The organism is Flavobacterium gillisiae (genome assembly GCF_900107635.1).
GTDB classification, from domain to species: domain Bacteria; phylum Bacteroidota; class Bacteroidia; order Flavobacteriales; family Flavobacteriaceae; genus Flavobacterium; species Flavobacterium gillisiae.
The window spans coordinates 1-57,671 of sequence record NZ_FNRD01000014.1 but is presented as its reverse complement, the minus strand read 5'-3'; the positions used below and the strand labels follow the sequence as shown (position 1 = coordinate 57,671).

Genomic DNA, 57,671 nt, shown 5'->3' with positions numbered 1-57,671 from the left:
TACAATTTCTTATTTAGGCTATAAAACCCTAAAAACAAGTATTCTTACTCCTAGTGTAACCGATTTAATTTTCAAATTAACAACTGACGACGATCAAGAACTGGACGAGGTGGTGGTACAATCGTCGAGAAGTACAAGAACCGTTAGGAAAATTCCAACAAGAATAGAGTTTATTGGTGGCGAAGAACTGGGCGAAAAAGCGGCTATGAATCCAACCAATATTTCGATGGTACTTCGCGAAAGTACAGGAATACAAATGCAGCAAACGTCTTTAAGTAGTGGAAGTACGAATATTAAGATTCAAGGTCTTGATGGACGATACACACAACTTTTAAGAGATGGATTTCCTCTCTATGGAGGATTTTCGAGTGGTTTGAGTATTTTGCAAATTCCGCCCTTAGACTTGCAGCAGTTTGAAATTATTAAAGGAAGCTCCTCTACTCTTTATGGCGGTGGCGCTATAGCAGGTTTGGTAAATATGGTGTCAAAAACACCTGGTGACGAGGCAGATTTAGATATTATGCTAACGCAAACACAGGCACTTGGAAGCACTGCAAATGTATTTTATAGCAAAAGGAATGAGAATTATGGTGTTTCTTTATACGGCTCTGGTCATTATCAAAAAGCATATGATACAGAAGACGATGACTTTAGTAATTTACCCAAAACAAAATCTATTTCATTTAATCCTAAATTCTATTATTACCCATCAGAAAAAACTACTTTTTGGTTTGGATTGAACGGGACTTACGATGATAGAATCGGTGGCGATATGACAGCGATTAAAAGTGGTAAAAATGGAATTCACCAATATACGGAAGAAAACATTTCAAAAAGGCTTAGCAGCCAAGCCGTTTATCAAACGCAACTGGACTCCGTAAGTTCTTTTCATATCAAAAATAGTATCTCCTTTTTTGACCGAAACCTTAGTGTTCCTGATTTTAACTTTGATGGTAAACAAATCAATACCTTCACTGAAATTAATTATCAAAGAGAATCCCAAAGAACGGAATGGATTATTGGCGCCAATTTATACTCCTCAAATTTTGATGAAAATGATACTGCTACACTGCAGCGCGACCAAAAAGATCTTACTTATGGAATGTTTGTCAACAACATCTATGATCTTTCAGACAATTGGATTTTGGAAACAGGATTAAGAGGCGATTATAACACTGATTTCGGCTTTTTCCCACTACCAAGGTTGTCTTTACTATACAAAAATGATAGCGGATTTTCGAGCAGAATTGGTGGTGGTTTAGGCTATAAAATTCCTGATATTTTTACTGAAGAGGCAGAATATATTAATTTCAAGGATGTACTTGCTATCGATAAATCAATAGTAAAACCAGAGCGTTCCTACGGTGTTAATTTTGATGTAAACTATAAAGTAAACTTATTTGACGAAGTAGGTTTTTCCATTAATCAACTATTTTACGTCACCGCAATTAACAATGCTTTGCTATTGAATAGCACAAATGACGGCTTCTTTAACTATGAGAATGCAACGGATAAAATCCTAAGCAAAGGAGCTGAAACTAACATTAAGTTCAGCTACAAGGACTTTAGATGGTTTTTAAATTATGCGCTAATAGATACCAAACTAAATTATTTAGAAGGAAATCCTCAAAAACCTTTGACTGCAAAACACAACGGAGGAAGCGTGTTTATGTATGAATCTGAAAAATGGCGCATCGGCTTCGAAACCTTTTATACAGGAAAGCAGTTGTTATCAGACGGGACAGAGACGACAGATTTTGCTACAATGGGTTTATTGCTCATGCGAAATTTCAAATTTACTAGTGTTTTCGTGAATTTTGAAAACTTTACAGACAGAAGACAAAGTAGATTTTCGCCACTGCTATTGCCGCCTCACGAAAACCCAGTGTTTCCCGAACTATATGCTCCTACTGACGGATTTATATTTAGTTTAGGAATTATTATCAAACCTTTTGGAAATGAGGAACATTAGAACAAAATAGAATTACCAACGTCCCAAATTACGATGTGACAGAATTAGCGTGCTAGCAATCTCATCCCATAATTACAGCAATCCGATTGGTGAAAGCCAGTCGGATTTTTTTATGCGTATTTTTTTGGGGTATCCCCGCTTCCACTCCGTTGCTGCGCGGTCGGGCTATGGGTTACAATCTTTTTTCTAGGATATGTTCCTTTCCGTTTTTTTTCTGATTGGAAAAGATATTGGTAAAAACATCACCCATGGCTATGGCTTCATTGGTCTTCAAAAGCCAATAACAACCGAGCGATAATGAATAAACAAATAATGAACCATTATTAAACGCTGCACGGCTGGTAGGTCTTACCAATTACACTTCCGTCTTTTGATCTTAACGTTATCAGAGTTTGGAGTATACAAGAAGCATTAATGCTTCTTTTTTTATGGAAGGCATCAATAGCATGGTTTTCCTTCTCTTCTTTTTATACAACCGCTTAACCATTGTGTCAGCTTCTACACAGAATCCCAACTTAAACATTCAAAGTTCACATCCTAAGAATGAGATATGACTTTCCAAGATTAAGAATCGTGGAGAAATTTGATTGAAAAATAAATAAACTACTAATTATAATACAAGTTGCGAATAGTTGTGAGAAAGTCGTTTTACCTCTAAATTGGGCTAATTAGGGACAACTGCCAGTACCCTATTAAGTATCAAATTTATATTTTGTTTAATTATTTACTAAAAATGTTAAACAAATCATATAAATGTTTACCTTTGAGTATCTTAATTTAATTTAAACTTAAAATATTAGCTATGAAATTAGTAAAAACAATTAGTGCATTTGTATTAGTAGGAGTAATAACTGCTTCTTGTGGTCAAAAAAAAGAAGCTGAATCGACGGAGATGGCAGATTCAACAACAGTAGCAATGGACACAACCGCAGTTGTTGAGACTCCAAACATCGTAGGTGTAGCTGCTGGAAATGCAGATTTCTCAACGCTTGTAACAGCAGTAACATCAGCTGGATTAGTTGAAACATTAAGTAGTGACGGTCCATTTACGGTTTTCGCACCAAATAACGCTGCATTTGCAAAACTTCCAGCAGGAACTCTAGACAGCTTATTGAAACCAGAAAGTTTAAATAAATTGCAAGCTATTTTAAAGTATCACGTAGTAGCAGGGAAGTTTGACGCTACAACAGTAATTGATGCAATAAACAAAAATAACGGAAAATACACTGTTACAACTGTTCAGGGAGGTACAATAGCTTTAAGCTTGAAAGACGGAAAAGTGATGTTAACTGATGCTAATGGCGGAACTGCAACAGTTGTTCTTGCTGATGTAGCTGCTTCCAATGGAGTTATTCATGCCATCGATACCGTGGTAATGCCTAAATAAAATTTTAACTTCTTTATTTAAGAACCGTTGCAGCAGTGTAACGGTTTATTCTACCAACTAAGGCTATAATAAGTTGGTCCATAATACAAGCCAGTTCGCTTAAGAACCTGACATGGTCATCTCATATTACAGTAATCGCTTTAAAACGTGGAGTCCAGAACCCACTAAAAAAAACGGGGCGTCATCCGACAAGCCATACATGTAGGACTAAAATAATTAATAAACTATGTTTTATAAATTTAACTTGACTGATAAGTTGCTATTTATTGCGGCCTTTGCTTCATTAGTGTACTCTGAAATTTTATTTTTTAATGGCCACGAAAATCATGCGATTTTCATCGGACTTTGGGTACCATCAATACTTTGTTTTGGCATTTACTTACATCTAATAAAAAGAAAAAAAAATGACTGATTTTATACCCTATTTCGCAGGAATAATCACCTTATTGTTTGGTGTTGCATTTGCTTATGCTTTAACAAGTACTAGTGAAAAAGACGCAGAACTGGAAAAAAAGATTAAGGATAGTAAATTATAACCAACTCTATTATAGGGCTTCACTTAACAATGAGTGAAGCACCTCTTTTAGAACTTATTGCAAAATTTGACATCGCAGCATCCTATCAAGTTAATCATGAAAAAATGTAACTTTACGCTAATACGCGGGACGCTGTAAAACTAACCTATGAAAACTAAATCGATTCGCCCTTTTATTGGTGCCAAAGACTTTGAATTGTCGCGAAATTTTTATCTTGAATTGGGCTTTGAAGAAACTATTTTGGGTAATAAGATGTCTGTATTCAAAATGGAAGACGTAGCCTTTTATTTGCAAGATGCTTACGTTCGTGATTGGATAGACAATTCTATGCTTTTTTTAGAAGTAGATAATGTCGATGATTTTTGGGCAACACTTGTAACCCTAGACCTTACCACTAAATATACTGATGTGAAACTTGTTCCCATTCAGGAATACGACTGGGGTAAAGAATGTTTCTTGCACGATCCCTCTGGTATTCTATGGCATATTGGAGAATTTTTTACCTATTAAAATTAGGAAAAACAATGACTACGTCCAGTCTTTCGGTACTTTTATAAATTTGCGAAAGCCTTCATACTACAAAACAAAAAAGTGGCCCGTTACCGGACCACTTCTTTTTATAAAATTATTATTGGTCTTGCGATCTATTAGACGATATCAAAACGATCTAGGTTCATCACTTTATCCCAAGCAGTCACAAAGTCTTTTACGAACTTCTCTGATGAATCAGCGCATCCATAGACTTCAGCAATAGCACGTAACTCTGAATTCGAACCGAATATAAGATCTGCACGAGTTCCAGTTCCTTTTACTTCTCCTGTAATACGATTGCGACCTTCAAATACTTTTTCATCCTCAGAAACTGCTTTCCATGTTGTTCCCATATCAAGTAAGTTCAAGAAGAAATCATTAGTAAGCACTTCTGGACGTTTAGTAAACACACCATGTGTAGAGTGATCAAAGTTCGTGTTCAGAACTCGCATCCCACCAAGAAGAACGGTCAACTCAGGTACAGAAAGTGTCATCAATTGTGCCTTGTCAACCAGCATTTCCTCTGCTGATATCGTATAATTCGCCTTCAAATAGTTACGAAAACCATCTGCTTGAGGCTCAAGAACAGCAAATGCTTGCACGTCTGTTTGCTCTTGTGATGCATCACCACGCCCTGGCGTAAATGGAACTGTCACAGTATGACCTGCGCTTTTTGCAGCCTTTTCAATAGCGGCACATCCACCCAAGACAATCAAGTCGGCAATTGAAACCTTCTTGTTCCCCGACTGACTATTATTAAATTCTGACTGAATATGTTCAAGTGTCTGCAATACTTTCGCTAGCTGAGCAGGGTCATTAACTTCCCAATCTTTTTGAGGTGCAAGGCGTATGTGTGCACCGTTTGCACCACCACGTTTATCAGACCCACGGAAAGTTGATGCCGAAGCCCAAGCGGTAGATACCAATTGTGACACAGTTAACCCTGAATCAAGTATTTTAGTCTTTAGCGCTGCTATATCTGTATTGTCAATTAGTTGGTGTGTTACAGCTGCAATGCGATCTTGCCAGATTAATTCCTCTTTTGGAACTTCTGGTCCAAGGTAACGTTCTATAGGTCCCATATCACGGTGCGTCAGTTTAAACCAAGCACGAGTAAAGGCATCTGCAAATTTATCAGGATTTTCAAAAAAGTGTCTAGAAATTGGCTCATAAATAGGATCCATTCTCAAAGCAATATCACTTGTAAGCATAAAAGGTGCGTGACTCTTTGACGGATTGTGAGCATCTGGTACGGTACCCGCGCCTGCTCCATTTTTCGGCTGCCATTGATGTGCTCCAGCTGGACTCTTGGTAAGCTCCCATTCGAATCCAAAAAGGTTCTCGAAATAATTGTTACTCCACTTTGTAGGTGTAGTAGTCCAAGCGCCCTCTAGCCCACTTGAAATAGTTTGTTCCCCATTTCCACTACCAAAATTATTTTTCCAACCAAGACCTTGCGCCTCAATTCCTGCTGCTGCAGGTTCCGGTCCAACATATTTGTCTGGATCAGCAGCACCATGCGTTTTTCCAAAAGTATGTCCCCCAGCAATAAGGGCAACAGTTTCTTCATCATTCATAGCCATACGCTCAAATGTATCTCGAATATCACGTGCAGATGCCAGTGGATCAGGATTACCATTTGGTCCTTCAGGGTTTACATATATAAGTCCCATCTGAACGGCAGCAAGAGGGTTTTCTAACTCATTGTCACCAGTATGGCGCTTGTCATCTAACCATTTCCCTTCAGAACCCCAATAGATGTCTTCTTCAGATTGCCAAATATCCTCACGTCCACCACCAAAACCAAAAGTCTTTAAACCCATTGATTCGATAGCGCAGTTACCAGTTAAGATCATAAGGTCGGCCCATGAAATTTTCTTACCATATTTTTGTTTGATTGGCCATAGTAACAAACGCGCCTTATCTAAGTTCACATTGTCAGGCCAACTGTTAAGCGGTGCAAAACGCTGGGAACCAGAACTCGCACCACCACGGCCATCTGCTGTACGATAGGTACCTGCACTGTGCCAAGCCATTCTAATAAAGAACGGTCCATAATGACCATAATCTGCTGGCCACCATTCTTGAGAGTTTGTCATTAGAGCGAAGATATCTTTCTTCACCGCATCGAGATCCAGACTTTTAAACTCAGCTGCGTAATTAAAACTTTCACCCATCGGATTCGACGGCGCTGCGTGTTGACGAAGTATGTTTAATTTTAATTGATTTGGCCACCAGTCCTTATTAGTAGTACCAGAACCGGCACTTTGCTTTGCAGCGCCTCCTGAAAAGGGGCACTTGCTTTCGCTGTTTGTATTATAAGACGATCCGCTTGATTGTTTATTTTCTTCCATTTTTATTGAATTTACGTTGATTGCTTTTCCAAATTTACAAAAACATTTTCGATATTTTTTATCTATAGATTTTATATACTTATAGATAATCTCTATGGAAACTACAATAACTGGCGAACCCAACCTATACAAAATAAATGAACCTTTTTGAAAACCTATATTAGAATCGCAATTGTACAGAGTTCTCCAAATTTATAAAATTGAGCACTTTAATGTCGAAAATTTTAACAGCCCAATATGAGCAACACCACTTTCGTTTTCTTGTCACCTGATTATTTGAATAAAATTGGGACAAAAAAGAGACTTTTTCCTAGCATTCCTTACTTTTACGGTAAATGATCTTTTTGCTTAAGAATAGAGCTATTTGATATACTAAATCAAAAAGAAAACGAATAATAAAAACATGATAGCAGTATCCGACACGATTACGTTAAAGCCAATTTCAATTGATGACCAGGAAAAACTGTTCGCCTTAATGTCTAAAATATATCTTCCAGAATACCGTCATTTATGGTTCGATGCCGGTGCCTGGTATATGAATAAAATATATTCCTACGCTAATCTAGAAAGAGACCTCGCAACTCCTAATTCTTCGTATTATTTTGTCTATTATCAATGTGAAGCAATTGGGATATTAAAACTAATCGAAAGTGTTACTTTGGTTGAATATAAAGATAGAAAGTCTGCAAAACTAGATCGAATTTATCTCGACCCCGCTTTTCATGGGAAAGGCATCGGAAAAAGTCTTATCTATTGGGCAGAAAATAGACTCGCAGCTAATGGCCACTCCTTTTTATGGTTGGAAGCCATAGATACCCAGAAAAAAGCATTGCAGTTTTATGAAAAAATGGACTACAAAATTTGCGGTACATTCGAATTAGAATATGAACTAATCCACCCCATTTTAAGAGGGATGTACCGGATGTATAAATCTATTTAGGCTCTAATAAAACAATTTAAAGAGGTAATCTTTACCTTGCATTTGTTAAAATACTGATTTTCAACGCGCCACAACTTTGTTTTTCTTAACTTTGTAAAGCAGTTCAATAATTTAATACCCCTGCAAAATGAGAAAGCTATTCTTTGTTTCGCTGTCAATAGGACTCTTCTTTTTGAGCGCCAACATATTTGCAAAAAATATTGATGGTAATCCTTTTGCCTATATTGAATTGAATAGCGCAACCGAAGAAAAACTTTTGCAACATGTAAAAAGAATCAAGGATTTAGTTCGCAGTAATTCCAATTACAATCAAGAAATCGCCTTTTTTATAGACATGGAAGTGATGTCAGGAAAAAATAGGTTTTTTGTTTATGATCTAAAAAACGATGTACTACTAGATCAAGGGTTAGTAGCCCATGGTTTTGGTTCTCGAATAAAAAGCGATGGAAACCAAAAATTCAGTAATGAAAATGGCTCGCTTTGTACCTCCTTAGGCAGTTATAGCATCGGAAACAGTTATAATGGACAATATGGTAAAGCCTACAAATTATACGGATTAGATGCTACTAACAACAAATCGTTCTCTAGGAATATTGTTCTCCATAAAAGCACCGATGTACCTTATGAAGAACAGAATGATCAAATAGGATATAGTTTTGGCTGTCCGATGGTAAATGAACAATATTATCAACGAATTGAAAAACGAATTGACGATTCAAAACGCAGCATCATTCTAGATATTTACTATTAAATTAAAGCTCTCGCAACTTCAAGAGACTTCAAATACATTTTTCTATATATTCTTTTTTATATACCCATGCTGCGGAATAGTATCCCTTATATGTGTGAATCATATAATTTATTTTTGCTTAGATGTAACACTTTTCGTCCGATAATACTTAAATTTACATAATAACAAATTAAGTGTAAAGAAGGAATTGCATTTAAAAAACGGTACTGACAAATTTTGTACATTAGTAGGATAAGAGTATCCCAAATTGCAGAAGTATTGTCGAAAAGCATTATTTTAATTTGACTAACCTTCTTTAAACAAAAAAATAAATAACAAAAAAATTCATTTATGACTATTCAATTAAATTCAGACAACAACTTAACATTACACGAAGCATTCAGAGCACAATTAAATACCTTACTAACTGAAGAATTAAGCAGATTTGGTGCGCACATCACAAGGATAGAAGCTCATTTTTCAGATGAAAATGGACACAAAGAAGGACAAAATGACAAACTGTGTAAACTAGAAGCACGTCTTGAAGGAATGAAACCAATTCTTGTTTCAAATCATGCTAACAATCATGAGCTAGCAGTGAAAGGCGCAATTACCAAATTAAAAACATCACTTGACAGCACATTAGGTCGTTTGAATAATCATTAATCAATCATTGTGGAATGTAGACTGTCAAACTAGCCTTAATTGCTAAAAAGCAATACATTACTATACTGAGGTACTTTCACAGTTCCTAAAAAAGAAAAGCGAGCTCATTTAATATTATAAATGAGCTCGCTTTTTATTTGTCGCTATATTCGATCCCAAAATAGTGTTACAAAAAAACTAAAATGCAAAGAAAAATAAATAGCAGCAGTTTCTATAAAATTCATTTAATCATCTTAAAATAAGTGGATAAAAACCCTAAATTATTCAGGCTTTAATTAGCAGCTACTTTATATGTAGGATCTTCAATGATATTAATATCAATAACCTTGTCTGCATCATGAAGTAACTGACGACAGTCAGCACTTAAATGTCTCAAATGGATCTTTTTACCCACTTTTGCATAGCGTTCTGTTAATTTATTTACGGCGTCAATGGCACTCATATCAGTAATTTTACTCTCTTTAAAGTCAACAATTACTTCCTCAGGATCATCAAGCACGTCAAATTTTTCGGCAAAAGCAGTAGTAGAACCAAAAAATAAAGGTCCATATATTTCATAATGCTTTATCCCTTTATCATCGATATATTTTCTAGCACGTATGCGTTTAGCACTCTCCCAAGCAAAAACTAAAGCGGAAATGATCACTCCGATCAAAACTGCCAATGCCAAATTATGTAATAGAATAGTAATGATTGCCACCAAGACTCCAACAAAGATATCGTGCTTAGGCATTTTATTGATTATTTTAAAACTAATCCATTCAAATGTACCTATCGCCACCATTATCATGACTCCTACCAAAGCCGCTATAGGCAATAGTTCAATAACGGGCGCTCCAAACAAAATGATAACAAGAATCGCTAATGCAGCAACTATCCCTGACAAACGAGCCCTTGAACCAGCTGAAAGATTAACCAAAGTTTGAGCGATCATAGGACAACCTCCCATTCCAAAGAAAAAACCATTTAAAATATTAGCACTTCCTTGCGCAATACATTCGCGATTTCCACTCCCTTTTGTTCCCGTCATTTCATCAACTAGGTTTAACGTCAATAATCCCTCTGTTAGTCCTACTGAGGCCATAATAAGTGCGTATGGGAAAATTATTTTTAATGTTTCAAAACTTAAAGTAATATCTGGAATATGAAATGGTGGAAAACCACCGCTTACTGAAGCAATGTCAGCAACTGTTTTTGTATCAATTCCCAATCCTAACACCAATCCAAAAACCACAATAATGGCAACTAATGAAGAAGGAACAGCTTTAGTTACCTTAGGAAGAAGTATCACAATCGCAATAGTTAAAGCCACTAAACCGAGCATAATATACATTGGGCTACCTGATAACCAAACACTTTCTCCGTTTACTATTGTTTTGAACTGCTCCAGCTGCGACATAAAAATAATAATCGCTAAACCATTCACAAAACCAAACATAACCGGCTGTGGTACTAGTCGAATGAATTTGCCTAACTTAAATAGGCCTATCAAAATCTGTATTACCCCTGCCAAAGCAACAGCTGCAAATACATATTCTAACCCATTTGATTTCATTAAAGCAATTAAAACAATTACCGTTGCTCCGGCACCACCAGATACCATTCCAGGTCGCCCCCCAAATATAGCTGTAACTAACCCCATTATAAATGCAGCATACAATCCAACTAATGGTGGGAAACCAGCTAATATTGCAAATGATAATGATTCTGGAATCATTGTCATTGCAACGGTTAAACCGGCTAAAACTTCCGTTCTGTAATTTACTTTTTGCGTAAAGTCGAATAAGTTGAAATACTGTTTCATTCTATTTTATAAAATATTTGTGAGATTATGGTCTGGAAAAGAATCAGCAATAATACACCAAACTCTAAAACCGATAAAAAAATTGACCTCTAAGTCATTTGCCGAAATGGCTAAATCAATGTTACCAACTAACAAAAATATTTTTTGTCTTCGGTCTGCAAATGTACTTGTTTTTTTTGGGTGTTCAAAAAGGAATGTAGTTATGTAAAAATGCACTAAGTAATAAATCACTAAAATGACACCACATGGAAAATAAAACACTAAAATACAAACACATACAAGAATTTTAACTACTTCGTTTTGCTTATTTCCCTTTAACACAAAAAAAAATCGCTACTAAAAGTAACGATTTTTAAATATTTAAGAAAGGATTAGCGTTGCCCTATTCGACACAACTACCTTTACACTTTTAACATAAGTCGTCTTACTCTGACAATTAACTCATTTGGACTAAAAGGCTTGGTTATAAAATCATCTGCTCCTAATTCGAAAGCTTCTAAAACAGTTTTCTCTAGACCTACAGCAGATAATACTATTATGGGAATATCTAGTTTTAACTCGCTTTTCACCTTTCTAACGATATCAAGTCCCGTAATTATTGGCATCATGATATCTGTAATTATTACATCTGGGATTTCCGTTATTATTTTAATAATTGCTTCTTCACCATTGGCACATGCAATTACATCAAATCCTTCTCTTTTTAGCTTAAACTCCATTGTTCTAAGCATCATCTCATCATCTTCGGCTATTAAAATTTTCATTTGTTTTAATTTAATTATTATTTGGGGAAAATAATTTCTTAAAAACTGATTAATATAATTCTATCGCTAGAGTATACTTTTCAAAATTAGTATTTGGTAGGTTTATTTTTAATGGTTAATAAATAAAACGCTTAAGATAGTATCTTTCTTTAGAATTTCACGCACAAAATTAGACTATATTTTTGAGAAACCATGTAATGATTCTAATTCACTGAAAACCAACTGGCAAATTTCGTTAAGATGAATCACTTCTTCTTTTCTTTTTTGCCCCAATGGATTACTATTAATTTCTTCCTCAATAACCTCAATACTCTTTAATGCTGAAACAACTCCTAATAAATTGATAGAAGACTTCAGTTTATGCACTTCACTTTTTAGATTTTGTATGTCGTCTGCTTCATTAGCTTCCAATATTATTTTTAATGAAATGGGTGAGTTTTGTATAAATATATTTACCATTTGTTCAATAAAATCAGCATCTCCATCAGCAAAATCATTTAAATATGTAAAATCAATTAAATTTTTAGATTCGACTTTCTCTGCTGCTAAGTCGGATGAAACGGTGGTATTTGTCTTCATTAAATTATTATATAGTTTTTCAAGTAACACATTAAAATGAAATGGTTTTGATAAATAATCATTCATTCCATTTTCCAAACAGCGGTTTTCTTCTTCTAATGTGGCATGTGCTGTCATTGCTATTATTGGGGTGTTCGATTTAGCGCCCATATGATTTCGAATGTATTTTGTCAGTTCATTCCCATCCATTTCTGGCATTTGAATGTCCATTAAAATAATATCATAATCGTTTTTTTCAATTTTATCAATGGCTATCTTTCCATTATCTGCAATATCAATTTCTTTATCCCATTTCTTAAAAACTTTAACGGCTAAAAGTTGGTTTAGTTCATTGTCCTCAACTAATAGTATTTTTGTGTCTTTTAAGAAATCATGTGTTAGCGTTTTATTTTCTGTTACTATAACATCTTTTATTCCGCTTTTATCTTTTGGGTAATGAATTAGCAATGAAAATTCACTTCCTTTTCCCATTTGACTTTTTACAGCTAATGTACCGCCCTGCAATTCGATCAATTTTCGGGTTATAGTTAATCCCAAACCTGTACCACCAAATTTTCTTGACGTTTCATTAGAAGCTTGATTAAAGCTGTCAAATATTGAATCTATTTTATCTTCTGCAATTCCGATACCGGTATCAGTCACAGTAAACCGTATAAAAGTATCTGTTTCAGATTCTCTTTCTTGTGAAACAACTAACTCAACATATCCTATTTCGGTAAATTTCAAGGCATTCCCTAATAAATTTATCAAAATTTGAGACAGCCTTGTAGGATCGCCTATCAAAGAATCTTCAATATTGGAATCAATTTCAAAAAGTAATTTTACCTTCTTCTCCTCCGCAATAGTAGAAAGTAATTCTATAACACTTTTTACTTTTTTTGATAAAGAGAACGTAACTTCTTCCATTATCATTTTATCTGCTTCGATTTTTGAAAAATCAAGAATGTCATTTATAATAACCATTAAGTTATTTCCAGCTCTTTTAATCGCTTTTACACTTTGCTCTTGATCACTATCTAAAATCGTTCCTTCTAGAATTCTTGCAAACCCAAGAATACCATTCATTGGAGTACGGATTTCATGACTCATATTAGTAAGAAACTGTTCTTTTACGCGCACTGATTGCTCTGCCAGTTCTTTTGCTTTTATAAGTTCCCTTTCAATATTTTTTTGATCACTTACATCTTGAATAGTTCCTAAAATCTTGAACGGCTGGTTATGTTCGTCATTCAAACATTTTATGTACTCATTAATGTATTTAATAGTACCATTTTTAGCAGTTAAGCTATGGCTGAACTTCACTTCTGAATTATTCTTTTCAACCAAATTCAGGTTGTCTTCAAATAATTTGATGTCATCTGAATTAATTAAGCGAGATTTTAAAAGGGTTAATGATGGCGTACTGTTTTTTTCTATTTCAAATATAGTATAAAATTGTTCCGAGAAAAAAACGGCATCGTCGACTAGATTTAATTCCCAGCTTCCTATTTTGGCCAATTTTTGAGCTTCTGAAAGTCTATTCGAATTAATTTTTAACTCTAGTTCTGTTTTTTTTCTTTGTGCAAGGCTTTCATGAAGTTTAAGTGCATTTCTTATGCTTTGTGAAACCCCGTCAGGCGTCAATAATGATTTTGGAATATAATCTGATGCTCCCCCTAAAATAGCCTGACTAGCGATCTTTTCATCTCCCTGAGAAGTCACAAAAATTACCGGCGTTTCAATTCCCAAGTCCTTTAGAATTTTTAGAAAAGAAATACCATCACTATCAGGCATCAAATAATCTAAAAAGATAAGATCATAGTTAAATGCCTTAATCTTTTCTATTCCATTTTTGGCAGAAAAAGCGCTTTCCACATCGGCTAAGATACCAGAATGTGAAATCGAACGGATTATAGTAATCAAATCAACTTTATCATCATCGATTACTAATATATTTAAGGCTACAGCCATATTATAGTATTTTTATTTTTTTTCACTAGAATATTCAATAATATTCCAATAATTATATAGGATTGAAAAAAAATCAATGTTGTCGTTATCAATTGGTTTATGAATATATCCGGCAATATTTAAATTTAAAGCTTCGCTGCGATTTTTTTCATTATCTATACTAGTGATTACAAATACTAATATTGATTTTAAATCCTCATGGCTTCTTATCTTATTTATTAAATCTATACCATTTACCCCCTCCTGATTAATATCAATCAAAAGAATTTTAGGTACAGGAGAAATTTTATGATTCCCATTAAGCATATCCCATGCTTCCACATCATTTTCAGCAAAATGCAAAGTGTTTTCGATACCAAGTGTTGTAAATGCCTTTTTAGCCCTTTCAATACCAACTTTACTATTATCTACGAATAAGATGTTTGAGTTTATCATAATTTACTTTTTTTGCTATTAGATTTTACATTTCACATAAAGACCAAAAATCTTTTAGCGTAGCCACAGAGGAAATGAATTTTTCAAAAGATAATGGTTTTAAAATATACCCGGCAACATTAAGATTATAGGCATTGATTTTATCACTATCCTCGTTTGAAGTAGTCATCACAAAAACGGAGATATTTTTAAGACTTTCATCTTCTCTTAGTTCTTTAAGAAACTCTATTCCATTCATCTTAGGCATATTAATATCCAATATGATTATTCTTGGCAAAGGAACGATAGAGTTACGCAACATATCCAAAGCCTCAACACCATTTCCTGCAACAAAAAGGTCATTCTTGATATTGTTTTTTGAGAATGCTCTTTTAACATTCATTACATCTACCTCATCATCTTCTACCAATAAAATATTCACCAATTTCTGTATCATAATTTTAATTATTTATTGTTATTGCTTTAGGCCAATTAAATTTAAAAACGGAACCTCCATTCAATCCAGGAGTATATTCTATTGTTCCTCCTACCATTTTAATTATCTTCTCACATATTGTTAAACCCGCACCGGTTGAATCTACAACATCTTTGGAATTAACGGTATAGAAAATAGAAAATATCTTATCTTTTACCTCTTCTGGAATACCAGGTCCGTCATCTCCGATTACTATTTCATAGTCGGTTTTATTTTCAACTATTTCAATCGAGACATTCTTTTTTTCTTTGTCATGAAATCGAACGGCATTGTCAAGTAAACTATAAATTACTTTCTCTAGTTTTTTTCCCAAAGTAATGCATTTTTCATCAATTAAATTGTAACTAGTATGAAATTCTATGTTTGTTTTATCACCTAACATAGCAATACAGTCATTTACTAATTTTGGAATACTCACTTCGAATAGTTCCATTTTGGTTCGATTGGCATGTGAAAGTTCTAATAAAGCATTCATCATGTTTTCTAGACGCCCCACTCTATTTTTTAATAAAGTAAAATTATCTAAAATATCCTGATCAATATTTGTCCCTAAATCATCTTCAATCCAAGTAGCTATGTTTACAATAGCGCGCATTGGAGTTTTTATATCGTGGGAAACAATGTAAACAAAATCTTCATATTCTTTTTTGAGAGCGGTTAGCTCTTCTTGACATTTCTTTTCTGACTCCATTATTTTTTATTTTTTGGAATTGTAAAAATAAAACTTGCACCTTTATCTTCTTCCGATTCAATGTGAATAGTCCCTCCCATCTCTTCAATTATCTTTTGTACAATGGAGAGTCCAACACCTGTACTTTCCTTTTTATCCCGAGCTTCAATGGTTTGAAAAACTTTAAACACTTTCTCATGGTATTCTTCTGCTATTCCAGGACCGTTATCTTTGATCGTAAACTGGTGAAAGTTAGGTAATGACTTATATAGACATTCTATTTTCCCTATTGGTTTGTCATTATATTTTACTGCATTACTGATAAGGTTAGCGAAAATCTGCTCAAATAATATTCTTGCAATTTTTATTTCAGGAATAGTGTCTGCAATATAAACTTCATATCCTTCAGTAGGGACAATTGTTTCAACAATCTGCTGTAACATTTTTTTCAAGTCCGTCAGCTGCCCTTCGATTGAAGTTTTACCTATACGAGAATAATCTAAAACTCCATTAATTAAATTCTCCATACGCATGACACGACCTCTTAATAATCCAAAGTTAGCACTTACATCAGCAGGCATCTCAGGCATGTCCTCCATAATCCACTCCGAAAGATTATTAATCGCTCTAAGGGGGGCTTTAAGGTCATGCGAAACTACATAAGCAAACTGATCTAATTCCCTATTCTTTTTCTCAACATCAGTTAATGCATTATTTAAAGTTTTCTGCGCTTTTTTTTGATCGGTAATATCTGAACTTATCGCGATGTATTGATATGGCTTTCCTTTCTTGTCTAAAAAAGGAACAATTGTGGAATAAACCCAGTAAAATGATCCGTCTTTTGCGACATTCAAGATCTCTCCCTGCCAATTACGGCCGTTACCAATAGTCGTCCATATATTTTTAATGAACTTATTTAATTTATAATGCGGATTATCAAGATAATGATATTGCCCCATAAGTTCTTCTCTCGAATATTTAGAAATGCTACAAAACTTGTCGTTCACAAAGGTGATAACACCTTTGTGATCTGTAATTGTTACTATCGATGACTCATCTAAAGCAGACCTAATATCATTTATCTCTTTTGCTTTTTCAATTATGATTTGCTCGGCTAACGTTTTTTCGGTAATATCTTGGATGGTACCTTGGATACCGATAACTTCTCCTTGGTCATTTATATTTACCTTTCCTATTCCTAAAATATATTTTAAGCTGCCGTCTGGCAATAAAAGTCTATAATTATAGTGTAAATCAGTACCTGTGTCTAATGCATTCGCTATAATATTATCAAGTATTAGTAGGTCATCGGGATGAATTCGATCTCGATACGCAATCAACAGCTGATCAGAGGGTAATTCTTCTAGATCATAAATTTGATAATGTCCCTTAGACCATCTTAAATGACGAGTGATTAAATCAAATTTCCAGCTTCCAATCTTAGCCATACTTTGAGATTCGTCTAAGAGTTTATTACTGTTAATTAAGTTTAACTCCGCTTCTTTTTCCTTTGTTACATCCTGAATCGTTCCTTGCATTCCTATGATTTCCCCTTTTTCATTCTTATAGGGTTGCCCAATTTCTATAATTTGTTTTATTCTATTATCTGGAAATAAAACTCTGTAACTAATTTTAAAGTCATTCCCTGTTTCCATCATGATTTTATCAGACTCATCAAGTATTGATAGATCATCTGGATGAATTCTTAACCGTGAAACAGCATTGAGTTGATCTGATGGTAATTCCTCCAACTCGAAAATTTGATAATGCCCTTTTGACCAGATTAAATCACTTGTGACTAAATCGTATTTCCAACTCCCTATTTTAGCAATCCGTTGGGATTCATCTAATAGTTTATTAGCATTTCTTAAATTTTGTTCTATTCTTTTTTCATTTGTTACATCTTGGATTGTCCCTTGCATGCCAATCACGTCTCCTCTTCGATTTTTAAAAGGTTGGCCTATTTCTACAATTTGCTTTGTTCTTCCATCTGGTAATACTATTCGATAGCTAATTTTAAAATTCTCACCGGTCTTAATGACATTTTCACTTAATTCATCTAAGATTATCAGATCCTGTGGATAAATACGACTACGATACGCATCATTAAGTTTATTTTCGGGTAGCTCATCCAATTCAAAAATAGTATAATGTCCTTTTGACCAAACCAGATTATTTGTATTTATATCATATTTCCAACTTCCAATTTTAGCAATCCGTTGGGATTCATCTAGCAAGATATTGCTGTTAATTAAATTCTGTTCTGCTTCCTTATCCTTTGAAATATCCTTAGCTATTCCTAAGTACCCGGTTATTTCTCCTACACTATTCTTAATGGCAGTAATTGATAATAGTATTGGAAAAGTGGTACCATCTTTTCTTAAATAAGTCCATTCGTGCGTATCTGCAATTCCAAATTTTCGAGCTTTAATAAAAAGCACCTCAAATCCTGGTTCAACAAGTTCACCGAGTTCCTCGCTTAACTCTTGGGAACGTTTTACCACTTCATTTACAACATGGAAAATAGCTGCTGTAGCTTTCCCTACCACTTCATCTGCTTGATAACCTAGTAAATTCTCGGCTCCCTTATTAAATTGCTTCACTGTTCCATCAAGGTCAGTTGCAATTATTGAGAATTCAGATGCATTAAGTATGGCAGTTAATTCATTCTTAGTTTGCACTACACTTTCTTGCTGCTCTCTTTCAAAAGTAATATCTCGCGCAATGCAATATAGATTTCCCGTCTCAGGGTCTGGTGATGTATTCCAGCTTAACAAAATATACGCACCATTTTTACAGAGGTAACGGTTTTCAAAACTAATTTTTTTGTGCCCTAGAGCTAGTTTTTCTACTTCTTTATAAGTTTTATCTAAATCTTCGGGGTGAATGAAATCTACAAATGGCCTTCCTTCTAATTCTTCTTTAGTGTACCCCAAAACAATTGTAAAAGCTGGATTTACTTTATGGAATGTTCCATCCACATTAGCAATACATACTAAATCTTTTGAGAGTTCAATAAAGTTTTTAAATTCGAGTTGGGTATTTTTAAGATCTACATTTTTTTTTCGAAGATCCAATAATAGAATAACTTGATTAGCCAATAATTTTAAAGCGGTTTTCTGTTCGTTCGAAAGTATCCTTGGCTTCGTATCAATGACGCAAAGTGAGCCTAAATTAAATCCATTAGCATCCTGCAGCGGAGCACCAGCATAAAACTGAATATCAGGATTTCCTGTAACTAAGGGATTATTAGCAAAAATCTTGTTTTCTGTTGCATTATTAACTTCATACACCTCATCGCCCATAATTGTATATTGGCAAAAAGAGATGTCTCGAGCAGTTTCGCTAGCGCCTAAACCTACACTTGATTTAAACCATTGTCGTTTTTCATCTAATAGACTTATTAAGGCAATAGGAGTACCACAAATGTAAGAAGCTAACTGTGTAATGGAATCATACTCCTCTTCAGGCAAAGAATCCATAATGGAATAGCTTGCAAGAGCCTTTAGCCTTTCTGATTCATTTAACGGCAATATTGATTTTTTCATTATTTGAGGCGGTATTGATTTGGGGTCAATTATTCGAAAAAAAACTATGTATTTGAAGTATTAATAACGTAGCTCCAATAAACAATTAATTCCCGAGGGTATACAAAAATAAAATAATAATTGAATTAAAGCTGTATTTGCCTGTTAATTATGATACTTCGTCATACTAGCTACCTAAGTATTTCATTTAACTGCTTCTTAAATGGAAAACGCTACAAGTAATCGAATTTAACAAACAAAAAGACACCAAATTACACTAAAGGCACAAAAGGGAACGATTAAAAAAAACCATACAAACTACTGTTAATTAGATTATTAAATTTAATTACTTTTAAAATAAACGCATTTTTTATATCAAAAATATCTTTTTTTGATTAAATTAGTAGTACACTAAAATAGTTATAAAGAGCACACCTACTAGGCTCTTCCTTTAGTTTCCAAAATGTAAATGTAATTCTAGCGTAGGGTTTAAAAATCCATTTTTGATTTCGAACAGATAAAATATGCTCCAAATATTTTCCTATTTCCTAGTTGAGATAAAGCTGACGTTACTAAAAACTTAATATATTAAATATGGAAAATTATAAATACATCTTGTTTTTTGACCAAATTGGTATTACTGCAATAGATCAAGTTGGGGGTAAAAATGCCTCTCTTGGGGAACTATATAACCAATTGAATCCTATTGGCGTCAATATTCCTAATGGATTTGCAGTTACTGCAGCTGGTTACCGTTTGTTTCGAAAAAAAAACAATTTGGAAAAAGCATTGGATAATATATTGAATCTATTAGACACAAAACAGTACACTAATCTGTCTGAAGTTGGCGAGAAAGCCAGAGCATTAATTCTATCAGCACCTATTCCTGACGAAATACATGCTGAAATACAAACTGCCTACCAATCGCTAAGCAAACAAAGCGACAAAAAGAACCTTGGGGTAGCGGTTAGAAGCAGCGCTACAGCAGAAGATTTACCAACAGCAAGTTTTGCTGGACAAATGCAGTCTTTCCTTAATATTAGTGGTGAAAACCAATTAATTGACGCGGTACATCGTTGCTACGTTTCCTTATTTACAGATCGCGCCATAAAATACCGCCATGACATGGGTTTTACAAAATTAGATATCGCGATCTCTGTGGGCGTACAACAGATGGTTCGAAGTGATAAATCTTCTTCGGGTGTTGCTTTTACAATTGATCCTGATACCGGTTTTCAAAACACCATTATCATTAACGGCAGTTGGGGTCTTGGCGAAAATATTGTCCAAGGAACCATAACACCAGATGAGTGGATGGTATTTAAACCCACCTTAGAAAACCCAAAACTAAATCCCATTTTGAAAAGACATTGCGGTAGAAAAGAATTCACCATGATTTATGCTGATAAGAGTAACGAAACTTCCGCTGAAAATGCCATCATAAATAAGTCCACATCAATAGAAAAACAAAATCAATTTTCATTGAATGACAAAGAGGTTATCCAACTTTCGCAATGGTGTTACAAAATTGAAAAACATTATAAAAAACCTATGGACATCGAATGGGCAAAAGACGGGCTAAACAATCAGCTTTATATTGTTCAGGCACGTCCTGAAACGGTTCATGGGAAAGATAAAAAACAAGTTCGAGAGATTTATAAACTCAAAGAAAAAGGTGTCCTTATCACACAAGGAATAGCACTGGGAGATAAAATAGCTACGGGGAAAGCACGTATACTCAATAGCCCGCAAGAAGGAAATCAATTGTTAGAAGGAGAAATTCTAGTTACCGATTTGACAAATCCCGATTGGGACCCAATCATGAAAAAAGCAGCTGCCATAATCACTAACAAAGGTGGACGAACCAGTCATGCGGCAATTGTCGCACGGGAACTTGGCGTCGTTGCCGTAGTAGGCTGCGGTGATGCAACTACTCTGATAAAAAATGGGCAACAAATTACGGTTTCCTGCGCTGAGGGGAAAGATGGTAACATATATGAAGGCAAATTAGAATGGAAAATAACAGAACAGGACTTCAGTCATTTATCCATGCCAGAAACGGACCCTATGTTCATTCTTGCTGATCCTGATAGAGCTTTTGAATTGAGTAACTATCCAAATAAAGGCGTTGGTTTAATGCGAATGGAATTTGCAATTTCCAATAGTATTAAGATTCATCCTCTTGCACTTTGTGAACCAGATAAAATCACTGATAAAGCCGTGATTGACCAAATATCGGAATTAACGAAAGGATACGAGGACAGCAAAAACTATTTTATTGACAAACTGGCGGAAGCCGTTTCAATCGTCGCAGCGGCTTTCTATCCAAAGGATGTAATTGTGAGAATGAGCGATTTTAAGAGTAATGAATACGCCAATCTTATAGGCGGAAAATACTTTGAACCCCACGAGGAAAACCCAATGATTGGTTTCCGTGGTGCTTCTCGTTATTACAGCGATTTTTATAGAAAAGGGTTTGCCCTAGAATGTGAAGCCATGAAAAAAGTGCGGAACGAAATGGGCTTTCACAATGTAAAACTGATGATTCCTTTTTGCAGAACTATCGAGGAAGGGAAAAAAGTACTTGCAGAGATGGCCACCAATAAACTAGTACAAGGAGAAAACGGACTTGAAGTTTACGTAATGATAGAAATTCCTAGTAATGTGATATTAGCCGATGAATTCGCTTCCCTTTTTGACGGTTTTTCTATTGGTTCCAATGATTTAACACAACTTACCCTCGGTCTGGATCGTGATTCTGAATTAATCAGTTATTTGTTTAGCGAACAGAATCCAGCGGTGAAAAATTTAATTCGGGAAACAATACATGCCGCCAAAAGAAATAACATAAAAGTGGGATTGTGCGGTCAGGCACCAAGTGACATTCCGGCATTCGCGCAGTTTTTAGTAGAGGAAGGAATAGACAGCATTTCATTTAATCCCGATGCCATTATCAAAGGAATTGAAAATATTTTAGAAACCGAAAAGAAAAATACGGTACGGTTATAAATAAATCATCAATGGGCAGAGTCTACGATATAGTACAAACAAATAGCTACATATTTTAAAAGATCCTTTTTAAAGCTGTAATCTGTGGTAAAAAAACGAAGGGAAGTTAGAAGAAATTAAACCTAAAGAGATTAAAACATATTAATTGAACACTTAAAATTAGAAAATATGGAACCAAAAGTATTATGCCAAAGCTGTGGAATTCCACTTGACAACGAGGCCTTAAAAGGCACGAAAGCAAACGGTTTAAAAACGGATGAGTACTGTAAATTTTGTTACGATGGTGGTTCATTTATTAATCCAAATATGACGTTTGGCGATATGAAAGAAACGGTAGAAACGCAAATGAAGAAATTGAAACTTTCAGAACATTTGATCCAAGATGCCGTAAACATTCTGCCTACTTTAGACCGTTGGAAAACAATTTAATTTGCTTTATCCTAAATAATTGATTCGCAAAATGAAAAACACCGCTACGAAAACGAAAGCAACCATTCCTTTATTGGAAATAAAAAAAACATCATGAAGATTTTAATGTACAGCATATACGCATTTGACAAACCATTTATCGAAAATGCCACACATGGGAAATTAGAAATAGAATATACGAACCAAGCTTTAAATGAAGATACGGCGAAACTGGCAGAAGGTTTTGAAGGGATTTCCCTTTTTACACCTGACAATGCCTCTGATAGCGTATTGGAAAAATTATATTTCTACGGCGTGAGGTATATTGCTTTACGATCTGTGGGATATGACTATGTAGATTTAAAAAAAGCCAGAGCCTTGGGAATCAAAGTAGCAAATGTCCCGTCCTACTCTCCCTATTCTGTAGCGGAGCACGCGGTAACATTACTATTAGCGTTAAATAGAAAAATAATTCTGGGTCAAAAACTCATGCAAATGGGTGACTACCGTCTGGATCATTTGGTAGGCTTTGACTTGTACGGAAAAACGGTGGGAATTATTGGAACTGGAAAAATAGGTGCCGCTTTCGCAAAAATCATGCATGGTTTTGGTTGCCAAATTCTAGCTTGTGACCCGCAGGAAAATGAAGAATTAATACAGCAAATAGATATATCCTATACCACATTGGAAGATGTTTGTAAGAATTCAGATGTAATCTCTGTTCATTGTCCACTTAATCGGGAAACAAAATACATGTTCAACAAAAGCAATTTTAGCCTTATGAAAAGAGGAGTTATCTTTATTAATACTGCAAGAGGAACTATCATCAACACGGAGGATTTAATAGACGCACTCAAAATGGGAAATATCGGAGCCGCCGGTTTAGACGTTTATGAAAAGGAAAAAACAATCTTCTTTGGCAATCACATTAATAAAAAACTGGAGGATCATTTATACACTATCCTTCGCTCCTTCCCTAACGTTTTAATTACGGGACATCAAGGCTTTTTGACTAACGAAGCTTTAGAGGGAATTGCACAGACCACCATTGTTAATTTTAATGCTTGGGCTTATAACGGTCTCTCTGAAAACGAACTTAAATAAGTTGTTTCGAATAATCATAAAACCATATTATCTGATTAATATTTAAGCACTTAAATACTACATTTGCTATTTTTCCTGATTAAAAATTTGCTGCTCTGTTGATTTTTATTTTTTTAATTCTAAGAAAATTCTTTTAAATAATTGTCACTACGGATTCAATTAATGACTACCTTAATTGAAATTTAAAACACCAGAAGGAACGGTTAATTAAAACTAAGTCAGATGAACATGAATTGGCACTTACTTTCTCTTTCTGAAGTATCCGATAAGTTGGACACATCTCCAATAGGTCTAGATGAAAAAAATGCAAAAGACCGCCAGACCCAGTATGGCAAAAACAAAATTGACTTCAAAAAAAAGAATACTGTTTTACGGATGATCTTTAATCAATTGTCCAACTTTATGATTCTAATCCTTATCCTGGCGGCAATTGTCTCAGGCATAATGGGCGACTTAACAGACACTATTATTATCCTTATCATCATAATTGTCAATGCGGCAATCGGTTTTGTACAAGAATACCGAGCTGAAAAAGCAATGGAAGCCCTTAAAAATATAATTCCAGAAGAAACAAGGGTAATTCGAGCAGGAAAAACCATAACCATTGCTTCTACTGACCTAGTTCCCGGTGATGTCGTTTTGCTCGAAGCCGGAAACAGAATCCCCGCTGATGTTCGTTTTATTGAAACACACCAAATTAAAGTAGATGAATCAACGCTAACTGGCGAGTCAAATACTATTGATAAAACGGCAAACAAATTGCCTGACGGCGACTATTCCCTTGGAGATAGAAGCAATTTAGGCTTCAAAGGTACCTTTATCACAAAAGGACATGGATGTGCCTACGTTACAGCAATCGCGATGGAAACAGAACTAGGTCACATTGCTCAGATGATTCAAGTACATGAATCAATAACTCCGCTACAAATACGATTAGCTGCTTTTGGTAAGCGGTTGTCTATTGCCATCTTAATAATTTGCACCTTGATTTTTATGATAGGTTACCTTAATGGCGAAAATATATTAAGCATGCTGCTAACGTCTATCTCACTTGCTGTGGCTGCCATTCCAGAAGCCTTACCGGCACTTGTTACAATTGCACTTGCCTTTGGCGCTAAGCGATTAGCTAAAAATAATGCATTGATAAGAAAACTTCCGGCCGTCGAAACACTTGGTTCGGTGACCTATATCTGCACTGATAAGACTGGAACACTGACTAAGAATCAAATGACCGTTGAGGAAGTTTATGTAACTCCTAATATAAAAACTGAAACTTCTTTTATTGAAAATAATGCAATGCTTACAGCGATGCTACTCAATAGTGATGTCTCAGAAAAAGAAGACGGAAGCTGGCATGGCGATTCAACGGAGATCGCATTGGTGCAATATGCTTTAAATAAAAGCAGTAATAAAAAGGAATTAGAAACAGAATTTCCAAGAGTAGCTGAATTTCCATTCGATTCTTCAAGAAAATGCATGACAACGCTACATCAAACAGAAAAAGGAATACTCGTTATTACTAAAGGGGCTGTTGATGTACTTTTAGATAAAATAGCTAAAAATCAACAACCACTTATTGCTGAGTTTGATCGAAAAGCAAATGACTTAGCAAATGAAGGCTATCGGGTTATTGGTTATGCCATAAAAGAAATGCAAACCTTGCCGGAGACTTTAAATATAGAGGAGATAGAATCGTCATTAACCTTTATAGGATTTGCAGGAATGATTGATCCGCCAAGGAGCGAAGCAAAAAAAGCAGTTTCAGAATGTATACAAGCCGGAATTATACCTGTTATGATTACCGGCGACCATATACTCACTGCAAAAGCCATTGCAAAGCAGCTAGGCATAATTACCTCAGAAGAAGATCTCATATTGAGCGGAACTAAACTCGCTGAATTATCAGAAAAAGAATTTTTGGATATAGTTGAACATGTTCGTGTTTATGCCCGTGTGAACCCAGAGCAAAAGTTAAAAATTATTAAAGCGCTACAAGCAAAAGACCAATTTGTAGCGATGACCGGTGACGGAGTAAATGATGCCCCTGCTCTAAAAAGCGCTAACATTGGAATTGCTATGGGAATCAATGGAACTGCCATTACCAAAGAAGCAGCTGACATGGTTTTACTTGATGATAATTTTGCTACCGTTATGATCGCCGTAAAGCATGGTCGAGTGATATTTGATAATATTTTAAAATTTATAAAGTACATTATGACGGGAAATTTTGGCGAAATTTGTGCCATTTTCCTTGCGCCTTTCTTTGGTTTACCCTTTCCTCTGCTCGCTATCCATATTTTATGGATTAATCTTGTAACTGACGGATTGCCAGGATTAGCATTAGCTTCTGAACCAGCTGAAGATAGTATAATGAGCAGGCCACCAAGAGATCCAATGAAGAATATTTTTGCAGGAAAGATGGCATTACATATACTAAGTGTTGGTTTACTAATGGGTGTGGTAACGCTGAGCATACAATACTGGGCAATACAGGCAAACATTCAACACTGGCAAACAATTGCTTTTACAGTTCTCTGCTTTAGCCAGATGGGACATGTTATGGCAATTCGTTCTGGTGGAGAATCTGTTTTTAAAATTGGAGTTTTTTCGAATAAGCCTCTTTTGGGAGCTTTGCTGTTGACTGTATTTCTCCAACTGATGATTATCTATGTCCCTTTCTTTAATATGGTATTCAAAACCCAACCACTGTCGCTGTATGAATTAGCTATAACCTTATTGGCATCAAGCATCGTTTTTTGGGCAGTAGAAATAGGGAAATGGATCATTAGACGTACTAAGAAAGTTTAGTCCAAACATCCTCCTTAAATATAGGTTGGACTTCCAAAAACTAATTTATCCTAATCTTTGTTTTTATCATTTCTTCGAAAAAAAATTGTACTTTAGTGTAAGGATAAGCCCCTTTCCTTTTATATAAAACCTTACAATTTACTGAATTTTAAATATTTGCGTGTTTTTTCTAATTATACTGAATTTTATAATATTACAAAATAAGAAAAAATGAAAGGAACATTTAAACTCGCAAAAGTAGCTGGTATTGGTGTATTTATACATTGGACATTTTCGTTACTTATTGCCTTTATTATTTTTACCAATTATAGAACAGGTTATAACGCTATACAGATTCTATGGTCGCTAGTTTTCGTTCTATCCATTTTTGTCACAGTCGTTATGCATGAGTTTGGGCATGCCATGGCTGCAAGAAATTATGGAATACAAACGAAAGACATTACACTACTTCCCATTGGCGGTCTAGCCCGATTAGACAGAATGCCTGAGAAACCATTAGAAGAACTTGTAGTTGCTTTTGCTGGTCCACTGGTAAATATTTTTTTGGCATTAATAACCAGTTTTGTTATAACATTTCCAGATAATCCGGAGGCCTTGGCCGTACAATTATCGAACAGCGTAAATGCCAGTAATTTTTTCCTTTATTTCTTTATTGTAAATATCGTATTGGCGATTTTCAATTTGATTCCAGCCTTCCCAATGGATGGAGGACGTGTCCTTAGAGCATTATTGTCCTTTAAATTTAAGAGACATATCGCAACTAGAATAGCAGCACGAATTGGTCAATTTATAGCTATGGGTTTTATCTTTTTAGGATTTTTTTCCAATCCTTTTTTAATTTTCATCGGGTTGTTTGTTATTATGGGAGCCCAAATGGAAACAGAGCACACCTCGTCCAAATTTATTCTCAAAGGTTTTAAAGTTCGGGATGTCCTTATGAAACAATATCAAACGATCGATGCAAACGAGCCTATCAAAACAGCTATAGCACTACTATTAGACAGTCAATCCAAGATATTTATGATCACCGAGAATAATGAACCTGTTGGTACGTTAAATCGGGATCAAATTATAGCAGCTCTTTCTGAAAGAGGAGAAAATACTGATATACGCTCTGCAATGAACAAGAATTTGATCTATTTGGATGTGGAAACCTTGCTCGAAGATATCTTTGAATTAGTTTCTGCTAATAAATCAAACTTGATGTTAGTCATGGAAAACGGTTTCCTTGTCGGCACTCTTGACACTGAAAATCTATTGGAATTTCTTTTAATAAAAGGGGTTAAATCAAGATAAGCCTATGCCAAAAATCCAAAAAATAACCCATCCTGATTGCCTAGAATTAGTGTACAGCGGCACAGACTATTTTTCCCGATTGGAACAAATTATTCAAAATGCGAAATACGAGATTCATCTTCAATTTTATATTTTTGAAAACGATGCCACTGGAACTAAGATTATAGAAAAACTTAAAGAAGCGGCAGCGCGTCGTGTAAAGGTGTACCTATTATTGGATGGCTTCGGCTCCTATTCATTTCCTAAAGAATTAGTAGAGGAATTAACCGAAAGCGGAGTTCACTTTCGCTTTTTTTCTCCATTTTTTTCAGCAAACTCTTTTTACATTGGCCGAAGGTTACATCATAAAGTCGTGGTCGCAGATGCTCATGTACTTATGATTGGCGGAATAAATATTGCCAATAAATACGATGGTGCCTCTGGAAAAGAACCCTGGCTAGATTACGCAGTTCAGATAGATGATTTGGCAATAGCCAAAAAACTCCAATTGTTGTGTCGAGACCTCTTTTTTAAGAAAAGATATTTTTTCAAAAAAAAGATAGAATCTGTTTTAATGACACAGCAAGAAACTGTGGTCAGTATTATTCAAAATGACTGGCTTAAAAGTAAAAATGAAATCTACGATGCCTACATTAATTCATTTGCTGCTGCTAAAAAAGAAATTGTCATTGTGGGTAGCTATTTCCTTCCGGGCAGAAGAATGAATAACGCAATTAAAAAAGCCGCAAAAAACAAGGTGAAAGTTAAATTAATCCTAGCCGGCATATCAGATGTTACTCTTTCTAAACGAGCTACTTATCATATATACGCTGCACTTTTAGACAATAACATTGAATTATATGAATGGAATAAAACCGTTTTACATGGAAAAGCAGCGGTTGTTGACGGCTGTTGGACTACTATCGGTTCTTTCAACCTCAATAATTTGAGTTCTTATGGAAGTCTCGAAATGAATGTTGAAATTAAATCTACCGTCTTTTCCAGCACTTATTTAGGGCACCTCAACGAAATAATATCAAAGTGTCAAAGAATAACTCCCGAATCACTAAAAAAAAGAAATAATATATCCTCGAGTTTTATAAATTGGTTGTCTTATTGGACTGCCAGGCTCATACTAAATATAGTTACTTATTTTCCCCAAAATAGATTCAAAAAATTTTACTGATCAATTTAACCCTTCTATTTAGCCTTTAAATTCAAAAGAAAAAAACTATAAATAATGCCGTTTAATTAGAATTTTATAGCGTAATAATTAGTTTTGTCAAATTATAAAAACTACAATACATTACGTTTTTATATGATAAAGCAGTGCTTTTATTAAATAATCATTTACATCATACCGTATATTGTTAATAATTATAACAATTTGTTAATATTAATATAAATATAAAAGTGTGGGATTGTATATTTTTACGACTTAATAAACTTACAAATACCATGAAACAACTTTACCTAAAAAAGCAGCTGCTTCTTGTTGCTGTATTTTGTTTTTTAAGTCTCTTATCATTTGGTCAGGTTCCCACTTATTACTCTGGGACCAATGTCAACCAAACGGGAAATGCCTTAAAAACAAGTCTTGCCACTTTAATAAGTAGCAATACGACTAACTTGAGCTATACTCCTGGAGTATGGGATGCTTTAAAACAAACTGACTTAGATCCTACTGATCCTAGCAAAGTTTTATTGATTTACGGTTACAATGATACCGATACCGATATTACTAATGACCGTACTAGGTCTAAAGATTTAAATGGCGGAAACCAAGGAAACTGGAACAGAGAGCATGTTTATGCAAAGTCACTGGGGAATCCAAATTTAGGCACTGATGGGCCTGGAAGTGATGCGCATCATTTAAGAGCTTCTGATATTACATTGAATGCAACAAGAAACAACTATCCTTTTGGTGCTGGTTCTGGGAATTCAAAGCTCGTAAACGGTACGTATTGGTATCCAGGTGACGAATGGAAAGGAGATGTAGCGCGTATGGTAATGTACATGTATGTGCGTTACGGAAATCAATGTCTGCCTAATGTAGTTACTGTAGGTTCACAAACTTTCAGTGCAGATATTCCAGATGTTTTATTGCAATGGAATGTTGAAGATCCTGTTTCCCAAGTAGAAATAAACAGAAATACGATATTAGAAGGTGTTCAAGGAAATAGAAACCCTTTTATTGACAACCCCGCTTTCGCAACAACAATTTGGGGAGGCCCACAAGCAGAAAACAGATTTAATGGAACTATTGTATTAGATACAGAAGTACCGTCAGTCCCTGCAAATTTATATGCTACAAATACAACCTCAACTGGAACTACATTAGCATGGATTCAGTCTACAGATAATGTGGGTGTTTTAGGATATAGAATTTACAATGGAACGATGCAAATCGCTTCGTCTTCAACTGCTAATTATGTATTATCCGGATTAACAGCTAATACAAATTATACTTTTTCTATAAAAGCTTTTGACGCTGCCGGAAACATATCAAATGGTAGTAATAGTATTGCAGTGACAACCCTCGTTGGTGCTCCTACACCAACTCCTACGACTTCTGTTGTTTTCATTAATGAAATCCATTATGACAACGCTGGGACTGATGTAGGTGAAGGTGTAGAAATTGCAGGAACTGCAGGAACTGATTTAACAGGATGGAGCATTATTCCGTATAATGGCAATGGCGGTGCTTCTTATACTCCAATTGGTACATTATCAGGCACAATTCCTAATCAATCAAATGGTTTTGGAACCGTTTTCATAGCGATTAATGCATTACAAAATGGTTCTCCAGATGGATTAGCATTGGTGAACAACTTAGGAAGTGTAATTCAGTTTTTGAGTTATGAAGGTGTTTTTGCTGCTACAAACGGTCCAGCAAATGGAATGACAAGTACTGATATTATAGTTTCACAAAACGGAACTGAAGCGATAGGATTGTCTCTACAATTAAAAGGTACAGGAACTAAATACAGTGATTTTACTTGGCAAACTTCTGCTACTAGCACGTACGGAGCAATTAACAATGTCCAGTCTTTTTCGACTATTAAAATTCCGCTTACCGCTCCTACAAATGTTGTAGCAAGCAATACAACACAAACTGCAACTGCTTTATCTTGGGACACTGTTACAGCTGCAGTATCATATGAAATTTACAATGGCACTACACAAGTAGCGGCTACTACTAGTACAACCTTTACAATTTCCAATCTAACCGCAAATACTGATTATAACTTTACAGTAGTAGCATTAGACGCTGATGACAATACCTCAACAGCTAGTACTGTAGTTAATGTAAAAACATTAAGCAATACTACTCCTGTAGTGGCGGGATCTGTTTTTATCAACGAAATTCATTACGATAATGCAGGTTCAGATATTGATGAAGGCGTTGAAATTGCAGGACTTGCAGGAACTGACTTAACAGGTTGGAAAATTATTCCTTATAATGGAGCTAATGGAGCAAGCTACACACCAATAGGTACTTTATCAGGAACCATTCCGAATCAATTGAACGGTTACGGCACACTATCTGTAGCCATTCCTGGACTTCAAAATGGTCCTCCTGATGGATTAGCTTTAGTTGATGCTAGTAATAAAGTAATACAATTCTTGAGCTACGAAGGTAGTTTTACGGCAACTAATGGTCCTGCTATCGGGATGACAAGTATTGATATTGGAATTGCAGAAGCGAGTACAGCAACAGTTGGAAATTCGCTTCAGTTAATTGGCCGAGGAACAAAATACAGTGATTTTACATGGGAAGCTGCTGTTAGTACTTTTGGTAAAACTAACAAAGGACAAAAATTTGGAGATTTAGTTTTCATCAATGAGATTCACTACGACAATGCTGGAACAGATGTTGGAGAAGGTGTGGAAATAGCGGGTTATGCCGGGATGGATTTAACGGGATGGAGCCTTTTTCCTTATAATGGTTCTGACGGTAAAAGTTATACACCAGTAATAAATTTATCAGGAACTATACCAGAACAACAAAACGGTTACGGAACTGTTTTTAGCCCGATACTAAATTTCCAAAATGGTTCTCCTGACGGAATTGCACTAGTAGATCCTAATGGAAAAGTGATTCAGTTTTTAAGCTATGAGGGCAGTTTTACAGCTCTTAACGGACCAGCATTGGGTCTAACAAGTACTGATATAGGAATATCCGAAGCTAGTACAGCTCCGATAGGAACATCTCTTCAGTTAACAGGAGCAGGCTTTACTTACGCTGATTTTACTTGGCAAGCAGCTACTTCTACTTATGGAGCAATTAACAAAGGACAGTTTTTTGGAAATGCAAGTGACATAATTGTAGTACTTCCCATTGCTGAAGCGAGAGCAAAAGCTGATGGCGAGATAGTAACGGTTACAGGTGTTTTAACTGTTTCTGATCAATTTGCAGGATCTGCTTATATCCAAGACGCGACTGGTGCAATAGCTGTTTTTGATAAAACGGTTCATGGTACTGGACTTTTCAAAATAGGCGATTCTGTTACTGTTACTGGAACAAGAAGTTCGTACAATGACCAAGTTCAAATTAGTCCTGTAAGTGCCGTAACTAATAATGGATTGCCTACTCAGGTTATTCAACCAGTTACAATAACTTTGAGCGAAATGGTGAACCATCCTGCGGAATTGGTGCGTATTCAAAATACGACTTTCCCTAAACCGGGCGCAATTATGTTTGGCAATTCAAATACAAATATTACTGATGCAAACGGAACGGCTCAATTGCGTATCGATGCTGATGTGAATGATCTTGTAGGTTTTGCCCAACCAGAAACTTGTTCTGAAATTATAGGTGTTGTAGGTAATTATTTTACAACTCAACAGCTTTTGCCTAGAATGAGGACAGACTTCCCATGTGCTGATAAATACCAACAGACGGGAAGTGATTTAGCTATTTCTAAAGATAAAACTTTGGATATTGCTACTTGGAATGTAGCTTGGTTTGGTGATGAAACAAATTCTCCAGCAGCTGGAAAACCAAACTCAGATGCGATACAAAAAGAAGCCGTTAAGAATATATTGCAACAATTAGATGCAGATATCTACGCTGTAGAAGAAGTTTCTGATGATGTATTATTGGCTCAAATGGTAGGCGAAATGAATGATTACAGTTTTGTTTTATCTGAAGCTACTTCATACCCTTTTGATGTAACAGGACCAAAACAAAAAGTTGGATTCATTTACAAAAACAAAACGGTAGAACCAGTTAGTACCAAAGTGCTATTAAAAACAATTCACCCTTATTATAATGGTGGTGACACATCCGTATTAGTTAATTATCCAAGCACTGATAAATCACGTTTTTTTGCCAGCGGAAGATTACCTTTTATGTTAACTGCTAATGTTACTATTGATGGTAACAAACAACAAATTAACATTATTGACCTTCATGCAAGAGCAAATACAAGTGGTGATGCTCAAGGCAAATATAACATGCGTAAATTTGATGTTGAGGTATTAAAAGATACTTTAGATGCACAATATCCAAATGCGAACTTGATCTTACTTGGAGATTATAATGACGATGTTGATTATACCGTATCAGATGTGTCTACGACTGTTTCTACTTATGTAGCTTATGTTAATGATGCGGCAAATTATAATGTGGTAACAAAAACATTAAGTGAGCAAGGATTTAGATCGTATGCAACATATGAAAACATGATTGATCACATTACTCTTTCTAACGAACTAGCTGATTTATATATTGATCAATCAGCAAGAGTACATTATGAGTTTTTCTCTAGTGATTATACAAAAACAGCTTCAGATCACTTCCCAGTAAGTGCACGTTTACAGTTAAAATTAATGACTGTTGATGCTATAACTAGTACTGATGTAAGTTGTAATGGAGAAGCTAACGGAATAGCAACAGTATCTGTTTCTGGAGGAATTACTCCATATACCTACCAATGGAGTACAGGTTCAACAACAGATACAAATACAATATCTGATCTCGCTGCTGGGGTTTATACTGTAACTGTTAAAGATGCTTTAAACAAAGTAGTCACTACTACATTTACAGTAAATGAACCATCAGTTATTGTAATTCCTTCCACTAAAGAAGCTACAGTATACTATGGTTATGCTAAAACTTCTTGCACAAAACTTCTTGCAGGTAACGTAAGTGGCGGGGTTTTACCTTATACTTACAAATGGAGTAACGGTGCTTCCACTAATACTATTGAGGTATGCCCTAAAGAAACTACAACTTACACCTTAACTGTTACAGATGCAAATGGTTGTTCTACGTCCATAGAAAAAACAGTAATTGTTGTAGATGTTCGTTGTGGTAACAACCCGAAAAATCCTAAAGTAGAAATGTGTCACAAAGGAAATGTAATCTGTGTTGATGAAAATGCGGTAAGCGCACATTTAGCACATGGAGACAGTTTAGAGAATTGTCAAGCAACTCCAGATAATATAGTTGTTACTGATGTTACTGTTTATCCAAATCCATTTTTGAACCATGTAACTATTAGTATTAACAGTTCATCAAATGCTACTGTAAGTTTTTTAACTTACAACTTTTATGGACAATTAGTACAACAGTCTACACATAGCGTTCAAGCTGGAAACACAGCAACTTACTTAGATTTACCAAATTTAAATAAGGGATTCTATTTCTTGAAAACAGTTATTAATGGAAAAGTAAAAAATATCAAGTACTTGGTAAAAGAGTAGTTTCTTACTGAAGAATTAAGCATTTAGATTATCTCAAACCACCAAATTAATTTTTGGTGGTTTTTTTATTTTGGAACAAAAATAAAAGGGTATAAAAATTAACTTTTAAATATTTTTTCGTAACTTTAAATAAGACAATCAACTTATTTAAAATGAGTTACCATACCTAAATAAGATTTAACAGAGGGCTTTATTATGGAACGTACAAAAATACAACGAAGAAAAAAAGAAGAATGGATAGTGAAGGATTTAAAAAGTAAAATCCCAAAATTGTCTAGGAAAACCATATACATTCCACTTCAGAATGAATTGCAGTTCTGATTTGTTTTTTAAAGATTGTGTTAGTTCAGCTAACATCGGAGCAGTGAGTCACTGTTCTGTAATTGAATGCTTTTTCAAGCACTGGGTTTAAAAGATTCTTCGCAGAGCTCCGAACCTTTTAAACCCGTATTCCTAATTGGAGTGAGCGACATAAAAGTCCTCACTCCATTAACGATTTTAACGTTATGGATTTTTCAAACTATAAAGACAGTTTCACCAAAGAAGCTTTAAAAAAAGGCTACTCTCAACAGAATATCCAACGCTGTTTAGATTATGCTGCACCCCTATTTTCCAATGATATTCCCGTAATTTATAATACTTCCCATTTGTCAGTACTAGTGGGCTACAAAAAGGAATATCTCAAGAAAGCCGCACTGCATACCAAGTACTTCTATCGCGATTTTGAAATTCTTAAACGAAACGGTAAAAAAAGACCTATATCTGAACCATTACCTAGTTTAAAAGAAATTCAGCATTGGATTCTAAAAAATATCTTGTACAATATTCCGGTGAGTCCTTTTGCCAAAGCCTATAAACCAAATATAAGTTTAATCGAAAACCTTAAATTTCATAGAAACCAGCCGAAAGTATTTACCATAGATTTAGAAAATTTTTTCCCTTCTATTACCGTAGATAGTGTCGAAAAAATCTTTAACGAATTAGGCTATTCTAAAAGCGTTTCTGATTTGCTAGCTAAACTATGTACTCGCAATGATACATTACCGCAAGGTGCACCAACTAGTCCTTCCCTATCAAATTTAATTTTTAAAGAGGCAGATGCAATGATTGCTGATTATTGTGTTCAAAGAAAAATTAGATACACCCGTTATGCCGATGATCTCAGTTTTTCAGGCGATTTCGATGAAAAAGAACTATTTGAGATAGTAAACGAAATCATTGAAAAAATGAATTTTAAAATCAATACTGCCAAAACCAAACTCATGACGCCTGGCAACCGCCAAACGGTGACAGGAATAGTTGTCAATGAAAAACCACAAGTCGTGTTTCACAAACGCAATGAGTTAAGACAAGCGATGTATTACATCCAAAAATTTGGAATTGATGAGCATCGGGAATACAAAGAAATTAACCAAAGGAATTATTTAGAACACCTGCTAGGAAAAATAACTTTTGTTTTGCAGATTAACCCAAAAGATACTGAATTCATAGGTTATAAATCATTTCTTATTGACTTAAAAAAGAAGCAAGATTTGAAATCTAATACGGTAAAACTTTTGTGGGTTTAAGAATATGTAACTCTAAATTACAACAAGTATAGTATTAAAAAGTCTCTTTTAGGGACTTTTACAATTTATAATAATCTGTAATAAAACATTTTATTGCACTATATCATCTAAAAATTGATTAAATTTATGAAGTAATATTCTGTACTTTTTTTACAAAGATAAGAACATTATATTAGGTGATATTTAAAGAGAAAGGCCTTATCAATAATTGAAAAAATAATACAAAATGGCATTTATAGACTATTACAAAGTATTAGGGGTCGATAAAAAGGCAACTGAAGCTGAGATTAAAAAGGCATATCGTAAAATGGCCAGAAAACACCATCCTGACCTGAATCCAAACGACAAAGAAGCCGAAAGAAAATTCAAGGAACTAAATGAAGCCAATGAAGTATTGAGTAGCCCTGAAAATCGTAAAAAATATGATGCCCATGGTGAAAACTGGCAACATGCGGATCAGTATGAACAATCAAAAAGACAACAGCAGCAATACAATGGACGTGGACAACAAGCCGATTATGGTGGTGGTTTTAGCGGCGGTGCAGATTATTCAGACTTTTTTGAATCCATGTTTGGCGGGCGCTCTGCAAGAGGAAGTGGCGGTGGTCGTACTGCGCAATTTAAGGGGCAGGATTTTAATGCTGAATTGCATCTTGACTTAAAAGATGTTTACACTACCCACAAACGTACGCTAACCATTAACGGCAAAAACATTCGCCTTACTATTCCAGCTGGGGTAGAAAATGGTCAGGTTATAAAGATTACCGGACATGGAGCTGCAGGATCCGGAGGTGGCCCAAAAGGAGATTTATACATCACTTTTACCATAGACAATCACACTGCTTTTAAACGAGATAAAGAGAACCTATACGCAACTGTTGATTTAGACCTATATTCCGCTATTTTAGGAGGAGACATTACCGTCGATACTTTTGATGGGCAGGTAAAATTAAAAATAGCGCCTGGAACACAAAATGGAACCAAAGTAAAACTGAAAGGAAAAGGATTTCCTGTTTATAAAAAGGAAAATCAATTTGGAGATTTTTACATCACCTATGAAATAAAGATTCCAACAAGTCTTTCTGAAAAAGAAAAAGAATTATTCACTGAACTTTCTAAGCTAAAAAACCTATGAACATAGAAAACTTCATTCCCATAAACACATTAGTCACCCATTATAAAGTAGAACTGACTTTCTTTAATAATCTAAGCGAACTTGGATTAGTAGAAATTCAAACAGTAGAACACATACAATATATACATCAGGATTCTATTTATGAAATAGAAAAAATGATTCGAATGCATCAGGAATTAGATGTCAATATAGAAGGCATTGATGTTGTTTTTAATTTACTGCAAAAAATAGATGCATTGCAAAAAGAATTGATTAACGTAAGAAACAGATTACAACTTTATGAAAATTAACCTAATAAGTATATCCTTACTTTTAAGATATAAAATAAAGCATCCCAACAATTTCTTTGTATATTTGTGTAAATACCACTACATCAAAAATGCAATTCAAAAAAAGCTATAGTTTTTTTGAATATTTTTCCATTTTCCAAATTTATCCTATATTTATTAATCAACAAATTGGTTTAATAGTTTTTAAAACTATTACCTACAATTTAATTGCTCTATCTTTTTTAAGAAAAGATAGAGCAATTAAATTGTAAAAGGAGTATGAAACCTAATGAAACGAATAAAAGCGTTTTCATTTTTCATTCCTTGAAAGTAATTAAAATATATGAGTTACCTAAAAAAAGAGTTCTATGAACTGTTAAAAACAGACATTTCCATTTTTGATTTCATTCAAGAATGGGGCTCAGATGGAATATCCTATAGAGATATAGAACAAAAAGAAAAGGAGTGGATTAGTTCAAAATTCTGGTCTACTATTGGCTACGATCCTCAAGAAATGTCTAACAATACCTCATGGCAAAATATAATCCACCCCGAAGATTTAAAAAAAGCCAGTGCTGTTCCCGTTAATGAAGTTGATACAATTTTAAGATTCAATCATAAGATGGGTGGTATCACTTCACTACGATATAGAGCAATGCCTATTAAAGATAATGAAGGAAATACATTCCGTATATTAAGTGGTCATACAAAAATCAGTCATCAAGAGGAAAGTCATGAACAAGTAGCTGTACTAAAAGAAAAAACTGGCTCACGTATTAAGGCCAAAGAATTTCTTGAAAAATGCAATCAAGCTGCCCGTATAGGATATTGGGAGGTTGATTTACTTAATCAAAATCTCTATTGGAGTGACATGACTAAAGAAATTCATGAGGCTCCTCAAAATTATGAACCCGATCTGGATACCGCTATCAACTTTTATAAAGAAGGGGAATATAGAGATTTAATTACAACTTCATTTGGACTTACGGTATCGAAAGGGATTCCTTACGATCATGAACTACAGATAAAGACTTTAAACGGCAATACCCGCTGGGTACGATCAATAGGTCAGGCTGTGTTTTCAGAAGATGTATGCACTCGTATATATGGGACTTTCCAAGATATCACCCTCTTTAAAGAAGCTAACCTGCAACTCACACAAGAAAAAGAAAAACTTTTAAGTGTACTTGAGGGGACAAATGCAGGCACTTGGGAATGGAATATTCAAACAGGAGAAACCTCTTATAATGAACTTTGGGCAAATATTATTGGCTATTCACTTAATGAACTTAAACCTATCAGTATTCAAACTTGGATAGACCTAGTACACCCAGATGACCTAATATTATCTAATGAAAAACTAAAGGATTGTTTTGATAAAAAAACAGAGTACTACCATTCAGAATACCGTATAAAACATAAAAATGGACATTGGATATGGATATTAGATAAAGGTAAAATCATCAGTTGGACTGATGATGATAAACCCTTGATGATGTTTGGGACTCAATATGACATCACAGAACAAAAAAAAATCATTGATAGAAATATTGTTTTTATCGAAGAGACACCAACTGCAATTGCCATGTTTGACACTAAAATGTGTTATCTAGCGTCGTCCGAAAAATGGAAAGTAGATTACAGCTTGGAAGACAAAGTAATAATTGGAACTTCCCATTATGATTTATTTCCTGAAATTGGTGAAGAATGGAAACAAATCCATGAAAAGTGCTTAAAAGGAGTGACCGATAAGCGCGACGAAGATAAATTTGTAAGAAAAGATGGCAGAATCCAATGGCTCGAATGGGAAATAAAACCTTGGTATAATGACAATGGAACTGTAGGAGGAATTATCATGTATACGGCAGACATTACTGCCAGAAAAAAAACGGAAGAACAACTTCGTATCAGCGAAGCGGCCTTTAGGGGAAACTTTGAAAATGCAGCCATTGGAATGGCGCTATTAGATGAAAAAGGAAAATGGCTCAAGGTAAATCATACTTTATGTACTATGTTAGGTTTCTCTGAAGAAGAATTAATGAACCAAACTTTTCAAGATATTACCCATCCTGCTGATTTAGAAGCTGATTTGAAGTTATTAGAGGAACTTGTAAAAGGCAACCGCTCTTTCTATCATATGGAGAAAAGATACATTTGCAAAAACGGTCGTATCATAAATATTATATTAGCAGCCTCACTAGTTAGAAATGAAAACAACGAGCCTTTGTATTTTATTTCTCAAATTATAGACATCACTCCACAAAAAAAAGCAGAACAAGAGCTCGCAGATACCATTTCTAAAATTCAGGGACTAATCGAATCCAGCACTCAGGTATCGATTATAGAGACCGATATAAACGGAATCATTACCACTTTCAACAAAGGGTCAGAAAATCTTCTAGGATATAAAAAAGAAGAAATCCTTTTTCATCAAACACCATTATTGATTCATTTAAAAAAAGAAATAGAGACGAGAGCTAATGAACTTTCTATTGAACATAATGAAACCGTCGAAGGCTTTGACGTCTTTACGCATGCAGCAAATAAAGGCGATTACGACACAAGAGAATGGACCTACGTTAAAAAGGACGGAACGGAACTTCCTGTCCAACTTACCGTTACCGCAGTAAAAACGGATGGAAATATTACTGGCTATTTAGGTATAGCTGTTGACATTAGTTATATCAAAAAAACAGAAAAAGAAATTCAATCTTTACTTCATGTCACGAAAGACCAAAACGAAAGACTCAAGAATTTTGCACATATAGTCTCACATAATTTAAGATCCCATTCTGGTAACATAACTATGATGCTTGATTTATTAGCGTTTGAGCACCCTGAATTATCAGAGAATGAATTTATTCAACTTTTGAATACAGCCTCAAATAATTTAAAAGAAACGATTACCCATCTAAATGAAGTTGTTTTAATGAATAATTCAATAGCTGAAAACCTACAAAATTTACGATTATATGAGTTCATGGAAAATACAATTAGAAACATCTCTACTATTGCAGCAGAAGCAGATGTAACTATATATAATCATATTGACCCAACAATATCTATTCAGGCAATCCCCGCCTATCTCGAAAGTATATTGCTCAATTTCATAACCAATGGTATAAAATATAGAACAGCTGAAAGAGAAAGTTTTGTCAAGGTATATTGTACTATCACTGATGATTATGTAGTAGTGCATATTGAAGACAATGGTATAGGGATCAACATGAAAAAGAATAGAGGAAAGCTTTTTGGGATGTATAAAACCTTCCATACTAATGAAGATGCGCGTGGCATTGGACTGTTTATAACAAAAAACCAAGTAGAAGCCATCGGTGGAAAAATAGAAGTAGAAAGCGAAGAAAATAAAGGCACAACATTTAAAACATACTTTAAATATGAAAAAGATTGATATTGCTTGTATAATTGATGATGACCCCATTTTTGTTTTTGGAACAAAAAAAATAATGCAATTAGCTAATTTTTGTGAAACCTTTATGGTCTTTCGTAATGGAAAAGAAGCCTATGATAAATTGAAGCCGATTATATCGAGTGGTGAAAAATTACCTGATTTAATATTATTGGATTTGAACATGCCTGTCTGGGATGGCTGGCAATTTCTTGACGAGTTTATTAAAATACCAAATGATAGACCAATAACTATATTTATAATAACAAGCTCAGTAGATCCCGCCGATGTAATTAAAGCAAAATCCTATGATGCGGTAAGTAATTATATAGTAAAACCTATAACAATAGCAGAATTAAAAAAAATGATGGAATAAATGACTAAATTAGAGCTGGTTAAATTATAGATCTAAACTATTTTATTTGATTTTTGATAACTTAAGAAGGGTACAATAGAAATCTTGCACGATCAAATCGATTGTTGATTGCCTTTCCTGATAAATGAATTTGGATAATTCGATTAATTCTTTCCTCTATACTATTGGAATAATCATTTAAATATAAATTAGAATGGATACTACTTTCAATACTCTAAAATTAGTCCATCTTGGTATTGACACTCAAAGAGAACATGTTGTTTTCATGCGTAAAGATTGCCACATCTGTACATCTGAAGGATTTGAAGCGCTGAATAGAGTATTGGTAACTGTAAAAGGGAAAGCTAAAATAGCCACTTTATACATCATTACGGATGGCATTTTACAACCTGGAGAAGCGGGATTATCTGAAAGTGCCTGGGGTGACTTAAACGCTAAAGAGGGAGACGAAATTAGTTTCTCACATGTTCAGCCTGTTACTTCAATGAGAAGTATTAGAGCTAAAATGTATGGCAAGCAGCTAAACTATGAGGACTTACAAAACATAATAAACGATATTGTAAAGGGCGAATATTCAAATATTGAAATTGCAGCGTTCATAACTGCTTGCGGCGGTGACAACTTAAATATTGAAGAAATTATAGGACTCACTAAAGCGATGGTAATCTCAGGACAAAGATTGTCTTGGGATAAAAAAATTGTAGTCGACAAGCACTGCGTAGGAGGACTACCCGGAAACAGAACAACGCCTATCGTCGTAGCTATCGTGGCTGCCCTAGGCCTTACCATACCCAAGACTTCGTCTCGTGCCATTACATCCCCAGCAGGCACAGCAGACTGCTTAGAAACCATGACAAAAATAGACCTCAGTATCAAACAAATTCAGAAAGTTGTAGAGCAAGAAAATGGATGCTTCGTATGGGGAGGCTCCATAAAGCTAAGCCCCGCTGATGATATATTAATACGTGTAGAAAGAGCACTTGATGTAGATGGTGAAGGACAAATGATAGCCTCTGTATTATCCAAAAAGGTTGCAGCAGGCTCCACACATGTAGTTATAGATATTCCAATAGGAAAAACTGCAAAAGTAAGAACAGAAGAAGGTGCTGAAAAACTAAAATACTACTTCAATGTCGTAGGCAAAGCAATGGGCATCAAGGTAAATGTTCTTTTTACTGATGGATCACAGCCCATCGGCAGAGGAATTGGTCCCTCACTTGAAGCTATGGATGTCTTGAGTGTTTTGCGAAACGAAAAAGACGCGCCTCAAGATTTAAGAAATAAATCGTTACTTCTTTCGGCGAGCATTATTGACATGGTCAACGGCACAAAAAACAAAAGCGGATTACAACTTGCAAAGGAAATCCTTTCATCAGGTGAAGCATACGAGAAATTCCTTGCTATATGCCAAGCGCAAGGTGGTTTTAGAGAACCTGAATATGCCATCTATAAAGAAGATGTTATAGCAGATAAATCAGGTACTGTTACTGAAATTGACAACAGAAGACTTGCTAAAATTGCAAAACTCGCTGGCGCCCCGCATGATAGCAAAGCAGGAGTATTACTGAAAACGCCTTTGAACACGCAAGTGCAAAAAGGGGATTTATTGTATTCTATATATTCAGAAACAAAAGGCGAGCTGAAATACTCGATCGATTACATGAAATCAGAAGAGGATATCATTTTAATTCAATAACGGTTATGAAAAAAATATATTTTGCTTTACCCGGAAATGAAGATTTAACCGAAATACTTATTCAAAAAGAGAAGGCCGAAAAAGGAATTGTCGAAATTCGTTCTTTTCCTGATGGAGAAACCTACGTTCGAATTGTATCTGATGTGAAAGATAAAAAAGTATTCCTAGTTTGCACACTTCATCTACCAGACTCAAAATTGTTACCACTTTACTTTTTGGCAAAGACCGCAAAAGAATTTGGTGCTAAAAGCATTTGCCTCATTGCACCATATCTTGCTTACATGCGTCAGGACAAAGCCTTCAATACTGGAGAAAGTGTTACTTCAACGTATTTTGCAAATTTCATTTCTGGATTTGTAGATACTTTAATCACGATTGATCCACACCTACATCGAAGAAGTTCTCTATCTGAGATTTACAGCATCCCTACCACAGTGTCACATGCCGCAAGTCATATCTCAGCCTGGATAAAATATACTATCGAAAAACCTATTTTGATTGGTCCCGATGGCGAAAGTGAGCAATGGGTCGCTGAGGTGGCAAAAAATGCCAATGCTCCCTATATAATTCTAAACAAGATTCGTCATGGTGACCGTGATGTAGAAGTATCTATACCAAATGTCGATGAATACAAGGAGCACATTCCTATTTTAGTTGATGATATTATTTCAACAGGACGAACCATGATTGAAACGATTAAACATTTAAAAAATGCAGGAATGAAACCCCCTATTTGTATTGGTGTACACGCAGTATTTGCCAAAAATGCTTATCAGGAAATAAAAAAATCTGGTGCTAAGGAAATTATTACCTGCAACACGATTCCGCATGAAAGCAATAAAATTGATATCAGTGATTTATTGATTCTCTAATTTAACAATTGCAAAAAAATCAGTAGTTCTTAAAACCGCTGAACTACTCCTTTAAATAAAGTGGTCCATCTGATAATTAACTGACGATAACAAATCATTTGGACCATCCACACACTTCAATATTCAAAAATACAGTTCTGCGCTAGTACTAACTTTCTTATTAGTCTTTTATAAGAGTGTATTTACTAAATATTAAATCATCTGTATAAAAGAGTCTTTTTCCTCGATTAACTGACCAATAAATCAGTTTTACAGCATTTAAAACCACTCATAATCAGCAGAATAATCGTATATTTGAGTAGCCTGCTATTATAAAAATTAATTCATGATGCTTATGAATGCCATTTTTAAGATAATCGAATTGATCAAATCTTTCTTACTTGAAATTGGAGAACTTTCCTATTTTGCCGGTCGCTTTTTCAGAGAGTCTTTCAGACGTCCCTTTGAATTTAAAGAGTTTCTTCGTCAATGTTTTTATATGGGGAATCGCTCTTTACTGTTAGTCGCTGTTACCGGATTTATTATAGGTTTGGTATTTACCTTACAGTCCCGCCCTACTCTTCTTGAGTTTGGTGCTGTTTCCTGGATGCCCTCTATGGTAAGTATTTCAATAATTCGAGAAATAGGCCCTATTATTACAGCTTTAATTTGTGCAGGACGTATTGGTTCCGGTATTGGTGCTGAATTAGGGTCCATGCGCGTTACAGAACAAATTGATGCTATGGAAGTATCTGGTACCAATCCATTCAAATACTTAGTGGTCACCAGAATCATGGCTACTACTTTAATGCTTCCCCTACTCGTCTTTTTTGGCGATGCTATCGCTCTTTTTGGATCGTATTTGGTTGAAAATGTAAAAGGGCATGTTTCTTTTTTACTGTACTTCAATCAGGTCTTTAATGCGTTGGAATTTGGAGATCTGATCCCCGCTACAATCAAAAGCTTCTTTTTTGGCTTTGCCATTGGCTTAGTAGGATGCTTTAAAGGGTATTATTGTAAAAAAGGAACGGCAGGTGTTGGTGTTGCCGCTAATTCTGCAGTAGTCTATACCTCAATGCTCCTTTTTATTATCGATTTTATAGCTGTTTTTGTTACTAACATATTTTATGATTTATAACTAATTATGAGTACCAATATTCAAGAGAGAAAAATTATTATAGAAATCAAAGACTTGAAAAAAAGCTATGGAGACAATCATGTCCTAAATGGTTTTAACATGACTTTGCATGAAGGTGAAAACTTGGTTATTATGGGCAAATCAGGCTCGGGCAAATCTGTAATGATTAAATGCCTGATCGGGCTAGAAACGGCTGATAGTGGTTCCATTATGGTTATGGGAGAGCAAATTGGGGAGCTCAGTCGAACAACATTGGATGAAATCCGAACAGAAATTGGCTTTCTTTTTCAGGGAAGTGCATTGTATGATTCGATGACCGTCAGAGAAAATTTAGAATTCCCATTGCGTCGTCACACTAAAAAATTTGGAGTACTAAAAGACACTACACCATTAGTGATGCAAGCACTTGAAAATGTGGGATTAGCACATGCCGTAAACTTAATGCCAGCCGAACTTTCAGGCGGAATGAAACGTAGAATTGCCTTAGCGAGAACACTAATTCTACAACCCAAAATAATTCTTTACGACGAACCCACCACGGGATTAGACCCTATCACAGCCAAAGAAATACTGATATTAATGAAATCAATCCAAGAAAAATACAATACATCATCTATCATCATTACACACGATGTCGATTGTGCTAGGGTGATTTCGAATAGAATGATATTACTGGTCGAAGGTATTAATTATGCCGAAGGAACATTTGATGAATTATCAACTTCAACAGATCCAAAAGTGCAAGCTTTTTTTAAATAAGTATAGACATGGAAAAAACAACATCACAAAAAATAAGATTAGGCCTTTTTGTAATAATTGGGTTACTGATTTTTATATTAGCTACCTATCTCATTGGCGATAAGCAAAAAATGTTTGGAAAAACAAGTCATTTGGAGACTGTTTTCAATAATGTAAATGGTTTGCAAATAGGAAATAATGTACGCTACTCCGGTGTAAATGTAGGAACTGTTCGTGGGATTGAAATGCTCAATGACACTAACATCAAAGTGGACATGATTATTGACAAGACTATCTTTAAACACATAAAAAAAGATGCAGTAGCTACGATTGGTTCGGATGGACTAGTTGGGAGTATGATTATAAATATTCTGCCTGGAAAAGGAACTGACGCGCCCGTTGAACCAGGAGATGAAATTCGCTCTGTAAATCGCGTCAGTACAGATGAATTATTGAACACCCTTAGTAAAACAAATAATAATGCAGCACTACTTACTGAAAACTTACTCACAATCACCGAAGAAATTAATGCTGGAAAAGGAACTGTAGGCCTCTTATTAAATGATGCTGAGCTAGCCAGAGATTTAAAACAAACCATGCATTATTTAAAAATATCAGGACGAGAAACCTCAAATGCCACTAAAAATTTAAACAAACTTCTTGAATCGATGAACAACAAAGACAACGTAATAGGTCTTTTAAAAGATACGGCTGTCGCCAATAGTATAAAGACAATCGTTAACAATCTAGATAATTCAAGTTTAGAAATAAATAGGGTCGTGACTAATCTTAATAAAACTATTCTAAACATTAAAGATGGAAAAGGCGCCTTGAACTACCTTTCTAATGATCCCAATCTTGTAAATAAAATTGACTCAACAATGACTAATGTCAATGAATCCAGTGCTAAACTGAACGAAAATTTAGAAGCTTTAAAACACAATTTTCTCTTTAGAGGTTACTTCAGAAGACTAGAAAAACAAAAACTAAAGGAACAAAAAAAGTAACATTTAAAAGCTACAGATAAAGAAATCACAAAATAGTCCATTATGATTACTGTAGAAAAGTTAGGCGTAATTCTAAGTCCCACTACCTTAGCAATTGAAAACACGGACGTCATATACCCCAGTATTTATAAAGATAGTCTTGAAAATAAACACAAAATATAAACTAAAGTGCTGACTCTACTTTTTTCTAATACTCGCTTAATAATCGAGAAATACAACGAATCATAGCTAGCTTCTCTTTCCTTTATAAAAATTAGAGACTGTTACAATTAAAAATTAGAGCATTTACTTACAGCTTATTAGCTTCTAAAAACAATGCTAAATCGCAAATATTTATTTATATTTAAAAATATATTTATGTTTTGACAACCTAATGTACTATATTTCAGAAAATAGATCTCCATTATTGCTTGTGGAAACCATTAAAAATTAAAAAATATAATTAATTTTCTATGACAGTTATAATTTCACTTTGTCTGCTGCTGCTCATCGCATATTTATTTGACCTTACGGCATCAAGGACAAAAATACCATCAGTTATACTATTATTACTTTTAGGATGGATCGTTAGAGAAGCGACCTACTTTTTTGACATTGACCTACCAGATCTTACCGCTACTTTACCTGTGTTGGGTACAATTGGACTTATTCTGATCGTATTAGAAGGGTCATTGGAACTAGAACTCAATAAATCTAAAATTGGATTAATAAAAAAATCGTCTATAGGAGCTTTCTTGCCTTTGATTGTTTTGGCCTTTTCTCTTGCCTATTTATTACACTATTACGGAGGATATTCTTTTAGATCTAGTCTGATAAATGCGATTCCATTTTGCGTAATCAGTAGCGCCATCGCAATTCCAAGCGTAATAAACCTTTCTTCGAGTCAAAAAGAATTTATCATTTACGAAAGTAGTTTATCTGATATTTTTGGAGTCGTATTCTTCAATTTCATCGCCTACAACTCGAGTTTTGGTTTAGAAACATTTGGATACTTTTGTCTGGAGATACTAATCATAATTGCAATCTCTTTTGTGGCAACTATATTACTATCCTTCCTTTTAAATAAAATTCAACACCACATTAAGTTCGTACCAATCGTTCTGCTTATTATATTGATTTACGAAATATCAAAAATATTCCATTTACCGGCACTTATTTTTATCCTGGTCTTTGGACTGTCAATTGGTAATTTAGATGAGTTAAGACATTATAAATGGACGCAACAGTTTAGACTTGACCTACTGAACAAAGAAGTTCATAAGTTTAAAGAATTGATAATTGAAGCTACCTTTCTGGTTAGAGCATTATTCTTTCTTTTATTTGGGTATTTGATTAAAACCACTGAAATTGTAAATCCAGATACGTTTATCTGGGCTGTTGGAATTGTAGTAATGCTTTTTATATTGCGTTTTATTCAGCTTAAAGTTTCTAAAATGCCTTTATTTCCTTTGCTTTTTGTAGCGCCTAGAGGGCTTATTACAATCTTATTATTCTTAGGTATTGCTCCTGAGCATATGATACTGTTAGTGAACAAGTCATTAATTATTCAAGTAATCTTGATGACGGCAATTATAATGATGCTAGGTTTAATGATAACAGCTAAAAAGAGAAAAACAATTCTAGAAGAAATAAGAAGAGCAAAAGAGGCAGAACTTAATGAAAATTTAGCAGTCTAAAAAAAATCCGCCAATTGGCGGATTTTTTTTACTTAAATACTTTTTAAAGCATTGATTAATATGTCTATATCTTCTTTAGAATTGTAATGACTAAAAGAAATACGCAAGCTTGGCTTTCTTAAATCTTCATCCGAAAGCATTTCAGCTAATACATGTGATGCCCTGATGCTTCCGCTCTGACAAGCACTTCCCCGCGACACCGCAATCCCTTTCATGTCTAAATGAAATAAAATCATGGCTGTTTTGTCGTTAGAAAAAGGCAATAAAACATTTAGCATATTGTAAAAACCGTCTTGACTTCCATTAACGATAAATCCAGGAAAATCGATTTCAAGTTGTTCAATTAAATACTTTTTCAATTCGGAAATCTGAGCTCTTTCATTCTCTAAATTGGCATAGGAAACCTCCATTGCTTTTGCCATTCCTGCAATTTGATGCACTGCCTCTGTTCCTGCTCGCAATCCCTTCTCTTGTTCACCACCATAAAATAATGGTTGCAAGCCTGAATTTTTCCGCACGAATGCAAATCCCACACCTTTAGGACCGTGGAATTTATGAGCACTAGCAACCAAAAAATCAATAGGCAGCTCCTTCAGGTCAATTTCTTTCTTTCCAATGGACTGAACCGTATCAGAGTGCAATAGTGCGTTGTATTGTTTGCATATTGGTGCAACCCTACTTAGGTCTAAAACAGTTCCTATTTCGTTATTAACATGCATCAAACTCACTAAAGTTTTATGATTCTGCGCTAATAATTCCACTAAATTTGTGATATCTATTTCTCCATTTGGCTTGACCGCAACGTAATCTACCTTAATATCAAATTCTTTCTGCAATGCTTGAACCGTATATAAAACGGCATGATGCTCAATTTTGCTGGTAATAATGCGCTTTACTTTCAAATCTTCCACAGCAGAACGAAGGATCCAATTATTGGCTTCCGTCCCACACGAGGTGAAAATAATTTCTTGTGCAGCAGCATTCAACTGCTTTGCAATTGATTTTCTGGAAAGTTCCAAAACACTTTTAGCATTTCGCCCAAAACTGTGGGTTGAAGAAGGATTTCCGAAATCTTCTGCCATTACTTTCGTCATTTCTTGAATAACTTCAGGTCTTATGGCTGTCGTTGACGCGTTATCGAGGTATATTTTTTTCATTACTGCAAAGTTATGAAATATCAATTGTGTATTCTCCAATATCAATTGTCAATTTTTTAGCTATTTTTGTAAAAATATATTTTACAATGAAAAGAGTTCTAAGCCTATTGGTTTTTGCGTTAGCATTAAATGGTTGCGATGATGGTAATTTAATTCAAGAAGACATCAACTTCGAAGACGTAACAACCGAAAGTTGCTCTACAAATGATCTTATTTACAAGCTAAATGATAAAGAGGCCCTGATTCTTGACATCCCTTCTACCTCATTTACAACTGAACCTTCAACTGTGGGTGCCCCAACTATTATTGATATAAGCTCAACAAATAGAGTTGTTTATCGACTTTACAATGGTACAGTTGCAACTGATAACATTTGCGAAACAATTGCGCCTGCAACACCTTACGTAACGGACCAATGGAGCGCAACAGCCGGTGAAATACAAATTTTTACAACGGCAGTAAAAACAGTAAACACAACTCAAAACAGTACCCGAATTACAGGCTACAATCATAACATCGTTTTCAAAAATATTACTTTTGCAAAAACTAACGGAACCCAAGTTTATGAGACATTCCCTTTTGGAGATTACGTAACTACAGCTACGAGTTTACCTTTTCTTTTTGATGAAACAGTAGAAAAATGCGGTACTTCTAATCAAATTTACAACTACACCACTAGTGAGGCACTAATGCTTAATATAGATCCTAGTCTAATTATCAACGAAGCAACACCATTAAATGCACCACGAACAGGGGTTATTGGAACGACTACAAACATCTTTACTTACCGCTTATTTTCGGGGTTACTAACGGCAGCATATTTCTGTAATACAACAACCCCAACTACTCCTACCTTGAGTCAAGAATGGAATGGTGTCGCAGGTGTTACAGGAACGAGTGGCATCATCGAAGTAACCACGACAACGAATGGACCTGGGAATTATAAACATACTATAGTCATTAAAAAAGCAACTTTAAAGAAAGGAAATAACAGTTTTTTACTAGGTGATAGTTTCACTTACGGCGTGCTATTAACCTCCAATTAATCGACCCATTTTACCCTGAAAAAACAACAAAAAAAAGTCCCGTTTGTAATTTACAAACGGGACTTTTTTTTTAAACTGGCTGCACTTTATTTACTGTTTTGTTTAATAAATACTTCAGTGGCACCTTGACCATATTTTTGATAATTGCCTTCCTGAAAAGCAATATTATCATAACGTCCCAATAAAAAATCCAGCTCTGCTTTTAGCACACCTTCACCAACACCATGAATAAAAACAATTTTCGGAATACGGTTGCGAATAGCAAATTCGATATGACGTTTAGCTGTTTCAGATTGCAAAGTAAGAATATCATAATTTGACATCCCTTGTTTGTTTGGCACCAATTTCTCTATGTGTAAATCGAATTCTGGGGCTGATCTTTCGTGCTTATCTTTGCGTTCTTTTACAAAACTCCTCGGTTTTGGGATCTCTTTTTCTTTTGCTATTTCATCTCTATTAATCCTTCTAATGGAATCCATTAAATTACTGGAATCGTTCATATTAAGCAATTCGTTGACAAAAAAAGTCATCATGAATCCGTCCTCTGTTTCTATTGTAACCTCTTTATCTTTCACCGACACGACTACACCATTTATGGCTTCGTCCAGCACTGAAACATTGTCTCCTTTATTAAACATCTTTTTCTTCTTTATCTTGATTATCTTGATTTTTACTCGGCGTTTTAGCGCTCAACTGCATCATGCCAAACATAAAAACGGCAATTGCAATTACGGTTATATACACATTTTTTTCGGCACTTACCTGCTCAAAGAAAGCAACAAGTATTGCCACAATCATCATTGGAATTATTAATTTTTTCATTTCTTTAGCTATCAGATTCCAAATGTAATAAATTTAAAATTAGCTCTCTTTTTTATTAAATGGTTTGCTGAAATTTTGTAAATTGTAAAAAAAATCAAACCATTGGATTTAGAAAAATATATGATTCCTTGTCTAAGTAAAACACTCTTTGGAGTGGAGTGTTTGGGCTGCGGTTTTCAGCGTTCATTCCTATTACTTTTAAAAGGGAATTTCACCGCTTCTTTCCAAATGTATCCTGCCCTATTTACCTCGCTCTTATTCCTAACCCTTCTTAGTTTTCATTTTATTTATAAGGGAATTATTTCTCAAAAATTAATTCTAGTTGTCGCTTTTATTAATGTTCTTTTTATGATTGCCGGTTACTTCTACAAACATTTTTAAGGAACTTCGATTAACAACAATTCAGCTCATTTATTTGTTGATCCTACTCAAGATATCATTCATCATTTCGATTTGTATCTTTTGAATTTCTATTAATTCCTCTTGTTGATGTCTCACTAAATGATCTAGTTTTTCATGAAGCATTCTAATTTCAAGTTCTGATTTTAGATTAATCATATAATCCCTTCTCGCTCTGTCCCGATCTTTTTCTTCCTGGCGGTTTTGACTCATCATAATAACCGGAGCTTGCAAAGCCGCAAGACAGGATAAAATTAAATTCAATAAAATAAAAGGATAAGGATCAAATCCTTTATTGTACAAGATATAAATATTTGATAAAATCCAAAGTACAATAAAGACTCCAAAAAGAATTATAAACTTCCAACTCCCTCCAAAATCTGCGACTTTATCAGCGATAATCTGTCCAAAATTTCGAGGTTCTGCTTTTTCTTCAATTGTACTTACCAAAGAGTCATACTCTTTTAGTTCATCATTAATTTTACTTTCAATATTCGAAAGCGCCCCTATTTCATTGGATAAATAGCTTGAGATGTATTTTTCCTTATATAAATTTAGTTCTGTAACGGATAAAGATTCCTCTTTCGAAAAATTAGGAAAATCGTTTTGCATCAATGCTAAAATTGGATTTCGAATTATTTTTCCGGATATCTTATCTTTCAAAGGGAATTCCTTATTTGAGAGATCACTTTTAAAAGTAGGTATACTAGCCATCTATGTTGTTTTTACTAGGCTAATTTACGGATTAAAAAATCTCCTTTTTTAAAATAATGTAGCCTAGGCCAATTAAAGTTAAAATCAGCAATCTTCAACTGAGACTATCACCGTTCTTAGAGTTTAATTCAAAATAGTTCAATATATTTGTTTCGTCTTATTTTTTTTAGACCAAAAACAAAATTATGAATAACAGACAGCTCCGTTTTTACTTCAAGATATCAATTTCTTTAGGGAATTGCTGCTGTTGTTTCTAATTACTACCTGCTTTAAGCCGTTTCTACTAACCATTCAATCCCATAATCATGACAAAAGATCTGATTATTAAAAATATAATCTCTTTAAAGGGACATTCCTCAATTAATTACGGAATCAAAACAAAAATAGAAGATTTTACTGAAAAATTATTCTATACTTTATTTGATGCCAATGCTCCTTTGAGCGAAAGCATTGATGAGCTTAAAATTCTTTTCAAAGAAATTTCTGTAATCGCCTGCAAAAAACCAAAAGGAATCTGTGATTCTATTTGGGATCAGTATCTGGAAAAATTGCCTTCGGTTCTTGAAAAACTAAATCAAGATGCTAATTACTTTTTGGAAAATGATCCTGCCTCCAATAGCATCGAGGAAGTATACCTTGGCTACCCTGGATTTTATGCTATCGCGATTTATAGACTGAGCCACGAACTTTATGTTTTAGACCTCCTTCTATTTTCAAGATTAATGAGCGAATATGCCCATAGAATTACGGGAACGGACATCCATGCAGGAGCCAAAATAGATTCACCTATTTTCATTGATCATGCGACGGGTATCGTAATTGGCGAAACAACAGTCATTGAAAAATATGTTAAAATATACCAAGGAGTGACCTTAGGGGCGCTTAGCGTGAGCAAAGACATGAAAAATGCAAAAAGACATCCTACGGTGGAGCAAAACGTATGCATTTATGCTAACGCTACCATTTTAGGAGGAAATACCGTAATCGGAAAAAACAGTATCATTGGTGGAAATTCATGGATTACCAAATCTATTCCTGAAAATTCACTTGTGACCAACACCACAACTACAGAAGTAAAAATAAAAGAACTAAGATAGCATGGATCCTAAAAAATTATTAGACCTTATTGGGAATACCCCTTTGGTAGAAACAGTCAATTTAGTTAAAAACAAGAATGTAAAACTATTGTTAAAACTAGAAGGAAATAATCCAGGCGGTAGTGTAAAAGACCGCGCTGCCTACAATATGATTGTATCCGCTTTAGAAAGAGGAGACATCAAAAAAGGAGATAAATTAATTGAAGCCACTAGTGGAAACACTGGAATTGCATTGGCGATGATTGCCCAATTATTAAATATAGAAATCGAACTCGTTTTACCTGAAGATTCAACCAAAGAACGCACCCAAACCATGCGTGCTTATGGTGCAACGGTAATCCTGACTTCTGCCAAGGAAGGAATATTAGGTTCTAGAGATTATGCCGACAAAAAAGTGGCTGAAGGCGGTTATATCATGTTGAACCAGTTTGCCAATGAAGACAACTGGAAAGCCCACTATAAAACGACAGGTCCAGAAATATGGAATGACACTCGTGGTACTGTAACCCATTTTGTTTCTGCTATGGGGACAACAGGTACTATTATGGGAACGTCAACCTACTTGAAAGAACAAAATTCGGATGTACAAATTGTTGGCGCGCAACCGAGTGATGGATCTCAAATTCCAGGTATTCGAAAATGGCCTCAGGAATATTTGCCTAAAATATTTGATGCCTCAAAAGTAGACCGCATCATGGAAGTAAGCGAAACTGAAGCACGAGCAATGACCAAGCGTCTCGCACTTGAAGAAGGTGTCTTTGCAGGAATGAGCAGCGGTGGTTCTGTGGCAGCGGCCTTGAAAATAGCCGAAGAATTAGAATCTGGTGTAATCGTAGCTATAATCTGTGACCGAGGAGATCGTTATTTGTCTTCTGATTTATTTGATTAAACCCTGTTTTTTATGATCGAAATTATACGAACAACCCCAGACAATCCTGAATTCATTCAATTAATTGCCTTACTGGATAAAGACATTCAACATCGAGATGGAGACGAACATGTTTTTTATGCACAGTTCAATAAAACTGATACTATTAAAAATGCCATTGTTATCTACCACGAAAAGATCGCAGTAGGCTGCGGTGCTTTTAAATTTTACAAAGAAGATGTTGCCGAAATAAAAAGAATGTATGTAGATCCAAAAATACGAGGAAAAGGAATTGCTTCGCAAATCTTAACCGAATTAGAATCTTGGGCAAGAGAAGAAAACTACAAAAGTTGCATTTTAGAAACGGGACAAAAATATCCCGAAGCCGTTGCGTTATATAAAAAAAACGGCTTTGTTATAATCGAAAATTATGGACAATATGAAAATAATGAAGATAGTATTTGTTTTCAAAAAACACTTTAAAATAAGAAAGTCTCTATTAATTTAATAGAGACTTTCTTATTTATCATTTAAACTGCTTTTTTATAACAATGTGGCAGTTGTAGAAATAGCAGCGTTCAGCAATTTAGAAATTGGGCAATTTTTCTCCGCTTTTGTAACTTGTTGCTGAAAAGTATCATCAGAAATCCCTTTTATTTTAGCATTTACCGTTAAATGAGAACTAATAACGGTTCCATCCACTAGATCAATATCGCATTTAGTCTCAATACTTTCAATTTCGAAACCCTCTTCGGTAATATAAGCCGAAAGTTGCATCGTAAAACAACCGGAATGGGCTGCAGCGACTAATTCCTCAGGATTTGTACCTACACCTTCTTCAAAACGAGATTTGAAAGAATATTGAGTATTTTCTAATGTTTTACTTTGTGTCGTAAGCTTTCCAGCACCTTCCTTAAGAGAGCCGTTCCATACTGCGGTTGCATTTCTTTTCATAAGTATATGTTTTATAGTTTACTCAAATTTAACTTTTTTAAAATGCGTGGCTTTCTAACTAGCCTTATTTTAACTAAATTTTAAAAGTTGTTTGGAAACAAACTTATCTTCAATCAAAAAACCAACCCGAATGTTGGGCTGGTTTTACTTTAATAGTACTTAAAAGAATACTATTTTTTAATAAGGTTGATCGCTTTTTGGTTTTCGCCCTGTTTGATCAACACTAGGTATTCGCCAGATGGAAGTTCTTCTCCAAATTGGATCCCTTGTCCATTGTTTTTTTCAATCCTTTTTAGCTGTCTAGCAAGCATGTCATAAACGATTACTTCTACTTTTTCATCACTACCTCCTTTTACATCAACTGTAAACTGATGATTAGAAGGATTCGGATATGCTATGACATTGAAAGGTATTTCTATTTCGGCTAGTTTTTGTTTACCAATAACAACTGGTTTTACCATTGTTCTTGGTTTACAATCGGATGTGCAAGAACCTACAAAGTCTCCATGGTCTAAATGTGACTGCAATGCAGATTCATCAACGCATATCTCTTGACATGGGTTTTTTAAACTTCCCGTTTTGTGACAAATTTTCACTTTTGCTTTACCACTATTTCCAGCAAAACAGCGTACATCCTCTGCCCAAATTTTAATACTAGAAGTTACAGTACAACCATAGCGGTCAATAACCGTAGCGGTAATGATTGCATCTGCCATCAACTTAATCGTAATTGAATGAGAACCTCCATTCGGTACAGTCACTGAAGAGAGCGGTGCGCAAGTTGCACTACTCACAGATGCTCCTGTCACCATCAATGTTTCACTTCCTCCATTTACATTGCAATTCAAAGGACGATTCATCGTATATACAATTGTATAAGAACCAGTACCTCCGGAAGGTGTTGTGGTGATAGTTCTTGATTGATCTCCAGATAAACCAAAGTACATAGGTAGTGGATTGTTAGATGACATTGGAAGCAAGGCCAATGTACTTGCTACATTTACAGTAAAACTACAAGATGCACTGTTACCTGATGGATCAGATGCGATTGCATTCACAGTAGTTATTCCAGAATTAAACACTACATTTTCTAATGTTGAATAGAAATTAGCTGTAGATGTCGTAGCGCCACTTAATGTATACTTTATCGTGGTTCCACTACAATTATCAGTTGCAGTAGCATTCATTGCAGTACCCATTTGCTTGTACGTACATAATCCATTGTTAGGCTGTAGTGATTGGTTTGATTTGCAGGTGATCGTTGGTAATTGTGTATCGTTTACCGTTACGGTGAAGCTGCAGGTTGCTGTGTTGCCACTTGTATCTGTTACTACAAACGAATTGGTTGTTACTCCTATCGGGAACACTGTTCCACTAGCCAGACCTGCTGTTTGAGCAACAGTTTGTCCTGCGCAGTTGTCAGCAGATGTTACAATATAAGTTACTGTTGCACCGCAAACATTATTGTCATTGCTCACGATGATCGGAGCATTGCAGGTGATTGTTGGTAACTGTGTATCGTTTACTGTTACGTCGAAGCTGCAGGTTGCTGTGTTGCCACTTGTATCTGTTACTACAAACGAATTGGTTGTTACTCCTATCGGGAACACTGTTCCACTAGCCAGACCTGCTGTTTGAGCAACAGTTTGTCCTGCGCAGTTGTCAGCAGATGTTACAATATAAGTTACTGTTGCACCGCAAACATTATTGTCATTGCTCACGATGATCGGAGCATTGCAGGTGATTGTTGGTAACTGTGTATCGTTTACTGTTACGTCGAAGCTGCAGGTTGCTGTGTTGCCACTTGCATCTGTTACAACAAACGTATTGGTTGTTACTCCTATCGGGAATACTGATCCACTGGCAAGACCTGCTGTCTGTGCAACAGTTTGACCTGCGCAGTTGTCAGCAGATGATACGGTATAAGTTACAGCAGCACCACATACATTATTGTCATTGCTCACGGTGATCGGTGCATTGCAGGTGATCGTTGGTAACTGTGTATCGTTTACCGTTACGTCGAAGCTGCAGGTTGCTGTGTTGCCACTTGCATCTGTTACAACAAACGTATTGGTTGTTACTCCTATCGGGAACACTGATCCACTGGCAAGACCTG

At 35.0% G+C, this 57,671-nt stretch carries 44 protein-coding genes (1 of these 44 running past the window's edge); 30 read left to right on the top strand and 14 right to left on the bottom strand.

Features of this window, described 5'->3' with window-relative positions; all coding sequences use genetic code 11:
- The 4 genes from BLV35_RS16650 to BLV35_RS16640 form a co-directional block, all read left to right on the top strand.
- Positions 1-1,972, top strand: the 3' portion of a protein-coding gene (locus BLV35_RS16650) for a TonB-dependent receptor (RefSeq protein WP_091092867.1). It extends 209 nt beyond the left edge of the window; 1,972 of the gene's 2,181 nt are visible here — the last part of the coding sequence; its start codon lies off the left edge, out of view; its stop codon occupies positions 1,970-1,972.
- A gap of 802 nt (positions 1,973-2,774) precedes the next feature.
- Positions 2,775-3,359 carry a fasciclin domain-containing protein gene (locus tag BLV35_RS16645; RefSeq protein WP_176980641.1) on the top strand — a complete coding sequence of 195 codons (585 nt, stop codon included), beginning with the start codon at positions 2,775-2,777 and terminating at the stop codon, positions 3,357-3,359.
- Between the two features lie 404 nt (positions 3,360-3,763).
- Positions 3,764-3,895: a hypothetical protein gene (locus BLV35_RS19670; protein ID WP_262488538.1), complete on the top strand. Its 132-nt coding sequence runs from the start codon at positions 3,764-3,766 to the stop codon at positions 3,893-3,895.
- A 147-nt stretch (positions 3,896-4,042) separates the two neighbouring features.
- Complete coding sequence (locus BLV35_RS16640) at positions 4,043-4,405, top strand: VOC family protein (protein ID WP_091092865.1); 363 nt, start codon at positions 4,043-4,045, stop codon at positions 4,403-4,405.
- A 137-nt stretch (positions 4,406-4,542) separates the two neighbouring features.
- Here BLV35_RS16640 and katG read toward each other — a convergent pair whose 3' ends face one another.
- Positions 4,543-6,780 carry a catalase/peroxidase HPI gene (gene katG / locus BLV35_RS16635; RefSeq protein WP_091093060.1) on the bottom strand — a complete coding sequence of 746 codons (2,238 nt, stop codon included), beginning with the start codon at positions 6,778-6,780 and terminating at the stop codon, positions 4,543-4,545.
- A gap of 403 nt (positions 6,781-7,183) precedes the next feature.
- Here katG and BLV35_RS16630 point away from each other — a divergent pair, with 403 nt between their 5' ends.
- The 3 genes from BLV35_RS16630 to BLV35_RS16620 all read left to right on the top strand — a co-directional run bounded on the left by BLV35_RS16630 (position 7,184) and on the right by BLV35_RS16620 (position 9,116).
- The gene (locus BLV35_RS16630; protein WP_091092863.1) at positions 7,184-7,720 is read left to right on the top strand and encodes a GNAT family N-acetyltransferase; all 537 of its coding nucleotides are present in this window, start codon (positions 7,184-7,186) and stop codon (positions 7,718-7,720) included.
- A gap of 127 nt (positions 7,721-7,847) precedes the next feature.
- On the top strand, positions 7,848-8,471 hold the full coding sequence (locus BLV35_RS16625; RefSeq protein WP_091092860.1) for a murein L,D-transpeptidase catalytic domain-containing protein: 624 nt from the start codon (positions 7,848-7,850) through the stop codon (positions 8,469-8,471).
- A 330-nt stretch (positions 8,472-8,801) separates the two neighbouring features.
- Positions 8,802-9,116, top strand: a complete 315-nt coding sequence (locus BLV35_RS16620) for an HPF/RaiA family ribosome-associated protein (protein ID WP_091092857.1) — start codon at positions 8,802-8,804, stop codon at positions 9,114-9,116.
- A gap of 271 nt (positions 9,117-9,387) precedes the next feature.
- On the opposite strand, the gene BLV35_RS16615 is transcribed toward BLV35_RS16620, so the two are convergent.
- The 7 genes from BLV35_RS16615 to BLV35_RS16580 all read right to left on the bottom strand — a co-directional run bounded on the left by BLV35_RS16615 (position 9,388) and on the right by BLV35_RS16580 (position 19,341).
- The gene (locus tag BLV35_RS16615; protein WP_091092854.1) at positions 9,388-10,920 is read right to left on the bottom strand and encodes a SulP family inorganic anion transporter; all 1,533 of its coding nucleotides are present in this window, start codon (positions 10,918-10,920) and stop codon (positions 9,388-9,390) included.
- Positions 10,921-11,321: 401 nt separating this feature from the next.
- Positions 11,322-11,684: a response regulator transcription factor gene (locus BLV35_RS16605; protein WP_091092849.1), complete on the bottom strand. Its 363-nt coding sequence runs from the start codon at positions 11,682-11,684 to the stop codon at positions 11,322-11,324.
- A 174-nt stretch (positions 11,685-11,858) separates the two neighbouring features.
- Complete coding sequence (locus BLV35_RS16600; protein ID WP_091092846.1) at positions 11,859-14,213, bottom strand: hybrid sensor histidine kinase/response regulator; 2,355 nt, start codon at positions 14,211-14,213, stop codon at positions 11,859-11,861.
- A 12-nt stretch (positions 14,214-14,225) separates the two neighbouring features.
- The gene (locus BLV35_RS16595) at positions 14,226-14,648 is read right to left on the bottom strand and encodes a response regulator (protein ID WP_091092843.1); all 423 of its coding nucleotides are present in this window, start codon (positions 14,646-14,648) and stop codon (positions 14,226-14,228) included.
- Between the two features lie 25 nt (positions 14,649-14,673).
- Positions 14,674-15,084, bottom strand: coding sequence for a response regulator (locus BLV35_RS16590; RefSeq protein WP_091092840.1), 411 nt, complete (start codon positions 15,082-15,084; stop codon positions 14,674-14,676).
- Positions 15,085-15,088: 4 nt separating this feature from the next.
- On the bottom strand, positions 15,089-15,814 hold the full coding sequence (locus BLV35_RS16585; RefSeq protein ID WP_091092838.1) for a sensor histidine kinase: 726 nt from the start codon (positions 15,812-15,814) through the stop codon (positions 15,089-15,091).
- On the bottom strand, positions 15,814-19,341 hold the full coding sequence (locus BLV35_RS16580; RefSeq protein ID WP_091092836.1) for a PAS domain S-box protein: 3,528 nt from the start codon (positions 19,339-19,341) through the stop codon (positions 15,814-15,816). The genes BLV35_RS16585 and BLV35_RS16580 overlap by 1 nt, the downstream gene beginning before the upstream one ends.
- Positions 19,342-19,914: 573 nt before the next feature.
- Here BLV35_RS16580 and ppsA point away from each other — a divergent pair.
- From ppsA to BLV35_RS16485, 18 genes are all read left to right on the top strand, one after another.
- Positions 19,915-22,329: a phosphoenolpyruvate synthase gene (ppsA, locus tag BLV35_RS16575; RefSeq protein WP_091092833.1), complete on the top strand. Its 2,415-nt coding sequence runs from the start codon at positions 19,915-19,917 to the stop codon at positions 22,327-22,329.
- A gap of 168 nt (positions 22,330-22,497) precedes the next feature.
- The gene (locus BLV35_RS16570; protein ID WP_091092831.1) at positions 22,498-22,758 is read left to right on the top strand and encodes a zinc ribbon domain-containing protein; all 261 of its coding nucleotides are present in this window, start codon (positions 22,498-22,500) and stop codon (positions 22,756-22,758) included.
- A gap of 93 nt (positions 22,759-22,851) precedes the next feature.
- On the top strand, positions 22,852-23,841 hold the full coding sequence (locus tag BLV35_RS16565) for a 2-hydroxyacid dehydrogenase (protein WP_091092828.1): 990 nt from the start codon (positions 22,852-22,854) through the stop codon (positions 23,839-23,841).
- A 222-nt stretch (positions 23,842-24,063) separates the two neighbouring features.
- Positions 24,064-26,649, top strand: coding sequence for a cation-translocating P-type ATPase (locus BLV35_RS16560; RefSeq protein WP_245712093.1), 2,586 nt, complete (start codon positions 24,064-24,066; stop codon positions 26,647-26,649).
- A 210-nt stretch (positions 26,650-26,859) separates the two neighbouring features.
- Positions 26,860-27,945 (top strand): site-2 protease family protein, encoded by a 1,086-nt coding sequence (locus BLV35_RS16555; RefSeq protein ID WP_091092824.1) that lies wholly within the window; start codon positions 26,860-26,862, stop codon positions 27,943-27,945.
- A 4-nt stretch (positions 27,946-27,949) separates the two neighbouring features.
- The gene (locus BLV35_RS16550) at positions 27,950-29,110 is read left to right on the top strand and encodes a phospholipase D-like domain-containing protein (RefSeq protein ID WP_091092821.1); all 1,161 of its coding nucleotides are present in this window, start codon (positions 27,950-27,952) and stop codon (positions 29,108-29,110) included.
- A 272-nt stretch (positions 29,111-29,382) separates the two neighbouring features.
- Positions 29,383-34,635 (top strand): endonuclease, encoded by a 5,253-nt coding sequence (locus BLV35_RS19170; protein WP_143031876.1) that lies wholly within the window; start codon positions 29,383-29,385, stop codon positions 34,633-34,635.
- A 506-nt stretch (positions 34,636-35,141) separates the two neighbouring features.
- Positions 35,142-36,203: a retron St85 family RNA-directed DNA polymerase gene (locus BLV35_RS16535; protein WP_091092818.1), complete on the top strand. Its 1,062-nt coding sequence runs from the start codon at positions 35,142-35,144 to the stop codon at positions 36,201-36,203.
- A gap of 226 nt (positions 36,204-36,429) precedes the next feature.
- Positions 36,430-37,338, top strand: a complete 909-nt coding sequence (locus tag BLV35_RS16530) for a DnaJ C-terminal domain-containing protein (RefSeq protein WP_091092815.1) — start codon at positions 36,430-36,432, stop codon at positions 37,336-37,338.
- A complete protein-coding gene (locus BLV35_RS16525; protein ID WP_091092813.1) occupies positions 37,335-37,628 on the top strand; it encodes a chaperone modulator CbpM in 294 nt (97 codons plus the stop codon). Before BLV35_RS16530 ends, BLV35_RS16525 begins: the two co-directional genes overlap by 4 nt.
- Positions 37,629-37,950: 322 nt before the next feature.
- Positions 37,951-41,019 carry a PAS domain S-box protein gene (locus BLV35_RS16520; RefSeq protein ID WP_091092810.1) on the top strand — a complete coding sequence of 1,023 codons (3,069 nt, stop codon included), beginning with the start codon at positions 37,951-37,953 and terminating at the stop codon, positions 41,017-41,019.
- Complete coding sequence (locus tag BLV35_RS16515; RefSeq protein ID WP_091092808.1) at positions 41,006-41,392, top strand: response regulator; 387 nt, start codon at positions 41,006-41,008, stop codon at positions 41,390-41,392. Before BLV35_RS16520 ends, BLV35_RS16515 begins: the two co-directional genes overlap by 14 nt.
- 193 nt (positions 41,393-41,585) lie before the next feature.
- A complete protein-coding gene (locus BLV35_RS16510) occupies positions 41,586-43,088 on the top strand; it encodes a thymidine phosphorylase family protein (protein WP_091092805.1) in 1,503 nt (500 codons plus the stop codon).
- A gap of 5 nt (positions 43,089-43,093) precedes the next feature.
- Positions 43,094-43,960 (top strand): ribose-phosphate pyrophosphokinase, encoded by an 867-nt coding sequence (locus BLV35_RS16505; RefSeq protein WP_091092803.1) that lies wholly within the window; start codon positions 43,094-43,096, stop codon positions 43,958-43,960.
- A gap of 325 nt (positions 43,961-44,285) precedes the next feature.
- Positions 44,286-45,077, top strand: a complete 792-nt coding sequence (locus BLV35_RS16500; protein WP_091092801.1) for an MlaE family ABC transporter permease — start codon at positions 44,286-44,288, stop codon at positions 45,075-45,077.
- 6 nt (positions 45,078-45,083) lie between these two features.
- A complete protein-coding gene (locus BLV35_RS16495; protein WP_091092800.1) occupies positions 45,084-45,836 on the top strand; it encodes an ABC transporter ATP-binding protein in 753 nt (250 codons plus the stop codon).
- Positions 45,837-45,844: 8 nt separating this feature from the next.
- Positions 45,845-46,822, top strand: coding sequence for an MlaD family protein (locus BLV35_RS16490; protein ID WP_091092798.1), 978 nt, complete (start codon positions 45,845-45,847; stop codon positions 46,820-46,822).
- Positions 46,823-47,274: 452 nt separating this feature from the next.
- Positions 47,275-48,498, top strand: a complete 1,224-nt coding sequence (locus tag BLV35_RS16485) for a cation:proton antiporter (protein WP_091092796.1) — start codon at positions 47,275-47,277, stop codon at positions 48,496-48,498.
- Positions 48,499-48,530: 32 nt separating this feature from the next.
- Here BLV35_RS16485 and BLV35_RS16480 read toward each other — a convergent pair whose 3' ends face one another.
- Entirely contained in the window at positions 48,531-49,655 is a 1,125-nt protein-coding gene (locus tag BLV35_RS16480) for a cysteine desulfurase family protein (RefSeq protein ID WP_091092794.1), read from the bottom strand.
- 86 nt (positions 49,656-49,741) lie between these two features.
- Between BLV35_RS16480 and BLV35_RS16475 the strand changes: the two genes are divergently transcribed.
- The gene (locus BLV35_RS16475; protein ID WP_091092792.1) at positions 49,742-50,701 is read left to right on the top strand and encodes a hypothetical protein; all 960 of its coding nucleotides are present in this window, start codon (positions 49,742-49,744) and stop codon (positions 50,699-50,701) included.
- Between the two features lie 86 nt (positions 50,702-50,787).
- On the opposite strand, the gene BLV35_RS16470 is transcribed toward BLV35_RS16475, so the two are convergent.
- Together BLV35_RS16470 and BLV35_RS16465 are read right to left on the bottom strand one after the other, a co-directional pair.
- The gene (locus BLV35_RS16470) at positions 50,788-51,339 is read right to left on the bottom strand and encodes a Smr/MutS family protein (protein WP_091092789.1); all 552 of its coding nucleotides are present in this window, start codon (positions 51,337-51,339) and stop codon (positions 50,788-50,790) included.
- The gene (locus BLV35_RS16465) at positions 51,332-51,523 is read right to left on the bottom strand and encodes a hypothetical protein (protein ID WP_091092786.1); all 192 of its coding nucleotides are present in this window, start codon (positions 51,521-51,523) and stop codon (positions 51,332-51,334) included. Before BLV35_RS16465 ends, BLV35_RS16470 begins: the two co-directional genes overlap by 8 nt.
- A 120-nt stretch (positions 51,524-51,643) precedes the next feature.
- Here BLV35_RS16465 and BLV35_RS16460 point away from each other — a divergent pair, with 120 nt between their 5' ends.
- Positions 51,644-51,904 carry a DUF2752 domain-containing protein gene (locus tag BLV35_RS16460; protein WP_091093055.1) on the top strand — a complete coding sequence of 87 codons (261 nt, stop codon included), beginning with the start codon at positions 51,644-51,646 and terminating at the stop codon, positions 51,902-51,904.
- Between the two features lie 30 nt (positions 51,905-51,934).
- On the opposite strand, the gene BLV35_RS16455 is transcribed toward BLV35_RS16460, so the two are convergent.
- Complete coding sequence (locus BLV35_RS16455; protein ID WP_091092783.1) at positions 51,935-52,636, bottom strand: DUF1003 domain-containing protein; 702 nt, start codon at positions 52,634-52,636, stop codon at positions 51,935-51,937.
- Positions 52,637-52,941: 305 nt separating this feature from the next.
- Between BLV35_RS16455 and BLV35_RS16450 the strand changes: the two genes are divergently transcribed.
- From BLV35_RS16450 to BLV35_RS16440, 3 genes are read left to right on the top strand one after another with little or no spacing between them, the layout of a single operon-like run.
- Positions 52,942-53,733, top strand: a complete 792-nt coding sequence (locus tag BLV35_RS16450; protein WP_091092780.1) for a serine O-acetyltransferase — start codon at positions 52,942-52,944, stop codon at positions 53,731-53,733.
- 1 nt (position 53,734) lies between these two features.
- A complete protein-coding gene (gene cysM, locus BLV35_RS16445; protein ID WP_091092777.1) occupies positions 53,735-54,622 on the top strand; it encodes a cysteine synthase CysM in 888 nt (295 codons plus the stop codon).
- Between the two features lie 12 nt (positions 54,623-54,634).
- Positions 54,635-55,084 (top strand): GNAT family N-acetyltransferase, encoded by a 450-nt coding sequence (locus BLV35_RS16440; RefSeq protein ID WP_091092775.1) that lies wholly within the window; start codon positions 54,635-54,637, stop codon positions 55,082-55,084.
- A 60-nt stretch (positions 55,085-55,144) separates the two neighbouring features.
- Here BLV35_RS16440 and BLV35_RS16435 read toward each other — a convergent pair whose 3' ends face one another.
- Together BLV35_RS16435 and BLV35_RS16430 are read right to left on the bottom strand one after the other, a co-directional pair.
- Entirely contained in the window at positions 55,145-55,555 is a 411-nt protein-coding gene (locus BLV35_RS16435) for an OsmC family protein (protein WP_091092773.1), read from the bottom strand.
- A gap of 170 nt (positions 55,556-55,725) precedes the next feature.
- The coding region (locus BLV35_RS16430; protein WP_143031875.1) for an HYR domain-containing protein at positions 55,726-57,671 on the bottom strand (1,946 nt) is incomplete at its 5' end.

Coding starts and splice junctions, on each gene's coding strand:
- BLV35_RS16645 (WP_176980641.1), top strand. CDS start 2,775: ATGAAATTAGTAAAAACAATTAGTGCATTTGTATTAGTAGGAGTAATA.
- BLV35_RS19670 (WP_262488538.1), top strand. CDS start 3,764: ATGACTGATTTTATACCCTATTTCGCAGGAATAATCACCTTATTGTTT.
- BLV35_RS16640 (WP_091092865.1), top strand. CDS start 4,043: ATGAAAACTAAATCGATTCGCCCTTTTATTGGTGCCAAAGACTTTGAA.
- katG (WP_091093060.1), bottom strand. CDS start 6,780: ATGGAAGAAAATAAACAATCAAGCGGATCGTCTTATAATACAAACAGC.
- BLV35_RS16630 (WP_091092863.1), top strand. CDS start 7,184: ATGATAGCAGTATCCGACACGATTACGTTAAAGCCAATTTCAATTGAT.
- BLV35_RS16625 (WP_091092860.1), top strand. CDS start 7,848: ATGAGAAAGCTATTCTTTGTTTCGCTGTCAATAGGACTCTTCTTTTTG.
- BLV35_RS16620 (WP_091092857.1), top strand. CDS start 8,802: ATGACTATTCAATTAAATTCAGACAACAACTTAACATTACACGAAGCA.
- BLV35_RS16615 (WP_091092854.1), bottom strand. CDS start 10,920: ATGAAACAGTATTTCAACTTATTCGACTTTACGCAAAAAGTAAATTAC.
- BLV35_RS16605 (WP_091092849.1), bottom strand. CDS start 11,684: ATGAAAATTTTAATAGCCGAAGATGATGAGATGATGCTTAGAACAATG.
- BLV35_RS16600 (WP_091092846.1), bottom strand. CDS start 14,213: ATGGCTGTAGCCTTAAATATATTAGTAATCGATGATGATAAAGTTGAT.
- BLV35_RS16595 (WP_091092843.1), bottom strand. CDS start 14,648: ATGATAAACTCAAACATCTTATTCGTAGATAATAGTAAAGTTGGTATT.
- BLV35_RS16590 (WP_091092840.1), bottom strand. CDS start 15,084: ATGATACAGAAATTGGTGAATATTTTATTGGTAGAAGATGATGAGGTA.
- BLV35_RS16585 (WP_091092838.1), bottom strand. CDS start 15,814: ATGGAGTCAGAAAAGAAATGTCAAGAAGAGCTAACCGCTCTCAAAAAA.
- BLV35_RS16580 (WP_091092836.1), bottom strand. CDS start 19,341: ATGAAAAAATCAATATTGCCGTTAAATGAATCAGAAAGGCTAAAGGCT.
- ppsA (WP_091092833.1), top strand. CDS start 19,915: ATGGAAAATTATAAATACATCTTGTTTTTTGACCAAATTGGTATTACT.
- BLV35_RS16570 (WP_091092831.1), top strand. CDS start 22,498: ATGGAACCAAAAGTATTATGCCAAAGCTGTGGAATTCCACTTGACAAC.
- BLV35_RS16565 (WP_091092828.1), top strand. CDS start 22,852: ATGAAGATTTTAATGTACAGCATATACGCATTTGACAAACCATTTATC.
- BLV35_RS16560 (WP_245712093.1), top strand. CDS start 24,064: ATGAACATGAATTGGCACTTACTTTCTCTTTCTGAAGTATCCGATAAG.
- BLV35_RS16555 (WP_091092824.1), top strand. CDS start 26,860: ATGAAAGGAACATTTAAACTCGCAAAAGTAGCTGGTATTGGTGTATTT.
- BLV35_RS16550 (WP_091092821.1), top strand. CDS start 27,950: ATGCCAAAAATCCAAAAAATAACCCATCCTGATTGCCTAGAATTAGTG.
- BLV35_RS19170 (WP_143031876.1), top strand. CDS start 29,383: ATGAAACAACTTTACCTAAAAAAGCAGCTGCTTCTTGTTGCTGTATTT.
- BLV35_RS16535 (WP_091092818.1), top strand. CDS start 35,142: ATGGATTTTTCAAACTATAAAGACAGTTTCACCAAAGAAGCTTTAAAA.
- BLV35_RS16530 (WP_091092815.1), top strand. CDS start 36,430: ATGGCATTTATAGACTATTACAAAGTATTAGGGGTCGATAAAAAGGCA.
- BLV35_RS16525 (WP_091092813.1), top strand. CDS start 37,335: ATGAACATAGAAAACTTCATTCCCATAAACACATTAGTCACCCATTAT.
- BLV35_RS16520 (WP_091092810.1), top strand. CDS start 37,951: ATGAGTTACCTAAAAAAAGAGTTCTATGAACTGTTAAAAACAGACATT.
- BLV35_RS16515 (WP_091092808.1), top strand. CDS start 41,006: ATGAAAAAGATTGATATTGCTTGTATAATTGATGATGACCCCATTTTT.
- BLV35_RS16510 (WP_091092805.1), top strand. CDS start 41,586: ATGGATACTACTTTCAATACTCTAAAATTAGTCCATCTTGGTATTGAC.
- BLV35_RS16505 (WP_091092803.1), top strand. CDS start 43,094: ATGAAAAAAATATATTTTGCTTTACCCGGAAATGAAGATTTAACCGAA.
- BLV35_RS16500 (WP_091092801.1), top strand. CDS start 44,286: ATGATGCTTATGAATGCCATTTTTAAGATAATCGAATTGATCAAATCT.
- BLV35_RS16495 (WP_091092800.1), top strand. CDS start 45,084: ATGAGTACCAATATTCAAGAGAGAAAAATTATTATAGAAATCAAAGAC.
- BLV35_RS16490 (WP_091092798.1), top strand. CDS start 45,845: ATGGAAAAAACAACATCACAAAAAATAAGATTAGGCCTTTTTGTAATA.
- BLV35_RS16485 (WP_091092796.1), top strand. CDS start 47,275: ATGACAGTTATAATTTCACTTTGTCTGCTGCTGCTCATCGCATATTTA.
- BLV35_RS16480 (WP_091092794.1), bottom strand. CDS start 49,655: ATGAAAAAAATATACCTCGATAACGCGTCAACGACAGCCATAAGACCT.
- BLV35_RS16475 (WP_091092792.1), top strand. CDS start 49,742: ATGAAAAGAGTTCTAAGCCTATTGGTTTTTGCGTTAGCATTAAATGGT.
- BLV35_RS16470 (WP_091092789.1), bottom strand. CDS start 51,339: ATGTTTAATAAAGGAGACAATGTTTCAGTGCTGGACGAAGCCATAAAT.
- BLV35_RS16465 (WP_091092786.1), bottom strand. CDS start 51,523: ATGAAAAAATTAATAATTCCAATGATGATTGTGGCAATACTTGTTGCT.
- BLV35_RS16460 (WP_091093055.1), top strand. CDS start 51,644: ATGATTCCTTGTCTAAGTAAAACACTCTTTGGAGTGGAGTGTTTGGGC.
- BLV35_RS16455 (WP_091092783.1), bottom strand. CDS start 52,636: ATGGCTAGTATACCTACTTTTAAAAGTGATCTCTCAAATAAGGAATTC.
- BLV35_RS16450 (WP_091092780.1), top strand. CDS start 52,942: ATGACAAAAGATCTGATTATTAAAAATATAATCTCTTTAAAGGGACAT.
- cysM (WP_091092777.1), top strand. CDS start 53,735: ATGGATCCTAAAAAATTATTAGACCTTATTGGGAATACCCCTTTGGTA.
- BLV35_RS16440 (WP_091092775.1), top strand. CDS start 54,635: ATGATCGAAATTATACGAACAACCCCAGACAATCCTGAATTCATTCAA.
- BLV35_RS16435 (WP_091092773.1), bottom strand. CDS start 55,555: ATGAAAAGAAATGCAACCGCAGTATGGAACGGCTCTCTTAAGGAAGGT.